Source organism: Actinoplanes nipponensis, assembly GCF_016862275.1.
Lineage (GTDB): Bacteria > Actinomycetota > Actinomycetes > Mycobacteriales > Micromonosporaceae > Actinoplanes > Actinoplanes nipponensis.
Map to the genome: position 1 here is coordinate 1 of NZ_BOMQ01000058.1, position 40542 is coordinate 40542.

The 40542-nt window shown below is 74.6% G+C and carries 34 protein-coding genes and 1 pseudogene; 15 read left to right on the plus strand and 20 right to left on the minus strand.

Annotation, left to right across the window (positions count from 1 at the left end):
* Positions 1–73 precede the first annotated feature (73 nt).
* From Ani05nite_RS24160 to aceA, 4 genes are all read right to left on the minus strand, one after another.
* Positions 74–862, minus strand: coding sequence for a pectate lyase (locus tag Ani05nite_RS24160; protein ID WP_203771743.1), 789 nt, complete (start codon positions 860–862; stop codon positions 74–76).
* An 86-nt stretch (positions 863–948) separates the two neighbouring features.
* Positions 949–2478: a mannitol dehydrogenase family protein gene (locus tag Ani05nite_RS24165; protein ID WP_239130556.1), complete on the minus strand. Its 1530-nt coding sequence runs from the start codon at positions 2476–2478 to the stop codon at positions 949–951.
* A 129-nt stretch (positions 2479–2607) separates the two neighbouring features.
* Positions 2608–4209 carry a malate synthase A gene (gene aceB, locus Ani05nite_RS24170; RefSeq protein ID WP_203771745.1) on the minus strand — a complete coding sequence of 534 codons (1602 nt, stop codon included), beginning with the start codon at positions 4207–4209 and terminating at the stop codon, positions 2608–2610.
* Positions 4209–5498, minus strand: coding sequence for an isocitrate lyase (aceA, locus tag Ani05nite_RS24175; RefSeq protein ID WP_203771747.1), 1290 nt, complete (start codon positions 5496–5498; stop codon positions 4209–4211). The genes aceB and aceA overlap by 1 nt, the downstream gene beginning before the upstream one ends.
* A gap of 126 nt (positions 5499–5624) precedes the next feature.
* Here aceA and Ani05nite_RS24180 point away from each other — a divergent pair, with 126 nt between their 5' ends.
* Positions 5625–7088 carry a helix-turn-helix transcriptional regulator gene (locus tag Ani05nite_RS24180; RefSeq protein WP_203771749.1) on the plus strand — a complete coding sequence of 488 codons (1464 nt, stop codon included), beginning with the start codon at positions 5625–5627 and terminating at the stop codon, positions 7086–7088.
* Between the two features lie 2 nt (positions 7089–7090).
* On the opposite strand, the gene Ani05nite_RS24185 is transcribed toward Ani05nite_RS24180, so the two are convergent.
* The 4 genes from Ani05nite_RS24185 to Ani05nite_RS24200 all read right to left on the minus strand — a co-directional run bounded on the left by Ani05nite_RS24185 (position 7091) and on the right by Ani05nite_RS24200 (position 10128).
* Positions 7091–7696: a hypothetical protein gene (locus Ani05nite_RS24185; RefSeq protein ID WP_203771751.1), complete on the minus strand. Its 606-nt coding sequence runs from the start codon at positions 7694–7696 to the stop codon at positions 7091–7093.
* The gene (locus Ani05nite_RS24190) at positions 7693–7854 is read right to left on the minus strand and encodes a hypothetical protein (RefSeq protein ID WP_203771753.1); all 162 of its coding nucleotides are present in this window, start codon (positions 7852–7854) and stop codon (positions 7693–7695) included. Before Ani05nite_RS24190 ends, Ani05nite_RS24185 begins: the two co-directional genes overlap by 4 nt.
* A gap of 76 nt (positions 7855–7930) precedes the next feature.
* Positions 7931–8779, minus strand: coding sequence for a polysaccharide deacetylase family protein (locus Ani05nite_RS24195; RefSeq protein ID WP_239130561.1), 849 nt, complete (start codon positions 8777–8779; stop codon positions 7931–7933).
* An 89-nt stretch (positions 8780–8868) separates the two neighbouring features.
* Positions 8869–10128: a sensor domain-containing phosphodiesterase gene (locus tag Ani05nite_RS24200; protein WP_203771755.1), complete on the minus strand. Its 1260-nt coding sequence runs from the start codon at positions 10126–10128 to the stop codon at positions 8869–8871.
* 273 nt (positions 10129–10401) lie between these two features.
* Between Ani05nite_RS24200 and Ani05nite_RS24205 the strand changes: the two genes are divergently transcribed.
* The 4 genes from Ani05nite_RS24205 (at position 10402) to Ani05nite_RS24220 (ending at position 12875) form a co-directional block, all read left to right on the plus strand.
* Positions 10402–11163 (plus strand): lytic polysaccharide monooxygenase, encoded by a 762-nt coding sequence (locus Ani05nite_RS24205; RefSeq protein WP_203771757.1) that lies wholly within the window; start codon positions 10402–10404, stop codon positions 11161–11163.
* 71 nt (positions 11164–11234) lie between these two features.
* A complete protein-coding gene (locus Ani05nite_RS24210; RefSeq protein ID WP_239130563.1) occupies positions 11235–11777 on the plus strand; it encodes a DUF305 domain-containing protein in 543 nt (180 codons plus the stop codon).
* Between the two features lie 39 nt (positions 11778–11816).
* Positions 11817–12314, plus strand: coding sequence for a MarR family winged helix-turn-helix transcriptional regulator (locus Ani05nite_RS24215; protein WP_203771759.1), 498 nt, complete (start codon positions 11817–11819; stop codon positions 12312–12314).
* Between the two features lie 27 nt (positions 12315–12341).
* Positions 12342–12875, plus strand: a complete 534-nt coding sequence (locus Ani05nite_RS24220; RefSeq protein WP_203771761.1) for a GNAT family N-acetyltransferase — start codon at positions 12342–12344, stop codon at positions 12873–12875.
* Here Ani05nite_RS24220 and Ani05nite_RS24225 read toward each other — a convergent pair.
* Positions 12872–13510, minus strand: coding sequence for a response regulator (locus tag Ani05nite_RS24225; RefSeq protein ID WP_203771763.1), 639 nt, complete (start codon positions 13508–13510; stop codon positions 12872–12874). The two genes, Ani05nite_RS24220 and Ani05nite_RS24225, sit on opposite strands and share 4 nt — an antisense overlap.
* Entirely contained in the window at positions 13507–14682 is a 1176-nt protein-coding gene (locus Ani05nite_RS24230) for a sensor histidine kinase (protein ID WP_203771765.1), read from the minus strand. Before Ani05nite_RS24230 ends, Ani05nite_RS24225 begins: the two co-directional genes overlap by 4 nt.
* Before the next feature lie 149 nt (positions 14683–14831).
* Between Ani05nite_RS24230 and Ani05nite_RS24235 the strand changes: the two genes are divergently transcribed.
* Both Ani05nite_RS24235 and Ani05nite_RS24240 read left to right on the plus strand, forming a co-directional pair.
* Positions 14832–15620 carry an ABC transporter ATP-binding protein gene (locus Ani05nite_RS24235; RefSeq protein ID WP_377881608.1) on the plus strand — a complete coding sequence of 263 codons (789 nt, stop codon included), beginning with the start codon at positions 14832–14834 and terminating at the stop codon, positions 15618–15620.
* Complete coding sequence (locus Ani05nite_RS24240; protein WP_203771767.1) at positions 15617–18178, plus strand: ABC transporter permease; 2562 nt, start codon at positions 15617–15619, stop codon at positions 18176–18178. Before Ani05nite_RS24235 ends, Ani05nite_RS24240 begins: the two co-directional genes overlap by 4 nt.
* A 64-nt stretch (positions 18179–18242) precedes the next feature.
* Here the strand turns inward: Ani05nite_RS24240 and Ani05nite_RS24245 are convergent, their stop codons facing one another.
* The 8 genes from Ani05nite_RS24245 to Ani05nite_RS24280 form a co-directional block, all read right to left on the minus strand.
* Positions 18243–20279, minus strand: a complete 2037-nt coding sequence (locus Ani05nite_RS24245) for a response regulator (protein WP_203771769.1) — start codon at positions 20277–20279, stop codon at positions 18243–18245.
* Complete coding sequence (cheB, locus tag Ani05nite_RS24250; protein WP_203771771.1) at positions 20276–21358, minus strand: chemotaxis-specific protein-glutamate methyltransferase CheB; 1083 nt, start codon at positions 21356–21358, stop codon at positions 20276–20278. Before cheB ends, Ani05nite_RS24245 begins: the two co-directional genes overlap by 4 nt.
* A gap of 35 nt (positions 21359–21393) precedes the next feature.
* Complete coding sequence (locus tag Ani05nite_RS24255; RefSeq protein WP_203771773.1) at positions 21394–23526, minus strand: hybrid sensor histidine kinase/response regulator; 2133 nt, start codon at positions 23524–23526, stop codon at positions 21394–21396.
* Entirely contained in the window at positions 23526–24992 is a 1467-nt protein-coding gene (locus tag Ani05nite_RS24260; protein ID WP_203771775.1) for a methyl-accepting chemotaxis protein, read from the minus strand. The genes Ani05nite_RS24255 and Ani05nite_RS24260 overlap by 1 nt, the downstream gene beginning before the upstream one ends.
* Positions 24993–24997: 5 nt before the next feature.
* Positions 24998–25537, minus strand: coding sequence for a chemotaxis protein CheW (locus tag Ani05nite_RS24265; RefSeq protein WP_203771777.1), 540 nt, complete (start codon positions 25535–25537; stop codon positions 24998–25000).
* Entirely contained in the window at positions 25534–26910 is a 1377-nt protein-coding gene (locus Ani05nite_RS24270; protein ID WP_203771779.1) for a CheR family methyltransferase, read from the minus strand. The genes Ani05nite_RS24265 and Ani05nite_RS24270 overlap by 4 nt, the downstream gene beginning before the upstream one ends.
* Positions 26907–27398 (minus strand): chemotaxis protein CheW, encoded by a 492-nt coding sequence (locus tag Ani05nite_RS24275; protein ID WP_203771781.1) that lies wholly within the window; start codon positions 27396–27398, stop codon positions 26907–26909. Before Ani05nite_RS24275 ends, Ani05nite_RS24270 begins: the two co-directional genes overlap by 4 nt.
* 74 nt (positions 27399–27472) lie before the next feature.
* Positions 27473–29140 (minus strand): acyltransferase family protein, encoded by a 1668-nt coding sequence (locus Ani05nite_RS24280; protein ID WP_203771783.1) that lies wholly within the window; start codon positions 29138–29140, stop codon positions 27473–27475.
* A 291-nt stretch (positions 29141–29431) separates the two neighbouring features.
* On the opposite strand from Ani05nite_RS24280, the gene Ani05nite_RS24285 reads away from it, so the two are divergent.
* Positions 29432–30289 (plus strand): CAP domain-containing protein, encoded by an 858-nt coding sequence (locus tag Ani05nite_RS24285; protein ID WP_203771785.1) that lies wholly within the window; start codon positions 29432–29434, stop codon positions 30287–30289.
* Positions 30290–30424: 135 nt separating this feature from the next.
* Positions 30425–31180: a L,D-transpeptidase family protein gene (locus tag Ani05nite_RS24290; protein ID WP_239130564.1), complete on the plus strand. Its 756-nt coding sequence runs from the start codon at positions 30425–30427 to the stop codon at positions 31178–31180.
* 66 nt (positions 31181–31246) lie between these two features.
* Here Ani05nite_RS24290 and Ani05nite_RS24295 read toward each other — a convergent pair whose 3' ends face one another.
* Positions 31247–31435 carry a hypothetical protein gene (locus Ani05nite_RS24295; protein WP_203771787.1) on the minus strand — a complete coding sequence of 63 codons (189 nt, stop codon included), beginning with the start codon at positions 31433–31435 and terminating at the stop codon, positions 31247–31249.
* 279 nt (positions 31436–31714) lie between these two features.
* Here Ani05nite_RS24295 and Ani05nite_RS24300 point away from each other — a divergent pair, with 279 nt between their 5' ends.
* Genes Ani05nite_RS24300 through Ani05nite_RS24320 form a run of 5 tightly spaced genes read left to right on the plus strand, consistent with a single transcriptional unit; the run spans position 31715 to position 36964 of the window.
* Positions 31715–33058 (plus strand): efflux RND transporter periplasmic adaptor subunit, encoded by a 1344-nt coding sequence (locus tag Ani05nite_RS24300; protein ID WP_239130567.1) that lies wholly within the window; start codon positions 31715–31717, stop codon positions 33056–33058.
* Entirely contained in the window at positions 33055–33771 is a 717-nt protein-coding gene (locus Ani05nite_RS24305; RefSeq protein ID WP_203771791.1) for an ABC transporter ATP-binding protein, read from the plus strand. Before Ani05nite_RS24300 ends, Ani05nite_RS24305 begins: the two co-directional genes overlap by 4 nt.
* Positions 33768–34952, plus strand: coding sequence for an ABC transporter permease (locus Ani05nite_RS24310; RefSeq protein ID WP_203771793.1), 1185 nt, complete (start codon positions 33768–33770; stop codon positions 34950–34952). The genes Ani05nite_RS24305 and Ani05nite_RS24310 overlap by 4 nt, the downstream gene beginning before the upstream one ends.
* Positions 34949–35848: an EamA family transporter gene (locus Ani05nite_RS24315; protein ID WP_203771795.1), complete on the plus strand. Its 900-nt coding sequence runs from the start codon at positions 34949–34951 to the stop codon at positions 35846–35848. The genes Ani05nite_RS24310 and Ani05nite_RS24315 overlap by 4 nt, the downstream gene beginning before the upstream one ends.
* Positions 35849–35890: 42 nt before the next feature.
* The gene (locus Ani05nite_RS24320) at positions 35891–36964 is read left to right on the plus strand and encodes a GGDEF domain-containing protein (RefSeq protein WP_203771797.1); all 1074 of its coding nucleotides are present in this window, start codon (positions 35891–35893) and stop codon (positions 36962–36964) included.
* Here the strand turns inward: Ani05nite_RS24320 and Ani05nite_RS24325 are convergent.
* On the minus strand, positions 36936–39173 hold the full coding sequence (locus Ani05nite_RS24325) for a hypothetical protein (RefSeq protein WP_203771799.1): 2238 nt from the start codon (positions 39171–39173) through the stop codon (positions 36936–36938). The two genes, Ani05nite_RS24320 and Ani05nite_RS24325, sit on opposite strands and share 29 nt — an antisense overlap.
* Between Ani05nite_RS24325 and Ani05nite_RS24330 the strand changes: the two are divergent.
* A pseudogene (locus Ani05nite_RS24330) lies at positions 39120–40542 on the plus strand (hypothetical protein); the annotation flags it as partial. The gene Ani05nite_RS24325 and the pseudogene Ani05nite_RS24330 overlap by 54 nt on opposite strands.

A 40542-nucleotide genomic window follows, 5' to 3' on the forward strand; every position in this document is an offset into this window, starting at 1 on the left:
TCCACCGCAAGCAAGAAAAGGCCGGACCGACGCGGGGAGGCGCCGGCCCGGCTGCTCAAGGAAAGCGGAAAGGCTACTTGTAAACGACATCCGAACCGCTGAAGAAGCAGTTCTTGCCATCCGCCCCGGACCCGGTCCTGGGCGGCTCGGCGCCGGTGTTGTTCCCGGTGAACCGATCACAGATGCTGATCTTCTTCTTGCTGTCCCCGACAATCGTGATGCCGGAGAACCGGGCCGTGTCACCGTAGTTGGTATTGATACCGGCCAGCGACTTCCCCGGCGCCGTCGCGGTGATGTTCTGCAACACCACGGCCCGCTTGTACTGGGTCTTGCAGTTGCCGCACGAGCGGTACAGCTTGCCGAAGTCGCTGACCTGGAAGTTCCTGACGGTCAGCGTGCCCCCGCCGTTGTGCTGGAACACCTTGTCCGACGCCGAGCGCGCGCCCCCACCATCCACTGTGTACCGCGCCGAGGTGCCGCCCTTGAACGTGGCGGCGTCCTCGCCGACGTCCTCCCACCAGACGTTGACCAGGGTGCACGAGCCGCTGCAGTGCACGCCGTCGCCGGCCGGGGCGCCGATGATGACGTTCTTGAGGGTGGCGCCGTCGGCCAGGGAGAACATCGGGTCCTGGCTCTCGCTCTGGCCCCCGTCGCCGATGCCGAAGTACCGCTTGAGGCCACCGTCGAACGTGCCGGACACCTTGGTCGTGGCGCTGACCTTGACCAGGCCCTGGGCGGACGGCCAGGCGGTGGCGGCCGAGGCGTTCTGGGTGAAGGCGATCGCGGCGACGCCGAGGCCGCAGGCGACGATCCCGGCGATGGTGCCGGAACGCCAGCGGCGGGGGGAGGGGGACGTTTCCATACCTTGCGAGTGGTCGCCGGCGCCCGGAAGGTTGCCGGCCGGCCCGGGATTTCTGCGCCGGGCCGGCGCCCGCGGCGTGGTGCAGCTCAGGAGGCGCCGGCCAGCTCCTCGAGCGTCGCCCGCGCGCCCTTGTGGTGCAGCGAGGAGAGCGCCGAGCGGTACGCCGACACGAACCGCTCGTGTTCGCTCAGCGCGCCGAACAGGTCCCGGTTCGCGATGAAGGCCAGCGGGTCCTCCCGTTGCCGGCGGGCCGCGGCGGTCAGGGTGTCCTTGAGCCGGTCCACGACCTCGATCGGGTCGCCGTGCTCGTCGACGCCCTCGGCGTACCGGGCCCAGCTGGCCACCACCGCGGTGGCGCGGACGATCTCGCCGCCGGTCTCCAGGTTGTGCCGGATCACCGGCAGCAACCACTTGGGGATGCGGTCGGAGCTCTCCGCGCACAGCCGGGCCACGGTGTCGCGGACCTGGGCGTTGGAGAAGCGCTCGAGGAGCTGGCGCTTGTAGGAGTCCAGGTCGATGCCGGGCACGGGTTCCAGCGTCGGGGTGGCCTCGCGGTCCATGTAGGCCAGCAGGAACCGCGCGAACAGCGGGTCCTGCGCCACCTCGTGCACCAGCCGGTAGCCGGCCAGGTAGCCGAAGTAGCAGAGCGCCTGGTGGCTGGCGTTGAGCAGGCGCAGCTTCATCAGCTCGTACGGCTCGACGTCGGCCACCACCTGCACGCCGGCGTCCTCGAAGGGCGGCCGGCCCTGGGGGAACACGTCCTCCAGCGTCCACTGGGTGAACGGCTCGCAGACCACCGGCCAGGCGTCGTCCACGCCCCACCGCTTGCGGACCTCGGCGCGGTCGTCGTCCGTGGTCACCGGGGTGATCCGGTCGACCATGCTGTTCGGGAAGGCGACGTGCTGCTCGACCCACTCGCCCAGCTCGGGGTCCCGCAGGGTGGCGTACGCGACGAAGCTGCGCCGCGCCGCGTGCCCGTTGCCCTGGATGTTGTCGCAGCTCATGATCGTGAACGGCGGCACGTCGCGCTCCCGGCGCCGGGCCAGCGCGGCGGTGATGAGCCCGAAGGTGGTCCGCGGCGCGACGCCCGGCCGCAGGTCGTGCTGGACGTCGGGGTGGTCGGCGACGAACTCGCCGGTGACCGCGTTGAAGTTGTAGCCACCCTCGGTGATGGTCAGCGAGACGATCCGCACCTCGGGGGAGGCCATCTTCTCGATCACGGCCTCCGGGTCGTCCGGGGCGTACAGGTACTCCTTGATCGCGCCGATGACCCGCGGCTCGAGGGTGCCGTCCGGGGCCTTGACGACCAGCGTGTAGAGGCCGTCCTGGGCGTGCAGCACCTCGGCCATCCGCCGGTCGGCCGGCATCACGCCCACCCCGCAGACGGCCCAGTCCAGCGCCTGGCCCGCGGTCATGAGGCGGTCGAGGTACATCGCCTCGTGCGCCCGGTGGAAGCCACCGACGCCGAAGTGCACGATGCCGGTCCGCAGGGCGCCGCGATCGTAGGCCGGGACCGGCAGATCGGCGGGCAGGGACGACAGGTTCTCTTGCTTGAGCGGCAGCATCGGCACGTCCTCCCAGCGCTGCTGACGGGGGCTGACGACCCAGCATGTCACCCCGGGAGGCGGTTCGCCGGGCCCGGCGCGGCACGAGCTTTCTCACCGTCCGTCAACCCGGGCACACGGCCCGCACAAACGGGCACGGCCCGGCGGCACTCGCCGCCGGGCCGTGCCCGTTGCTCCCGGTCAGGCCGGGACTGCCGCCGCCGGCTGGAGGTTGCCACCGGTCATGTGCCGCAGGTACGCGGGCAGGGTGAAGAATTCCGGGCAGGTGCGCTCGGTGAGCAGCACCGTCAGCAGCGTGCGCGCCTGGCCGAAGCAGCGGGCGGAGTCCTCGTCCAGCGCGCCGGTCTCGGCGAGCACGTCGAGCTCCTCGCGCAGCATCCGGGTGACCAGGCCCGCGGTCACCGGCACGCCGTAGTCGGTCGGGGTGCCGGTGGAGATCCACTGCCAGAGCTGGGTCCGGCAGATCTCCGCGGTCGCCGCGTCCTCCATGAGCCCGCCGAGCGCCACCGCGCCCCGCCCGCCCAGCCACGCCGCGACGTAGCGCAGCGCCACGCTGACGTTGGTGCGCAGCGCCACCTCGCTCACCGTCACCGCGGTGGCCTTGACGTCCAGCAGCTCCTTGGCGGTGACCCGCACGTCCTCGCGCTTGCGCACGATCTGGTGCGGCTCGAAGCCGAGCCACTGGTCGAAGACCTCGCGGCAGGTCTCGACCAGCCCGGGGTGGGCCACCCAGGAGCCGTCGAAGCCGTCGCCGACCTCGCGCCGCTTGTCCTGGCGGACCTGGTTGAGCGCCCGCTTGGCGGCCACCGGGTCGCGGCTGGGCACGACCGCGGCCATGCCGCCGATGGCGTGGGCGCCACGCCGGTGACAGGTCTTGACCAGCAGTTCCGTGTACGCCCGCATGAACGGCGCGGTCATCGTCACCTGCGAGCGCTCGGGCAGCACCACGTCCGGCCGGTTCTTGATCATGCTGAACAGGTAGTCCCAGCGGCCGGCGTTGAGCCCGGCCGAGTGCTCGCGCAGCTCGTACAGGATCTCGTCCATCTCGAAGGCCGCCGTGATCGTCTCGATGAGCACCGTCGCGCGGATCGTGCCGCGCGGGATGCCCAGCCGCTGCTGGGCGAAGACGAACACGTCGTTCCACAGCCGGGCCTCGAGGTGGCTCTCGAGCTTGGGCAGGTAGAAGTACGGGCCGCTGCCGCGCTCGATCTGCTTGCGCCCACAGTGGAACAGGTACAGCCCGAAGTCGAACAGCGACGCCGAGACGGCCCGCCCGCCGATCCGCACGTGGCACTCCGGCAGGTGCCAGCCGCGCGGCCGCACCATGATCGTCGGCAGGTCCGTGCCGATCTTGTACTCGCGGCCGTCCGGGGCGGTGAAGTCGAGCGTGCCGTCCAGCGCGTCGCGCAGGTTGCGCTGGCCCGAGAGCACGTTCTCCCAGGTCGGCGCGGTGGCGTCCTCGAAGTCGGCCATCCAGACCTTGGCGCCGGAGTTGAGCGCGTTGATCGTCATCTTGCGCTCCGGCGGCCCGGTGATCTCCACCCGGCGGTCCATCAGGTCCTCGGCCGGGGGCGCCACGGTCCAGGTGTCGTCGATGCGGATCTGCTTCGTCGAGGACAGGAAGTCCAGCTCGGTGGTGCGGGTGGCCCGGCGGCGCCGGCGCCGGTCGAGGAGCTGGACCCGTCGCGCGCCGAACTCACGGTCCAGCGCCACGACGAACTCGATCGCCTCGGGGGTCAGGATGTCGGTGTATTCGGTGGGGGCGACGGTGACGGGTTCCATCAGAACTGCTCCGCTTCGGTCGAGCCGGACAGCGCGGTGGTGGAGCTCTCGGGGTTCAGCGCCGTGGAGACGGCGTCGAAGTAGCCGGTGCCGACCTCGGCCTGGTGCTTGGTCGCGGTGTAGCCGTTGGCCTCGGCCGCGAACTCGGCCTCCTGCAGCCGCACGTACGCGCTCATGCCCTCGGTGGCGTAGCCCTTCGAGAGCTCGAACATCGAGTGGTTCAGCGCGTGGAAGCCGGCCAGCGTGACGAACTGGAACTTGTACCCCATCGCGCCGAGCTCCTTCTGGAACCGGGAGATGGTGGCGTCGTCGAGGTTGCGCTTCCAGTTGAACGACGGCGAGCAGTTGTAGGCCAGCATCTTGTCCGGGTGGACCTTGTGCACGGCCTCGGCGAACGCGCGGGCGAACTCCAGGTCGGGCTTGCCGGTCTCGCACCAGATCAGGTCGGCGTAGTCGGCGTAGGCGACACCGCGGGCGATGGCGGCGTCCGGGCCGCTGCGGACCCGGAAGAAGCCCTCGGCCGTGCGCTCGCCGGTGAGGAAGGGCTTGTCGCGCTCGTCCACGTCGGTGGTGATCAGGTCCGCGGCCAGCGCGTCGGTGCGGGCGATGATCAGGCTCGGCACCCCGGCCACGTCGGCGGCCAGGCGGGCGGCGTTCAAGGTGCGGATGTGCTGGGCGGTCGGGATGAGCACCTTGCCGCCGAGGTGGCCGCACTTCTTCTCCGAGGCGAGCTGGTCCTCCCAGTGCACGCCGGCCGCGCCCGCCACGATCATCGCCTTCATCAGCTCGAAGGCGTTCAGCGGGCCGCCGAAGCCGGCCTCCGCGTCGGCCACGATGGGGGCGATCCAGTCCCGGTCGTGCCGGCCGGCCGCGGTGTCGATCTGGTCGGCGCGCAGCAGCGCGTTGTTGATCCGGCGCACCACCGCCGGCACCGAGTTGGCCGGGTAGAGGCTCTGGTCGGGGTAGGTGTGCCCGGAGAGGTTGGCGTCGGCCGCGACCTGCCAGCCGGAGAGGTAGATCGCCTTGAGCCCGGCCCGGACCTGCTGCACGGCCTGGCCGCCGGTCATGGCGCCGAGCGCGTTGATGTATTCCTCGTCGTGCAGCAGATCCCAGAGCTTGCGGGCGCCCCGCTCGGCCAGGGTGTGCTGCTCCTGGACGCTGCCGCGCAGCTTGACGACGTCCTGCGCCGTGTAGCTGCGGGTGACGCCCAACCAACGGGGATCGCCGGCCCACGCCCGAGTGAGGTCCGCGGCGGTACCGCCCCTGACTTCGGTCAGCTGATCAGTCATGAGAATGCCCTTCCGTGCTGCGCTTGGTGCTGCGGTGGCAGAACTTCACTTTCGCGGAGGACGCAAGGGGTTCTGAAGGCGAATGTGAGCAGAAGAATCGCGAATATTCTGCTAGCGTGAATTCCCATGACGGCTTCCCCCACCGACGCCACCGTCGATCTCGTGACGCTGGGCCAGCGGCTGCGGCACCAGCGCCGGGCCAAGGGCATGACGCTCGACCAGCTCAGCGCGGCGGTCGGCCGGGCGCCCTCCCAGCTCTCCCTGATCGAGAACGGCAAGCGGGAGCCGAAGCTCAGCGTGCTGCAGTCCATCGCGGGCGCGCTGGGCGTGCCGATGCAGGAGCTGCTGCGCCCGGAGGCGCCGAGCCGGCGTGCCGGGCTGGAGATCGAGCTGGCCCACTTCCAGCGCGAGCCGGCCTACACGGCGCTCGGGTTGCCGGTGGTCCGCGGCGGCCGGCGGTTGCCGGCCGACGCCCTCGAGTCGCTGATCGGGCTGCACCGCGAGCTGACCCGGCTGCTCACCGAGCAGAGCGCCACGCCCGAGGTGGCCCGGCGGGCCAACCAGCAGCTGCGGATCGAGATGCGCGAGCGGGACAACTACTTCGACTACATCGAGCAGGCCGCGGCCAAGGTGCTGGAGTCGGTGCGGCACACCACCGGCCCGCTGTCCCAGCGCGGCATCCTCGACATCGCCGCCCAGCTGGGCTTCACCCTGCACTACGTGAGCGACCTGCCCGGCTCGGCCCGCTCGGTGACCGATCTGAAGAACCACAAGATCTACCTGCCCCAGGTGGCCAGCGGCAAGGGGCACGACCCGCGGGCGGTGGTGCTGCAGACGCTCGGGCACTTCGTGCTCGGCCACCACGACCCGGCCGACTACGGCGACTTCCTGCGCCAGCGGGTCGAGGTCAACTACTTCGCCGCGGCGCTGCTGATGCCGGAGAAGTTCGCCACCGAGTTCCTGCGCGACGCCAAGGCCGACCGGGCCCTGGCCATCGACGACTTCCGGGACGCCTTCGGGGTCTCCTACGAGACGGCGGCGCACCGCTTCACCAACCTGGCCACCCACCACTTCGGCATCCCGGTGCACTTCGCCCGGGTGCACGAGAGCGGCACGGTCTACAAGGCGTACGAGAACGACGACGTGCGCTTCCCGACCGACGTGACCGGCGCGATCGAGGGGCAGCCGGTGTGCCGCAAGTGGGCGTCGCGCACGGTGTTCGCCGCCGAGGACCCGTACTCGTCGTTCTACCAGTTCACCGACACCGGCAAGGGCACGTACTGGTGCACCGTGCACGTCGAGTCGACCCGCTCGGGGGAGTTCTCGGTGACGGTGGGCACGCCGTACCAGCACGCCCGCTGGTTCCGCGGCGGCGACACCACCCGGCGTACCGTGTCGACCTGCCCGGACCCCACGTGCTGCCGGCGGCCGCCGGCGGAGCTGGTGGACCGCTGGGCCGGGCAGGCCTGGCCCAGCGCGCGCGTGCACTCGCACCTGCTGGCCGCCCTGCCCCCGGGCACCTTCCCCGGGGTCGACGCGCAGGACGTCTACGAGTTCCTCCAGCGACGGGCCGAGTCGGCCCGCGGCTGAGCTCAGCGTGGCCGCACGCGGGCCGTCCCGCGCGCCAGCGCCGGGACGGCGGCCGGCGCGGGCAGCGGGATCCCGGCGCCGAGCCGCATCACCAGCGGGGCGTCGACCAGGCCGCTGTGGTGCAGCAGCGGGTGTCCCGCCCAGGCCAGCTCGGCGTCGGCCGCGCACCGGGCGGCCCGCACGTGCACCAGGTGGCCGCCCCGGACGGTGGCCGCCAGGCCCTCCACCGTGAACTCCACGGTCAGCGTCAACCGCAGCTCGTAGACCTGCCGCCGGTCGGCGATGACGTCGAGGTGCGGCTCGTGGACGACCCGGACGAGGTGGTCGTCCAGCAGCACCAGCCGGGTCAGGTCCGGCTCGGCCGTGGTCTCCTGACCGGCGTCGAGCAGGCCGCGGTAGCTCATCAGCCCGCCCAGCAGCATCGCGCCGAGGTCCTCCTCCAGCAGGCCGCCGGCCGCGGTGGCCAGCTCGGCGGCGAGCGCGGCCCGGGCCGGGCCGGTCAGCTCGCGGCCGATGGCGCCGAGCACCGGCTCCAGCGGCCCGTCGTGGGTCAGGTGGTGCGTCAGCGCCGCGTCGTCCGCCCCGAGAAACGCGCGCAGATGCGTCATCGCCGCGCCTCGATGCTCACCCGGCCGGCTGCCGGGCGGCGACGGACGGCGATCGAGATCTGCGGGGTCGCGGTGCGCGGCAGCACGGCCAGCCGGCGGGGGCCGGGCACGGCGACGATCTCGACGTGCCGGCGCAGCCAGTGCTGACCCGTCCTCATGGCGACCAACTCCCTGTGGTCACTATGCCCGCCGTCCCGCGGTTTTCCCCGTGTTGAGTCGTTGATCCGTTCGGGGTCAGGCCGGCACGTAGTCCTCCAGCAGGGCCGGGGTCAGCCCGGCCCGGTGGATCGCCCGCAGCGCGGCGAGGAAGTCCCGCACGAATGCCGGCCGGAAGTGCATCAGGATGATGTCGCCCGGCTGGACCCGGTGGCCCTCCTGGTAGCGGACCTTACCTTTGTGGACGGTCTCCTTCCACATGAACGCCGCCTTGATCCCGCAGTCGTGGGCCGCCCGCAGCGTGGTGGCGTCCTTGGTGCCGAACGGCGGCCGGAAGAGCACCGGCCGGCGCTGGTAGCGCTGCCCGAGGCGGTCCGCCGAGCCGCAGATCTCCCGGCGCTGGAAGGCGTACGACCGGCCGCGCAGCTCGGTGTGGGTGATCGTGTGGGCCTCGATCACCGCGCCGCGGTCCCGCAGCCGCGCGAAGTACGGCTCGTCGTCGTGGATGGCGTCGGTGGTCAGGAACAGCGTGACCGGGATGCCGGCCGCCGCCAGCAGCGCGGGCGCCTCCGGCGACTTGAGATAGCCGTCGTCGATGGTGAGGAAGGCGACCGGCTGCGTGGTCGGGATCCGCGACAGGTACGGCACGCTGCCGTCGGCCGGCAGGGTGATCGGCTGCGGCGGCGGCGCCGGCGGGAAGACGGGGATGTCGCCGCCCGTCCAGCCGTGGCCCCTCGGCGTGGCCGAGGGGCGGGCGGCCGGCGCGGCGGGGGCCAGTCCTCCGGCCGCCGCGCTGGCCGGCGCGCTGGCCGGGGCCGGGGCCGGGGGACCGGTCGCCGGCGGGCCGGCCGAGCAGGCGCCGGGGGCCAGCCCGAGGAGGCCGGCGACGGCGGCGGTCAGGGCTCGGCGGGACATCGACAAGATCACGTCCGCACGCTAGGAATGCCGCGCAACCGCGCACCGCAGGCGAAAGGCCGCACACCGTGACTTCACGCCACGTTCACCTCCGTCGTCGGTCAGACCGTGAGCAGGTCCGGGACCGTCCGCGGGTCGGTCGGCGCCAGCAGGTGCAGCAGCGAGCGGGCCGCCGCGATCACCAGCGTCCGGTCGTAGGTCGTGGCGAAGGCGAAGCGCCGGTCCGCCTCGGGGCCGTCGTCGCCCAGATCGCGGGCGACCAGGGCGGCCGCCTGGTGCGGCCCGACCACCAGCACGTTCCACTCCCCGCGCAGGGTGTCGCCGGCGGCCAGGGCCGCGCCCCGCACGCCGGGCGCGGGCTCGTCGCCGAGGTCCACCCCCAGGGCCGCCACCAGCGGGCTGCGGGTGGCGATCGCGATGTACCGGCGGGCCGTCGCCCGGGTGAAGTGCCGGGCCTCCTGGAAGCAGGAGAGCAGCACCGGCGGCTGGTGGCTGTCGCGGGCCAGCGCCTCCAGGTACTTGCTGATCGGCATCAGCGCCGCCTTGGTGGTGACCACCGTGGGCCGCTGCGCCGCGACGATCTCGAACGGCGTCCCGCCGGTCCGGTCGGTGACCGGCGGCGACAACAGCGGCAGCTGGGCGCCCACCGGCTCCGGCACGGCCGGCAGGGGAGCGGGACGCCCGTAGCGCCAGCCCTGGCCGACGGTCGCGCCCATCGTGCGGGCGATGATCTCGTGCGCCTCGGTCTCCACCCCCTCGGCGAGCACGGTCGCCCCGCTGGCCTCGGCGTACGCCGCCACGGCGGCGACCACGTGCGAGGTGTGCGGGTCGTCGGGGGAGTGCAGCAGCTGCATGTCCAGCTTCACGACGTCCGGGTGCACGAACGGCATCAGGGCCAGCGACATCGGGTCCGCGCCGACGTCGTCCAGGGCCACGCCCCAGCCCGCCGCCCGGCAGTTCGCCGCGGCCGAGAGCAGCCCGGACGGGTCCGCCGCGATCGCCCGCTCGGTCATCTCGGTGACCACGCGCAGCCGGTCGCGGGCCAGCGCGACGACCGGCGCCAGGTCCGCGGGGCACGGGGTGTGCCACGCGGTGGGCTCCATGTTGACGAACAGGGTCTGGCGCAGGCCGGCGTCCAGGGCCGCACGGTAGGCCGCCGCCCGGCACACCCAGTCCAGCTCGCCGTCGCGCCCGGCGGCGCGGGCGGCGGCGAACAGGGTCACGGGCGATTCCCACGGGCTGCCGGCCGGGCCGCGGCTGAGGGCCTCGTAGCCCAGCACCCGCCCGGAGGAGAGCTCCACCAGCGGCTGGAACAGCGAGGTCACCGCGCGGTCGTCGATGACGTCATGGATGGTCCGCACACCCTGACATCGGCGGCGCGCGGGCCGGTCTGAGCTTTGCGGCGAGTCCCGCCGCCCGCGGAGAGCGCTCCCTGAGGCCGGGGATCGAAAATCTTCGTTATGCGTCTTTACTGTTAACACTCTTTAAATTACGTTGAGCCTATCGCCGACGGAGCTTCCATCCATCGGGCAATGTCGATGCCATCCGGGTCCGCCGGCGTGGCACGCCGTGGCCCGCGGCAGGCCGGGTCCCCCCAGACCCCGGCCTGCCGCCCCCATGAAGAGGAGCGCTTCATGAGAAGGAAAGTCACCCTGCCCCTGCTGACCGTGGCCACGGTCGGCGCCTCGCTGTTCGTCGCCGTCGCGCCGGCCTCGGCGCACGGCTACATCTCCTCGCCGCCGAGCCGGCAGGCCAACTGCGCCCGCGGCGCGGTGGCCAACTGCGGCGACATCGTCTACGAGCCGCAGAGCGTCGAGGCGCCCAAGGGCTCGACGCAGTGCAACGGCGGCGGCAGCCGCTTCGCCGTCCTCAACGACAACAGCCGCAACTGGCCCGCCGCCAGCGTCGGCTCCTCGGTGACGTTCAACTGGGTGCTCACCGCCCGGCACGCCACCAGCACGTGGGAGTACTTCATCGGCGGGACCAAGCTGGCCACCTTCAACGACGGCGGCGCGCAGCCCGGCGCCACCAAGTCGCACACCGTCAGCATGGGTGGCTTCACCGGCCGGCAGACCGTGCTGGCCCGGTGGAACATCGCGGACACGGTGAACGCGTTCTACTCCTGCGTGGATGTGAACATCGGCGGCGGTGGCACCACCCCGCCGCCCACCACCCCGCCGCCCACCACCCCGCCGCCGACCACGCCGCCGCCCACCCAGCCCACCACGCCGCCGACGACCCAGCCGCCGGCCGGCGGGACCTGGCGGGCGGGCACCGCGTACGTGCCCGGCAACGTCGTCACCTACGGCGGCGCCTCGTACAGCTGCCGGCAGGCGCACACCGCGCTGGTCGGCTGGGAGCCGCCGAACGTCCCGGCCCTCTGGTCGCGGATCTGAGTTCACGCCCGGGCGCGCGGGTCCACGGCCACCGTCGTGGACCCGCGCGCCGATCCCGGCCGGAGGTCACCGTGCGCGGACTCGCCGTCGCCCTGCTCGTGCTGGTCGCGCTGGCCGGTTGCGCCCCCGCCGAACCGGCGCCCCCGCCGCCGTCCTTCAACGGCGCCGACGTGATGTTCCTGCAGATGAGCCTCGACTACATCCGGCAGGGCGAGCAGGTCGTCGCGCCCGCCGGGCGGCGCGCGACCGACCCCCGGGTGCGCGCGCTGGCCACCGAGCTGGGCGACCAGTGGCGGAGTGAGGCCGTGACCATGCAGCGCTGGCTGACCGGCTGGCAGCAACCGCCGTCGGCGGACCCGGCCGCCGGGGCCCACGCCGGACACGGCGACCCGCACTCGCTGCGGCCCGCGGACATCGCCGAGCTCGAGGCCGCCCGCGGCGCCGACTTCGACCGTACGGCGGTCAGCCTGCTCCTGGGGCACCTGCACAACTGCGTCGAGGTGGCCCGGATGGAGGCCGCCGGAGGGCAGTACCCGCCCGCCCGGGCCCTCGCCGGGACGATGACCGCCCGGCGCCAGGCGCAGATCCAGCGGCTGCTGACACTGGCGGCGTAGGCCGTTCGGCCCTGCTTGAAGCTTCAAACGAGCAGTACGATGGTCGGCGTGACGGTCGATTCCCCTCGCTGGCTCAGCCCCGACGAGCTGCGGGCCTGGCTTCCCCTGGGCGGCCTGCTCCTGAAGCTGCCCGCCGCCCTGGACGCGCAGATGCAACGCGACTCGGGACTGAGCCACTTCGAGTACCTCGTCCTGGCCAGCCTGTCCGAGGCGCCGGAGCGCACCCGCCGGATGAGCGAGCTGGCCGCGCTGGCCAACGGCTCGCTGTCCCGGCTCTCGCACGTGGTCAAGCGCCTGGAGAACCGCGGCTGGATCGAGCGCCGGCCCTGCCCCTCCGACGGCCGCTACACCAACGCGGTGCTCACCGAGGCCGGCTGGATCAAGGTGCTGGCAAGCGCGCCCGGCCACGTCGAGGCCGTCCGCGCGCTGGTGCTCGACGCGCTGTCCACTCAGGAGCTGGAGCAGCTCGGCGCGGTGGCCCGGCGGATCCTCGACCGCCTCGAGACCGGCGACGCCCGCAACTCGTGTCCCGGCTGACGACCGCGGGCGGATAGGGTCGCGGGCATGGCCGAGCTGATCGCACCCACCGTCCGCCTGCGGGAGTCCTGGCTGCGGTCCCGCGACGAGTGGGGAAGCGGCGTGCACCAGGACGGCGCGGGTCTGCGCCCGGGTGACGACGTGGACAGCCCCGACGGCTTCGCCGCCTGGGTGCGCCGCCTGCTCAGCGAGTCCGACCCGGCGGCCCCGCCGCCGGAGGGCTGGGTGCGCTGCACGTACTGGTGGATCGTGGCCGACGACGAGGTGCTCGGCGCGATCGCGCTGCGGCACGAGCTCAACGACTTCCTGCTGGAGGCCGGCGGGCACATCGGCTACGGCGTACGGCCGTCGGCGCGCCGCCGCGGCCTGGCGTCGTTCGCGCTGGGCCGGGTCCTGCCGCACGCGGCCGAGCTCGGGCTGACCCGGGTCCTGCTCACCTGCCGCGTGGACAACGAGGGCTCGCGCCGCACGATCGAGCGCCACGGCGGCGAGCTGGAGGACATCCGCGACACCGACCTCGGCCGGCTGCGCCGCTACTGGATCACGCTCGCCGGCGGTTAGCCCACCAGCCGCCGCTCCCAGGCCCAGGCGGCGATCTCCACCCGGTTGCGCGCCCCCAGCTTGGTCTGCACGCTGCCCAGGTGGGTCTTCACGGTGCCCACGGAGATGAACAGCTGGGTCGCGATCTCCGCGTTGGTCAGCCCGCGGGCGGCCAGCTTGACCACGTCCAGCTCCCGCGGGGACAGGCCGCCGTCGTCGCCGGTGGGCGCCGGTGGGGACAGGTGCTCCAGCAGCCGTACGGTGATCGACGGGCTGATCAGCGCGTCCCCGGAGACCGCCGCGCGGACCGCCTCCACCAGCAGCGCCGGGCCCGAGTCCTTGAGCAGGAAGCCGGCCGCGCCGTTGCGCAGCGCCTGGTGCACGTACTCGTCGAGGTCGAAGGTCGTCACGACGACCACCTTGATCGGGTCCGCGACGCCCGGGCCGGCCAGCAGCCGCAGGGCCTCCAGGCCGTCCATCCGGGGCATCCGGATGTCGAAGAGCGCCACGTCCGGCTTCAGCCGGCGGACCATCGCCACCGCCTCGACGCCGTCCGCGGCCTCGCCGATCAGCTCCATGTCGGGCTGCGCGCCGATGATCATGCCGAAGCCGGTCCGGACCATCGCCTGGTCGTCAGCGATCATCACGCGGATCACCGCGTCACCTCCTGGTCGAGCGGCAGGGCCGCGTCGACCACCCAGCCGCCGTCGATGCCCGGCCCGGCGGTGATGCGACCGCCGACCGCACGGACCCGTTCGCTCAGGCCCACGAGACCGTACCCCGGCGCCTCGCGCGGTATCGCCGCCCGGGGCGGCGCGCCGTCGTTGGCCACCCGGACCAGCAGCCAGTCCGGGGTACGGCGCACCCACACGTCCGCCACCCGGGCGTCCTTGGCGTGCCGGCGGATGTTGGTCAGCGCCTCCATCACCACCCGGTACGCCGACGTGGACACCTCCACCGGCACCCCGGCGGTGCTGCCGTCCACGTGCAACCGGGCCAGCACGTCGCCCGCGGCGCTGAACTGCTCCAGCAGCGGGGCCAGCTCGTCCACCCCGGCCAGCGGCGCGAGCGGCGCGTCGGGCCGGGCGTTCGGGTCACGCAGCACCCCCACCATGCGCCGCATCGACGCCATGGTCTCCGCGCCGGCCGCCTCGATCTGCTCCAGCGCCAGCAGCACCCGCTTCGGGTCCTGCTCGGCGATGAACCGTGCCCCCTGCGCCTGCACGACGATGCCGGTCACGTGGTGGGCGATGAAGTCGTGCAGATCCCGGGCGAACTCGGCGCGCTGCTCGGCCCGGACCGAGTCCATCGCCCGCAGCCGGGTCGACTCGATCATGCGCAGGTAGACGGCGAGGGCGATGACCGCGGTCGCGACCAGGCCCAGGGCCAGACCGGCGATGACGTAGTCGGCGCTGACGCCGGCGCGCAACGGCAGGAACCCGATCGCCATGCCGAGCAGCAGCACGGTGCCGACCGTCCACCGCGTGTCGCCACGGCGGCAGACCACGAACAACACCGCGAGCAGGCCGACGGCCTCGGCCAGCCCGAAGCTGCTCCCGATGCCGCCGGACAGCCCGCCCACCGCCAGGGTCAGCAGCAGGGAGAACCCGGCCAGCAGCAGCGCGGCCTTGGGCAGCCGGGTCGAGCCCTGCCGGTGCCGGGGCAGCCACACGGCGGCCGTGGCCAGGGCGCCGACGAACATCACGAAGGCCAGCGGCAGGCCCCCGGCGGACACGGCGGAGGCCAGGTCGAGCAGCCCGAGCACGCCCATCACGAACAGCGTGGCGAGCTGCGCGCCGCGGCGGATCAGGTCGGGTCGCGTCAACATCGTGACCCAGCGTAACCGCTGCTCCACGGGCCTCCATCGGCCGAAAGACAGACCCGCCGCGGCCGCCGTTCCCCGCTGCGGACCGATGCGCGGAGCGCCCGCCGGCCATCAGGCTGCTCACAGTTTCACCGACCCCTGGAGGCACCCTGATGAGAACGCAGTCCCCGGCCGCCGCGCCGACCACACCGACGGCCGGCCCGGACGACGGCATGACCGCCGTCGCCGCCGTGGACCTGGTCAAGGTGTACGGCAGCGGCGAGACCGCCGTCCGTGCCCTCGACGGCGTGACCGTCGGCTTCGCCCGCGCCCAGTTCACCGCGATCATGGGACCGTCCGGCTCCGGCAAGTCCACGCTGATGCACTGCCTGGCCGGGCTGGACACGGCGACCTCCGGCCGGGCGCTGCTGGGCGGCACCGACCTGACCGTGCTGGGCGACAAGGTCCTCACCCGGGTCCGCCGCGAACGGATCGGCTTCGTCTTCCAGTCGTTCAACCTGCTCCCGCAGCTGACCGCCGAGCAGAACATCACCCTGCCGCTGGACCTGGCCGGCCGGCGCGCCGAACGCGGCCTGCTCGCCCACCTGGCCGACGTGCTGGGGCTGCACGGCCGGCTCACCCACCGGCCCAGCGAGCTCTCCGGCGGCCAGCAGCAGCGCGTCGCCCTGGCCCGGGCGCTGGTCTCGCGGCCCGAGGTGGTCTTCGCCGACGAGCCGACCGGCAACCTGGACTCGCGCTCGGGCGCCGAGGTGCTGTCGTTCCTGCGCAACTCGGTCCGCGAGCTGGGCCAGACCGTCGTCATGGTGACCCACGACCCCGGCGCCGCCGCGTACGCCGACCGGGTCGTGCTGCTGGCCGACGGCCGGGTGGCCGGCGACCTGGACCGCCCCGACCGCGCGGCGATCGCCGACGCCCTGCAGAACCTGGGAACCTACCGATGACCGTGCTCCGTACCCAGCTCGCCGGGGTCTCCCGGCGCCCGGCCCGGCTGCTGCTCACCGGCCTGGCCATGCTGGTGGCGTCCTTCGTGGTCTACGCGACCGTGCTGGCCCAGCAGATCACCGTGCGCACCATGCTGGACGGGCTGAGCGGCACGCCCGAGGCCGCCGACATCGTCGTCGGCGGGCAGACGCCGACCGGCAACCTGCCCCGGCTCACCACCGCCGACCTCGAGCAGCTCCGGGCCGTGCCCGGCGTCGCGGAGGCGGCCGGCCGGACCGAGTTCGGCGGCGAGACCGGCGGGCAGTTCCTGACCGTCACCGCCGACCCGGGCAGCGGCCCGCTCGCCGTCGCCCACGTCACCCGGGGCCGGTACCCGTCCGCGCCGGGGGAGATCGCGGTCACCCCGCGCACGGCCGACCGGATGGGCCTGCCGGTGGGCACCGCCGTCTCGCTCGTCACGGCCTGGAAGGACGACGGCAAACCGGCCCGGACCGTCCGGCTCACCGTCACCGGCCTGGCCGACACCCGCGACGACTACGGCTTCACGGCGTACGCCCCGACGGCCACCGTCACCGCGCTCAGCCCCGACGTCGCCCTGTACCGGGTGGACCTGCGCCTGGCCGCCGGCGCCGACCCGGCCGCCGCCCGGGCCGCGGTCGACCGGATCGTGCAGGGCCTGCCCGCGCCGGCGGAGGGCGCGGAACGGGCGCAGGTGCGCACCGGCGCCGACACCCGTACCGACGAGGCGAACCAGGCCGCCTCCGACCTGACCGAGCTGTTCGCCGTCGTGGGGATGTTCGTGGCCATCGCGGTGGTCGCCGCCGGGCTGGTCGCCACCTCCACGTTCCGGATCGTGTTCGCCCAGCGGATGCGCCAGCTCGCGCTGCTGCGGGCCGTCGGCGCCGGGCGCGGCTCGATCAGCCGGGCGCTGGCCGCCGAGGGCGCGCTCACCGGCTTCGTGGCCGGGCTGGCCGGGGTGCTGGGCGCGCTGGCCGTCGGTCACCTCCTGCCGCCGGTGCTGCGCGGCTTCGACGTCGCGGTGTCGTCGCCGGGCGTGCCCCTGCTGCCGGCGGCCGGCGTCGTCGCGCTGTCGGTGCTGATCACCGTGCTGGCCGTGCTGGCCCCGGCGTTCTCGGCCGCGAAGGTCGCGCCCCTGGAAGCGCTGCGCTCGGCCAGCACCACCGGCGGGCGGCGCGACATCGGCCGGCTGCGCTGGGCGTTCGGCCTGCTGCTGGCCCTCGGCGCGGCCGCCACGGCCACGTACGTGCTCGTCCACCTGCCCGGCCGCGACGCCAAGGACTACGCCGCGGAGCCGATGCTGCTCACCGTCGTCATCTCCGGCGCGCTCGCCTTCTTCGCGCTGATGGCGCTGGGCCCGGTGCTGGTGCGCCCGCTGCTGGCCACCGTCGGCTGGCCGCTGCGCCGGTTCGGCGCGGTCGGCCGGCTCGCGGTCGGCGGGGTCGGCGCCGCGCCCCGCCGGGCCGCCGCCGTCTCGGTCGTGGTGGCGCTCGGCGTCACCCTCATCGCCGGGGTCGTGGTGACCGGCGCCTCGGTCCGGGTGCTGGCCGACCGCGAACTGGCCTCCGCCGTGCCGGCCGACTTCGAGCTCACCGCCAACGGCGACGAGCGGGTGCCGGCCGGCCTGCTCGGCCAGGCCCAGGCCAGCCCCGACCTGGCCCACGTCACCGGCTACCGGCGGCTCGACAGCGTGCGGATCGGCGCCGACGAGTCCGAGCTGCCGGCCACCGACCTGGACATGCGGGCCCTGCCCACGCTGGACGGGATCGACGTGTCGGCCGGCGCGCTGACCGGGATCAGGCCCGGCGCGATCGCCATCTCCGGTTTCGTCACGGACAGCTCCGGCCTGCGGGTCGGCGACACCACCACGCTGACCAGCGGGAAGAAGAAGATCCGGGTCACGGTGGCGGCGACGCTGCCGGACACCGGGCCGCTGCAGTCGTACCTGCTGCTGGACCCCGCCGACCTGAGCGCGCTGGGCGCGCCGGCGAGCTACTCGGGGCTGCTCGCCGACGCCGCGAAGCCAGGCGAGGACGGGCGTACCGCCGGCCAGAAGGCCATGCAGCAGCTCGTGCAGGGCCGCACCGGCCTCGGCGTGCAGGTGCTGGCCGACGAGCGCGACCAGATGAACCTCGTCCTCGACGGCGTGCTGGCGGTGGCGATCGGCCTGGTCGGGCTGACCGTGCTGATCGCGGTGGTCGGCGTGGGCACCACCACGGCGCTGTCGGTGGTGGAACGGGTCCGTGAGTCCGGTCTGCTGCGCGCGGTCGGCCTGTCCCGCGGCGGCCTGCGCGCCATGCTCACGGCGGAATCCAGCCTGTACGGCGTCATCGGCGCGACCCTGGGCCTGGGGCTCGGGGTGCCGTACGCCTGGTTGTCGATCAAGGCCCTCGGCGTGAACGCGCCCCTGGCCCTGCCGGTCTGGCAGCTGGCCGCGGTGTTCGCGGCGCTGGTGGCGTTCACGGCGCTGGCCGGGGTGCTGCCGGCCCGGCGGGCCTCGCGGGTGAGCCCGGTGGCGGCGCTGGCCACCGACGGCTGAGGGCAACCGGCGGTGGTGCCGTCCCGGGACACCGGGGCGCACCGCCGCCGGGCGCTCCCGGCGGTCAGCGATCCGCCGGGAGCGTGAACCAGAACGTCGCGCCGTTCCCGTCGTCGCCCTCGGCGTGGATCTCACCCCCGTGGCGCTCCACGACCCGGTGCACCGTCGTCAGTCCGATCCCCGTGCCGGGGAACTGGTCGGCGGTGTGCAGCCGGGCGAACGGCCGGAACAGCTCGCCCGCCTGCCCGGCCGGGAACCCGGCCCCGTTGTCCCGGATGTGGTACCGCGGGTTGTCGCCCGGCCCGCTCCAGCCCACCTCGACCGCCGGCTCGGCCACCCGGCCGGTGAACTTGCAGGCGTTGTTGACCAGGTTCTCCAGGATGATCCGGACCAGGCCCTCGTCGCCGTCGGCGGTCATGTCCGCCGCGACCGAGAACCGGATCTCCCGGCCCCCCTCGCGCGCCGCCACCTCGCCGATCACCTGCCAGGCCAGCGCGGTCAGGTCCAGCCGGCGCCGCCGCAGCTCGCCGCGGCTGGCCCGGGCCAGGATCAGCAACGACTCCACCAGATCGGCCATCCGGCCCGCGGCCGCGTGGATGCGCTCCACCCGGTGCCGGACCTGGGCGCTCAGCGGCTCGTCGTCCTCGTCCAGGATCGTCTCGGCGAAGCTGCTGATCACCTGCAGCGGCCCGCGCAGGTCGTGCGAGACGGAGCCGCTGAACGCCTCCAGCTCGCGGTTGCGCCACTCCAGCTCCTCGACCAGCGCCGCCCGGGTCTCGGCGAGCTGCCGGGCGGCGCGTTCCCCGGCCGCGTCGAGCTCGCGGCGCATCAGCTCCTCCCGGATGCGCCGGCTCTCGTCGAGCGACTGCTTGCGGCGGATCTGCCCGCGGACGTGGGCCCGCAGCGCCTCCGGGCCGTCGGCCGAGCGCACGTAGTCGTCGGCGCCGGCGGCCAGGCAGTCCAGCAGGGCGTCGTCGTGGTCGCCGACCATGATGACCGGGGTGTCGCCGATCTGCGGGACCTCCTTGATCCGGCGGCAGATGTCCCGGGCCCCGGACCCGGAGCCGTCCAGGCTCAGCACGATGCAGTCCACCGGCTGCGCGGCCAGCAGGTCCAGGGCGTCGCCGCCGGTGCCGGCGGCCACCACGTCGTACCCGTCGTCGCGCAGCGCGTCGCCGAGCGTGCCCAGCCGCCCCCGGTCCGCGGTCACCGTGAGCACCTTGCCCGGCCCGTGCAGGCTCCCGGTCACCTCGAACGGCAGCTGCCCGGCGCTGGTCCGCAGCACGGCGGCCAGCTTGGCCAGCACGACGGCGAGGTCCTGCTGCTTGCGGACGAACGCGTCGGCGCCCGCCTCCAGCATCTGCACCTCGGTCGCGTAGTCGTCGGACGCGGTCATCAGCAGGCACGGGATGTCGCGCAGGGCCGGATCCAGCCGCATCCGCCGGATCACGGTCGCGCCGTCGATGCCCGGCATCACGCCGTCCACGATGACCGCCTGCGGCCGGCGGTCGGCCGCCGTCCGCAGCCCCTCCTCGCCGGAGGCGGCGGTGATGACGGCGTACCCCTCCGGCTCCAGGAGCTCGCGCAGCTTCTCCCGGAAGGTGACGCTGTCGTCGATGACCAGCACGGTGGCGCGGTCGTCGATCCGGTACGGGTCCTCCCCGAGCAGCTGCCGCGCCCGGGCCACCACGTAACCGGCGTCGTAGGGCTTGCCGACGTACTCGTCCGCCCCGGTCCGCAGCCCGTGCAGCCGGTCCGCGACCTCCGCCTCGCTGGACAGCAGCACCGTCACGGTGTTCTCCCGGCCGGGCTGGGCCCGCAGCTCCCGCAGCAGCTCGATCCCGTCGGCGTCGGGCAGCAGCACGTCGAGCACGGCCACGTCGAAGTGCGCGCCGGTGAAGGCCGCCCGCGCCTCGGCCCCGTCGGCGCACAGGATCGAGCGGAAGCCGTCGGCCTCGAAGGCCTCGTGCAGGTCCATCCGCACGGTCAGGCTGTCGTCGACGATGAGCACGGTGTGCCGGTCCGCCGGCTCGGGCCCGGCCGCCGGCGTCCCGGCCGGCGGGGCCAGCCGCCCGACGGCCCCGGGTGCGCTGTGACTCATCGCCGGACCCCCACGGCGGAGACCAGCTCGCCGAGCCGCCCGGCGATCCGCGCCGGCGGCAGGACGAACCCGGCCGCGCCGAGCAGCGCGGCCTCGCGGGGCATGCCGTAGACGACGCAACTCGCCTCGTCCTGGGCGAACGTCTGCCCGCCCCGGGCCCGCATCTGCAACAGGCCCAGGGCGCCGTCGCGGCCCATCCCGGTGAGCAGGCACCCGGCCGCGCTCGCGCCGTACTCGGCCGCGACGGACTCGAACAGCACGTCGACCGACGGTCGGCAGGAGTGCCGGGGCGCGGCCTCGCTGAGCCGCAGCTGCCCGTCGCGGACCAGGAGGTGCCGGTCCGGCGGCGCCAGCACGACGCGGCCGGCGAGCGAGCGCACCGGCGTGCCGTCCCGGGCGTAGGCGACGTTGCGCCCGGTCTGCCCGCCGAGCCAGTCGGAGAAGGCCACGGCGAACGGCTCGCTGGCCGCGATGTGCTGCACGCACAGCACCGGCGGGGCGAAGCCGGCGGGCAGGGCGCGCAGCAGCTCGGTCAGCGCGCCGGGCCCGCCGGTCGAGGCGCCCAGGGCGACCACCTTGACCGGGGGCGCGCCCGCCGGCAACGACGATGCGGCCGCCGGGCCGCCCGTCGCCGGCTCGGCGCCGGTGCGGCTGCGGCCGTCGAGACGGGCCCGCGGGTGGGTGATGACGCGGATCCGCGAGACCAGCCGGACCGTGGCGCACAGCCGCCGCGCCCACCCGGCGTCGGAGTCGTCGCCGCGCGGCTTCTCCATGACGTCGACGGCCCCGGCGGCGAGCGCGTTGTAGGTGCTGAACAGCTCCCGCCGGTCCGCGGACGAGACCACCAGGATCGGCGTGGGGAACTCGGCCATGATGTGCTCGGTGGCCGCGAGCCCGCTCATGGTGGGCAGCATCATGTCCATGGTGACGACGTCGGGCCGCAGCCGCCCGACCAGCTCGACGGCCTGCCCGCCGTCCAGCGCCTCGCCCACGACCTGCAGATCGGGGTCGCCGGCCAGGGCCTCCCGCAGGGCGTGACGCATGGTCGCGGAGTCCTCGACCACCAGCACCCGGATCACGGGCCCTCCTCCCGCCGGCCGCCCCGCCGGGCCGCTCACGCCGGCGCCAGCTTCCGGATGTGGGCGAGCAGCTCCTCCTGGTTGAACTCGCCCTTGACCACGTAGGCGCTGGCCCCGACGGCGGCGCCGCGCTGCCGGTCCTCGGCGCTGGCCCGGGAGCTGACCAGGATGGCCGGCACCACGGCCAGCTCGGGGTCGGCCCGGGTCTCGGCGACGAAGGTGAACCCGTCGATGCCCGGCATGTCGATGTCGGTGAGGTAGAGGCCGTAGCGGCGGGAGCGGGCCAGCTCGAGGCCCTCCTCGCCGGAGGCGGCCAGGTCGACTTCGTAGCCGGCGGACTCCAGGATGCTGCGTTCCAGCATCCGGGTGGTCAGCGAGTCGTCGACGACGAGGATGGGCAACGCCCGCGCGGGTGCGGCCGGCTCGGCGCCCCCGCCGAGCCGCGCCGTCTCCGCGATCAGCCCCTGGGCGTCCAGCACGAGCCGGGGATTGCCGTCGAGGTCGATCGACACGCCGCCGACCACCGCCGCGGCGGGCGCGAGCTCGGGCAGCGGCCGTACGACCAGCGTGGACGTGCCCGCGAGCCGGTCCACCCCGACGGCCACGGCGGCGCCGTCGGCCGCGACGATGACGGCCACGGCCGGGCCGGCGCCGTCCGGCACCGTCGTGCCGGCGTACAGCGCCCGGGCCAGCGGGAGGAAGGGCACGGCCTGCCCGTCGTGGGCCAGCTTGCCGGTGACGGCCGCGGTCGCGGCCTGCTCGGGCAGCAGCCGTACGCAGGTGCGCACGGCGTCCAGCGGCACCGTGGCGACCGCGCCGGCGGCCTCGACGATCAAGCCGTGCAGGGACATGAGGGTCAGCGGCAGCACCAGCTCGACGGTGGCGCCCAGGCCCGCGTCGGTACGCACGGAGACCTCCCCGCCGAGCTGGTCGGCGACGTCCCGGGCGACGTCGAGCCCGATGCCGCGGCCGGCCACGTCGGTCACCGTGGGCGAGGTGCTGATGCCGCCCCGCAGGAGCAGCCGCAGGAGCGTCTGCTCGTCGGGCGGCGTACCGCCCGGGGTCAGCAGGCCGCGGGCCTCCGCGGTGCGCCGGACGGCGGCCAGATCGAAGCCCCGCCCGTCGTCGGCGCAGCGGAAGGCCACGGACCGGCCGCGCCGCTCGACCTCCACCAGCACGCTGCCCTCGGCGGGTTTGCCGGCCGCCAGCCGGTCCTCGCCGGTCTCGATGCCGTGCACGACCGCGTTGCGCACGACGTGCAGCAGCGCGTTGCCGGCCAGGTTCAGCACCTGCGGGTCGAGCCGCAGGTCGCCGCCGCGGCTCTCGAACCGCACCCGCTTGTCCTGCGCGTCGGCGGCGTCGCGGACGGCCCGGTGCAGGGCGGTGAAGATGCTCGCGGCGGACACCAGCCGCAGCCGCTCGGCGCGGCCGCGCACCTCGTCGAGCTCCCGTTCGACCTGTTCGACGGTGTCGGTGATGCGCCGCCCGAGGGCGGCGAGGTCGGCGGCGAGCCGGGCCGCGGCGGCCCGGGCCGCGTCGGTGTGCGCGGCGGCGCGCCCGACCCGCAACTGGTCGGCGAGCGCCTCGGCGGAACGGGTGAGCCGGTCGAGGGCGTGGCCACCGGTCCGCAGGGGCGCGAAGCGGGTGTGCGCCTCACCGACGGCGTCCAGGAGCTCGTCGACGTCGGCCGTGGCGCCGCGCGCGGCGGGGCCGGCCTCCGGGTGCGCGGGGGACTTGGCCGCCGCCTCGCTCATCACCGGCTCGGCGGCCCGGGCCGGGTCGGCGCCGTCGTCGGCGGGGGGAGCGGGGTCGACGGGTCCGGGTTCGGTCCCGCGCGGGTCGGCCGGCCCCGGGCTGCTCGGTTCCAGCGCGGCGACGTGGGCCTCGATCTCGTCGTTCAGCCGCAGCAGTTCCCGCATCTCGTCCGCGGGCAGCACCGACGTGCCCTGGCGGTGCGGCACCAGCACCTCCTCGAAGGCGTGCGCCCGGTCGGCGATCTCCTGCTGCCGGACCACCCGGGCCGCGCCCTTCAGGGTGTGCGCGAAACGCAGCAGGCGCGCGACCAGGTCCGGCCCGGGCTGCTGGTCCAGGTCGAGGACGCCGGCGCTGATCTGGTCGACCAGCTCCCGGGCCTCGATCCGGAAGTACCGCAGCGGGTCCCGGCCCATCAGCGCCGACCGGTGCCGACCAGCTCGAGCAGCTCACCCGAGAGATTGGACAGGTGGGCGGCGGTCTGCTTGGTCTGCACCGCGCTCGCTTCCGTCTCCCGGGTCACGCGGGCGGTGTCGGACGCCGCGACATTGACCTGTTCGACCGCGGTGGTCTGCTGCTTGGTGGTCAGTTCGATCTCGCGGGTGGCGTCGTTGGTGGTGGCGACGAGCTGGGCGATGCGCCGGAACGAGCTGGTGGCGTCGTCGAACTGCCGCGACCCGGCGTCGACGCTCTTCGCGCCGATCTCCGTGGCCATGACCGTGGTGTTGACCGCGCCCCGGACGTCGTCGATGAGGGCGCGGATCTCCTTGGCCGAGCCGGCGGTGCGGTCGGCGAGTTTGCGGATCTCCTCGGCCACGACGGCGAACCGCCGGCCCCACTCGCCGGCGCCGCTGGCCTCGATGGTCGCGTTGATGGCCAGGATGTTGGTCTGCTCGGCCAGCTCGGACACCAGGTCCACCACCCCGCCGATCTGCTGCGACTTCTCGCCCAGGGCCAGCATGTGCTGCACGATCTGGTCCACCTGGGAGCGGATGGCCGAGATGGAGGCGCGGGTCTGGTCGATGGTGGCGTCGCCGGTGCGCGCCGCCTCCGCGGTGTCCTCGGCGATCTGCGACACCCGCTGGGCGCTCTCGGCGATCTGCCGCGAGGTGATCAGCAGCTCGCTGATGGTCGTGGTGATCTCGTTCATCGCGCTGGCCTGGTCCCGGCCGCCGGTGGCCTGCTGGGCCGCGGCCGCCTCGAGCTGCGCGGAGGAGCTCTGGATGTGCCCGACTGCCGCGCCGACCTCCCGGCGCAGGTCACGGTTGAGCCGCCAGGCGATGTAGCCGCCACAGGCCATGGCCAGCAGCCCCAGGACGACGATCAGGATGATGGCCTGGGTGGCGCGGGCCGAGGAGTTCTCCCGCGCGGTCTCCACGTCGGCGCGGATGTGGGCGGTCAGGACGGCGATCGACTCCTGCAGCGCCTTGCGGGCCGGCGTCACCTCGACCGCGTTGAGCTGGCCGATGTTCTGCAGGTTGGTGATCGTCCGGCGCCGCTCGATGACCGGCTGCAGGACGGCCGCGTGCTTGGCCTCGGCGACCGAGACGGCGTCCAGCAGGGCCAGCGTGTCCGGGTCGGTGAGCGTGCCCCGCAGCTGCACGACCAGGGCCAGGAACTCCTCGCGGTCGCGGTTGGCCTGGTCCAGGTTCTCCTGGGTGTTGGTGAGCAGGTAGCCGCGATAGTCGCTGATCCGGCTCTCCGCCTTGGTGGTCAGGTGCTCGGCGCTGACCAGGTCCTCGACGGCCTCCCTGACCGCCGCGTCCTTGGCGTCCACCACGATCGACAGCGCGGCGACGGAGGACGCGCCCATGATCAGGGTCAGGGCCACGGTCAGCCCGAAACCCAGGCCGAGCTTGTTGCCGAAGGTACGTTTGGCCATGCCCGTCACCGTTCCTCGGTGTTGTACGTGGTGTGTCCGGTCAGCTGGTGCACGGCGGCCCGCGCCGAGGGCAGGTCCACGATCGGCCTCGTGCCGCCCGGCAGGGCGACCATGCCGCGCAGCACGTCGCGCCCGGCCCGGGCCCCGGCCTCCTCGACGATGAGCGAGGCCGCCACCCGGACGTGGCCGTCGAGCTCGTGGAAGGCCAGGGCCAGCGGGGGAACGCCCAGGGCGAGGACGAGCCAGCGCGGGCGTTCCGGCAGGGGGTGTCCGAGCAGGGCGGCCAGGTCGTAGACGGGCACGATGGCGCCGGTGAAGCCGGCCACCCCGAGCAGCGCCGGCTGCGGGCCGGGGAGCGGGGTGACCGGCCGGTCGGAGTGCACCCCGCGGGCCTGGGCGAGGCGCAGCGCGTACGGGCGTCCCCCGGCCCGGATCGCGAGCAGCTCGGCGTGTTCGGCGTCGTGCTGGCGCGCCGGCTCGGCGAACGAGCGGTCGAAGTCGTCGCGCAACGCCGCCAGGCGGTCGGTCACCTCGGTGGGGCTCATCGGTACGCCCCGCAGGCGTCCAGCTCGGCCCGGCACAGGTTGGTCAGGGCGATCCGGCCGAAACCGCCGCCGAACAGGGTCAGCCGCTCCTCGCGTTCCCCGCGCAACAGGGTCAGCGCCCGGTCCAGCTCTTCTCCGGCGAGCCGGTTCTCGCCGCGCCGGCGGGCGAGCAGGCCCAGCCGCAGCCGGGGCATCGCGAATTCCGGGTCGAGGTGGGCGGCGAGCCGGTAGTGCCCGATCGCCCCGTCCACGGCCGCGCCGCCCTCGAGACAGACCGCGAGCTGGTGGTGGGCGTCGGGGTGGAGCCCGTCGGCGTCGAGCAGCCGCCGGCACTGCGTCTCGGCGTCGGCGAGGCGCCCGGTGTGGGCCAGCAGCACCGCGTGCAGCAACTTCTCGCGTGGCTCCGGCTTGGCGGGGGGCTCGGCCTCGAGGAGCCGCAGCGCGTCGGCGAAGCGTTCCTGCAGGAGCAGCCGGGTCGCGTGCTCGTAGCTGTCGGCCTCCGCCGGTGGCGGGGCGGGCCGCGGGGCCAGCTCCGGGACGGTGGCGGGCGTCGCCGTCGCGCCGGGCCGGCGGCGGTAGTAGAAGGTCCCGTGCGTGTGCTGCGGTTCGAGCCCGTCGGGGCTGCTGCCGAGCGAGTCGGTGTGCCCGAGGAACAGGTATCCGCCCGGGGCGAGCGCCGTGGTCATCCGCGAGATCAGCGAGGACCGGACCTCCGGGGTCAGGTACATCAGCAGGTTCCGGCAGAACACCACGTCGTACTGGTTCGGCCGCCACAGCGCCGCGTCGGGCGACGCCACGTTGTACTGCCGGAACCGCACGGCCGACCGGATGTCGGCGGCGAGTTCGAAGCCGCCCTCGTGGGCCCGGAAGTAGCGGCGCCGGACCGCCTGGGGCGTCTCGCGCAGGGCCCAGCCGGAGTACTGCGCCTTGATCGCCTGGCGCAGCACGGCCGGGTTGGCGTCCAGGCCGTGCACCGAGATGGTCCAGTCCGCGCCGGACAGCACCTCGCGAGCCACGATCGCCAGCGTGTACGCCTCCTCGCCCGAGGAGCAGCCGACCGACAGCATGCGCAGCGTCCGCTCGGCCGACCGGGCCCGGATGCGCCCGGGGAGCGCCGCCGCGAGGGCCTCGAACTGCTCCCGGTGGCGGTAGAAGTAGGTCTCGTTGATGGTCAGCGTCTCGGCGAGCGTGGTGAGTTCCGCGTCCCAGGCCGGCCCGGCGAGCCGGCTCAGGTACCCGCCCGGGCTGAGCCCGTGCGTCTGGGCGCGGGCGTGCAGCACCCGGTCGAGCTGCGGGGCGTCGTGGTCGTCGAAGGTCAGCCCGAGCCTGGTGGCCAGCAGGGACCGGAACGTGGCCACCTGGGCGGCGCTCATGCCGGCACCGCCGTGGCGGCCGCGGCGGCCCACACCTCGTCGGGCACGAGTCGCATGCTCCGCAGCACCAGCACCGGCGCGGCGTCGATCGTGCCCACGCCGGCGACCAGCCGGGCGGGCGCCTCCCCGAGCAGGGCCTCGTGGTGCCCGGCGGCGCCCGTGCCGATCGCCCGGACGCCCTGGATCTCCCCGGTCGCCAGGGCCACCGGGCCGCGGTCGGTCCGGACCGCGACGAAGCGGGTGACCCGGGCCTCGGCCCCGCCCAGCAGCCGGGCCACGTCGATGACCAGCGTGGGGGCGCCTCGCATGATGCAGATGCCGGTCACGAACGCGGGGGTGCCGGCGAGGGGATGGGTGGCCAGCGGGCGCATCGTCTCGATGACCTCGCCCAGGCGCAGGGCGCAGAGCAGCGCTCCGGCGCGGAAGACGAGCGAGTCGTCCCCTGCCGTCCCCTCGGTCGATGGCGCTATTTGTCCGGGCTGCACCATTCGCTCAGGCTAGCGGGCATTTCTGCCGCATTAGCGAGAACGTTTCAGTCTGCCGCGTCTCCTGCGCCACACCGTCACCGTTCGGCCCGGTCCGGCCGGTCGTGCTCCCCGCCGAACCAGGCCCGGGCCTCCGCGGGGTCGTCGACATCGTGCCGGCGTGCCTGTGCGGGCGCCGGGGATCCGGCGGGCCTGGCCGGCCCGGCGGGACCAGCCGGCTCGCCTTGCGCGCCCGGCTCGCCTTGCGCGCCCGGCCCGTCAGGCGCTACCGGCCCGTCATGCGCTACCGGCCCGTCATGCGCGCTCGGCCCGCCCGGCCCGACCGCGGGCCGCGGGGTGGGCCGCGCGGTGGGGTCCGCCGGCCGGTCCGCCTCGGTGCCGAAGCCCGCCCCGGCCGCCGGCAACCCGAAGGAGACCTCGGCCTCCGGAAACGGCCCGACCGGGAGCCGCCGCCGGCCGGCCGGCCCGCCGTCGCCGATCACCACCGGCGCCGCGGCGGCCGGCGCCCACGGCGCAGCCGCCGGGACCGCGCGGCCCGCCGTGCTCCCCGCCGGCCGGATCCCGCGGGGCGTGAAGTCGGAGGTGATCCGGGCGGACCGGGCCCAGGCGCCCGGTCCGCTCCCGGCGCCGGGGTGCGCGACCGGGTCCGCCGCGGTGTCGTCGCCGGACGCCGTGGCGCCGGCCCCGGTGGTCTCGCCCCGTGCTCCGCCGATCCGGGTCGGCCACAGCCGCGGCCGCCGCCGGGCGGCCAGATCCTCCGCCCACCCGAAGGCCAGCACCGCCACCAGCGTCAGGGCCAGCGAGGCGACCAGGTCCGTCGGCCCGTCCAGATCACCCATGTCGTCCAGGGCGGCCACCGTCAACACCGGCCAGATCGCCGCGATCGCGATGTTGTGCCACAGGTAGATCGTCACCGCCCGGGCGTTCAGCAAGTTCACCAGGCCGTCCAGCCGCGGCGCCCGCTCCAGCCAGGACATGTCCGGCTGCCAGCGCAGCGCCAGCAGGACGAAGGCCAGCGACCACAGCGCCTGCGACTCCGACACGTCGTTGAGGTCCCAGCCGGATTCCGCCGCGTGGCCGCGCAGCCAGTACAGCGCGGCCAGGCCGAGGGCCGCCGCGGCCGCCACCACCAGGCCGGGGCGGATCCGGGCGAGGCGGCCGTCGTGGTGCGCGAAGCCCGCGATCCAGCACGCGCCGTAGGTGGCGAAGTCCCACATCGCCGCGTCGGCCCGGCCGAACGGCAGCGCGAAGCCGGTCTTGTCCAGCACCGCCATCAGCACGACGGGCGCGGCCACCGCGCCCCAGCCGATCTTCCGGTACGCCCGGTACAGCAGCGGCGACAGCAGCACGAACCACAGGTACGCCCGGATGTACCAGAGCGGCTCCCAGGCGTCGATGCCCTGCCGGCTGCCCGGCGGGTCGCCGACCGGCAGCAGCCACAGCCCGAGCTTCCAGCTCAGCGGCTCGTCGCCGCCGTCCTCCGAGCGCCAGCCCAGGTACAGCATGACCGGCACCACGACCGCCGCGAGCAGCCACAGCGGCGGCAGCAGCCGGCGCAGCCGGGAGGTGATCACCTGACCCGCCGTCCGCCGGTCCAGCGAGGCCGCGGTGAGGGAGCCGGCCAGGGCGAACATGATGCCCATGGCGGGCAGCAGGATCGACAGCCACGGCCAGCCGAACAGGTGGTAGACGATCACCCGGACGATGGCGGCGGCGCGGAGCAGGTCGAGATAGCGGTTGCGCACCGGAGCACGCTAGCCGCGCGCGGACCCCGCCCAGCACCGCCGGAGCGGCCCACAAGTACGCCCGGCCGGGTGACCCCGAAGGGGTGAAGTGTCCGGTTTGTCAGTGCGATTGTGCGTCGCCCGTGATCCCTTCCCGGGTCGAAGAGCGCAGCTCAGCCCTCATCAGGTGGGGGTCGTCGGGAGAACGGGCGGAAAACCGGCCGCAGTCACCGCCGGGGGACGGCGCCGTTGGTCCACCTCGGGAGCGGCGTGCACCGGCGCGGCGCAGCGAGGGCAAAGGGAGTCAACGGGATGCGCAAGCCTGCTGTCGTAGTGGCCGCCGCGGTCTCGGCGGTGCTGGCCGGCGGGGTCATGGTCGCCACCACCGCGGGGGCGCAGGAGACCCCGGTCACCCCGGCGGCCCCGGCGATGGCGCTGCCCGAGCTGCCGGCCGTCCCCCAGGCGCCGGGTGATGCCGGCGGGCCCGTGAACCCGGCGCTGCCCGCCGTACCCGGGGCTGCCGACGGCGCCGCCCCCGCCCGGCCCGGCGCGCCCACCGGCTCGGCGAAGCCGGCGGCGGACCGGCCCGGAGCCACCACCGCGGCCGCCCGGCCCCCGGCCCACCCGGCGAACCGCCCGGCGCCCGCGTCGCCGGCGAAGGCCGACGACCGGGCGGACGAGCAGCCGACGGTGGACAAGCCGGCGCGCACCACCAAGGCGAGCAACGTATCGGCCGCCCAGCGGGACGTCACCACCAGCCAGGCGCTCTCCACCGACCCCGGGGGATCCGTCCAGCAGCAGGCCCTGGCCCTGGTCAACGAGAACCGGCGGCGCGGCGGCTGCGACGACGTCACCGTGGACCGCCGGCTGATCGTGGCGGCGAACGGGCACGCCGACGAGATGGCGCGGCGCGGCTACTTCGCGCACGAGGACTCGCGGGGCGGGCGGGCCGGTGACCGGGTGACGGACGCCGGCTACCAGTGGTCGCGCTACGGCGAGAACATCGCCCGCGGCCAGGACAGCGTCGCCGAGGTCGTGGACGGCTGGATGAGGAGCCCGGAGCACCGGGAGAACATCATGGACTGCGGACTGCGTGAGGTCGGCGTCGGCCTGGCCTTCAGCGCCGACCGTACGCCGTACTGGGTGCAGGACTTCGCCACTCCTCAGTGATCACGTCTGGACGGTGAGCGACAACGGCGGCGGCCGGCGTACCGGTTTCATGCCACAGTCGTCCGCCGGACCTTCCCGGGAGCACGGGTGTGCTTCGATGTGCGGACACATCTCCTGGGGAGGACGATTTTGGGAGTGCAGCGGGTTTCCGCACGCCTCGCGACCGCCGTGCTGGCGGTTGCGGTCGGCGGTGGGCTCGGCGCTGTGGTGCTGTCCCCGGGCGCGGCCGGCGCCGCGACCCGGACGGTCAGCGCGACGCCGATGACCGCCGTCGTCGTCACGAGGGCCGCCGCGGCCTCGTGCTCGACGGGCAAGTACCAGAAGCAGGTCGAGGGCTACCTCAAGAAGATCGGCGGTTACGGCACGGTCTCGGTCGACGGCAAGCAGTCGACCAAGGACTGCGCCGCGATCAAGAAGTTCCAGACGCGGTTCGGCATCAAGCCGGCCGCGGGACTCGCCGGTCCCACGACGTACGGCGTGGCCAAGCGGCTGGCCGAGACGAAGACGTCGAAGTGCAACGCCAAGAAGTCGGGCTACACGTTCTGCGTGGACCTGACGCACCAGACGACCTGGGTGATGAAGAACGGCAAGGTGTACGCCAAGCCGACGGTCACCCGGACCGGCATGAAGGGGTACCGCACGCCGTCGGGCACCTTCAAGATCAACAAGCGGGCCAAGAAGGAATGGTCGGACCCGTACGACGTGTGGCTGCCGTACTGGCAGCGGTTCGTCGGCGGCCGGGGCTTCCACCAGACCACCACGTACATCCACGACGCGTGGCGGGGTTCGCACGGCTGCGTCAACCTGCTGCCGGCGGACGCCCAGAAGTACTACAAGATCGGCAAGATCGGCATGACGGTCAAGGTCATCGGCCGCCGGTCGGGCACCTGAGCAGTCAGCGACACCGCAACGGCCCGCCGGCATGAGCCGGCGGGCCGTTGTTCGTCCGGTACGGGGTCAGGCCGCGAGCCCGCGGTGGGCCAGCCGGACGTGCGTGGTCAGCACGTCGTGACCGGGGAACGCCTTCTCGTCGCCGGCCGCGGTGAGCAGCCTGAGGCCCTCCCGGGTCAGCGTGTACGTGACATCGGTGAAGCGGCTGACCGTGTCGTCGTGGTGCACGATCGTCAGCTCGTCGGCGCGCTGCATGGTCCCGTCCTTCGCTTACGCAGATGAGGCACGTGACCCGGATTACGGCTGCCGGGGGCTCCCGGTTCAATCCCTCGGCCGATTGTGCCCGCCTCCCGGGCCGCCCACCAGGTCCGGCAAGAAGTCTCACACCCGCTCATGAGCAGCGCAGTCGCCTATCGGTCGGGCTCGCGGCGGACAGCCGACAGGCCTGATGTATCAGATCCCACCCGACCGAAATGGATCAGCTGTCCGATCGGCCCGGTTTTTTCGTCGGTCCCTCGGCATAGAGTGGCGCTCGTGTTTCGCCCCCATCGCCGCACCCGCGCCCTGCTGGTCGCGTTCCTGCTGCTGCCGCCGCTGACCGCGGCCTCCTGCGGCGACGAGCCGTCCGGCCTGACCGTCGGCACCGCCACGACGGGCACCGTCGCCGAGGTCGTGGAGGCCTCCGGCTCGGTCACCGCGCGCGCCGCCGCCACGGTCAGCTCGCCCGCCGAGGGCACCCTGGCCGAGCTGCGCTTCGACGCCGGCGACCGGGTCAGCAAGGGCCAGGTCGTCGCGGTGATCGACTCGCCCGCCGCCGAGCGCCGCCTCGAGCAGGCGGCCCGCGCCCTGGACGCGGCCTCCTCCGGCGGCGTGCCGGCCGGCGCCGGGACGGCCGGGTTCACCGCCGCCCGCCGAAGCACCGACGTGCGCGCCGACAAGGCGTTCACCGCCGCCCGCGACGCCGCCGAGAAGGTCACCGACCCCGACCTCAAGACCGCCCTGCTGGCCCAGGTCAACGCCGCCCAGCAGCAGTACGAGGCCGCCTCCGACGCGGCCGGGGCCGCCCTGCGCTCGGTGCAGCGCGGCGTCGCCGGGCTGAGCCAGGCGGTCAACGCGCTCGGCACGGCCCAGCGGTTGCAGGCCCAGCAGGCGTACGACCTGGCCGAGGCCGCCGTCGACGCGCTCACCCTGCGCGCCCCCGTCTCCGGCGTGGTCCAGCTCGGCGGCACGGCCACGGGCGGCTCCTCCGCCCTCACCGACCTGCTCGCCGACCCGGCCGCGGCCGCCGCCGCGGGCGCTCCGGCGCAGGCCACCCCGGCCGGCGTGGATTCCGCCGTGCCGCGCGGCGCGGTGGTCGGCGCGGGCACCCCCATCCTCACCATCGTCGACACCGGCCGGCTCGGCCTGGTCGCCGAGGTCGACGAGACCGACGTGCTGCTCGTGCAGGCCGGCGGCAAGGCCACCGCGGAGCTCGACGCGGCCACCGGCGCGACCTACCAGGCCACCGTGCGCGCGGTCGACCAGCTGCCCACGACCTCCGCCCGGGGCGGCGTCTCCTACCGCGTGCGGCTCACCCTCGGCCGGGGCCGCTACGCGGACGGCCGGGCCGCGCCGACGCCGCGGCCGGGCATGAGCGCCATCGTCCGGCTCCAGGTGCGCCAGGCCGCCGACGCGGTGACCGTGCCGGCGTCCGCGGTGGTCTCGGCCGACGGGCGCGACACCGTCTGGACCGTGCGGGGCGGCAAGGCCCAGCAGGTGCCGGTCACCCTCGGCGTGCAGGGCGAGGACGTCGTGCAGGTGGTCTCCGGCGTCGGCGCCGGCCAGCAGATCATCGTGGGCGGCGCCGATCAGGTCAGTCCCGGGCAGCGCGTGCCGTGAGCGCGCCCCCGGCCATCGTGGCCACGAACGTCTCGCGCACCTACGAGCTCGACGGGGTCTCCGTGCCCGCCCTGCGCGGGGTGTCGCTGACCGTGGCCGCCGGGGACTACCTGGCCATCGTCGGCGCCTCGGGCTCCGGCAAGTCCACCCTCATGCACCTGCTCGGCGGGCTCGACCGGCCCACCGGCGGCACGCTGGTCATCGGCGGCCGCGACGTCGCCACGCTGTCGCCGCCCGAGATGGCCCGGCTGCGCAACGAGACCATCGGCTTCGTGTTCCAGTCGTTCCACCTGCTCACCCGCACCACGGCCCGCGACAACGTGGCGCTGCCGCTGGTCTACCGCGGCATCGGCCGCCGGGAACGCCGGGCCCGGGCCGGCGCGATGCTCGAGCGGGTCGGGCTGGGCCACCGCATGGACCACCGGCCCAACCAGATGTCCGGCGGCGAGCAGCAGCGCGTGGCCATCGCCCGGGCCCTGGTCACCGGCCCGTCGGTGCTGCTGGCCGACGAGCCCACCGGCAACCTCGACACCACCACCGGGCAGTCGGTGCTCGCCCTGCTCGAGTCGCTGAACGCCGAGGGGGTGGCCGTCGTGCTGGTCACCCACGACCGCGAGGTCGCCGAGCGGGCCCACCGCCAGATCGTGATGCGCGACGGCCTGATCGTCGACGCCGCCCCCGTCGCGGCCACCGGCCCCGGGGAGCCGGCATGAGGGTCGCCGAGGCCTGGCGGGTCGCCCTCGACGCGCTGCGCGCCAACCGGCTGCGCAGTGTGCTCACGATGCTCGGGGTGGTCATCGGCGTCGCCGCCGTGGTCGCCCTGGTGGCCATCGGCACCGGCACCAAGCAGCAGATCGAGCAGCAGGTCGAGGGCCTCGGCTCCAACCTGCTCATCGTCGTGCCGGGCCGGCTCGAGGCCGGTTCCGCGCCCTCGGTGTCGACCCTGTCGCTGGACGACGTCGACGCCGTCTCCCGCATCGTCGGCGATCGCAGCCGGGTGGCGGTCACCGTCGCCTCCGGCGAGTCCGTCCGCGCCGGCAGCCGCTCCTCGTTCGCCAGCATCCAGGGCGTCCTGGAGACCACCCCGACCGTCTTCGTCCGGCGCCTGGACCGCGGCAGCTACCTCACCCGCTCCGACGTCAACACCGCCCGGCGGGTCGCCGTCCTGGGCGCGGGCGTGGCCGCGCAGCTCTTCGGCGACCGCGACCCGATCGGCCGTCAGATCACCATCGGCGGCGTGCGGTTCCGGGTGATCGGCACCTTCGAGGCGCTCGGGCAGAGCCTCGGCGTGGACCGCGACAACGAGGTGCACATCCCGGTCACCGCCGCCCAGCGGCTGCTCGGCACCGAGCGCATCGACGCCCTGGCCATCCGCGCGCCCGACCGCGAACGCATCGACACGCTCGGCGACGACATCGTCGCGGCGCTGGGCAAACGGCATCCCGAGAGCGACTTCAGCGCCGTCACCCAGGAACAGATCCTCGGCGTGCTGGGCGACATCCTGGGCGTGCTCACCGGCGTGCTGGCCGCCATCGCCGGGATCAGCCTGCTGGTCGGCGGCGTCGGCGTCTCCAACATCATGCTGGTGTCGGTCCGGGAACGCACCAGGGAGATCGGGCTGCGCAAGGCGGTGGGCGCCCGGCCCCGCGACATCGGCGTGCAGTTCCTGCTCGAGGCCGTGCTGCTCACCACGATCGGGGGCGTGATCGGCATGGCGCTCGGCATCAGCGCCGCCCTGCTCGTCGACCGGCTCTCGCCGGTGCCCGCGGCCATCACGTGGTGGTCGCTGGCGCTGGCGTTCGGGGTGTCCGCCCTGGTCGGCATCGTCTTCGGCGTCGTGCCGGCCCAGCGCGCCGGCCGGCTCGACCCGGTCGTCGCGCTGCGCACCGAATGACCACCACCGCCCGCGAGCGCCGCACCGTGCCGGCCCCCCTGCTGGTCCTCGCCGCCATCGCGTCCGTCCAGGTCGGCAGCGCCGTCGCCCGCACCCTCTTCGACGACCTCGGCGCGGCCGGCGTCACCCTGCTGCGCCTGTCCCTGGCCGCGGTCATCCTCGGCGTCGCGTTCCGGCCCCGGGTCGGCGCCTGGTCCGCCGCCGCCTGGCGCGCCGCGGTGCTGCTCGGCGTGGCCATGGCGGGGATGAACCTGCTGTTCTACCTGGCGCTGCGCACGGTGCCGCTCGGCGTCGGCGTGACGGTCGAGTTCCTCGGGCCGCTGCTGCTCACCCTGGCGCAGACCCGCCGGCTGGCCGACCTGCTCTGGGCGCTGCTGGCCGCCGGGGGAGTGGCCCTGCTCGGGCTGGGCGCGGGGGTGAACGCGCCGCTGGGCGGCCTGCTGCTCGCGTTCGCGGCCGGGCTGTGCTGGGCGGGCTACATCCTGGCCAGCGCCCACCTGGGCACCCTCGTCCCGGGTACGGGCGGACTGGCCGTCGCGCTCGCGGTGGCCGCCGTGCTGGTCCTGCCGTTCGGGGCGGGCGGGGCGTCGGCCGTGCTGAGCCACCCGTCGCTGCTGGTGGGCGCCGCCGCGGTCGCCCTGCTGTCGTCGGTCCTGTCGTACGGGCTGGAGATCAACGCGCTGCGCCGGATGCCCACCCGGGTCTTCGGCATCCTGATGAGCCTCGAACCGGCCGCCGCCGCGGTCGCCGGGCTGGTCGTGCTGCACCAGCGTCTCGGCGTGCGCGAGGTCGCGGCGCTGCTGCTGGTCAGCGTGGCCAGCCTCGGCGTCACGCTGGCCCAGCGCGACCCGCCGGCCCCACCGGCATCACCGGCATCACCGGCATCACCGGCCTGACCGAAAGCCTCATGTCGGCCCGCCGCGCGCCGAACAAAGAGCGTGTCGCTCAGGGTCCGCGCCCCCGCCTACGAGCTTCGTGACCTGCACGGTGCCTCCCGTGCGATCGCGTACCTCGCCCTGGCCGGCGCACCCTACGCCTTCGCGACGGCGTACCTCGACCCGGCCGTCAACCTGCCCACACTGTTCTTCGCCGCCCTCATCAGCGCCGCACTGGCCGGCGTCGGGGTCGTCTGCTGGCGTAACCCGCCGGCCCTCCCGCGGGTGTTCTGGTTCCTCGCCCCCGTCGGGGCCAGCGCGACTGTGGCCGCCCTGAACTTCGCCACCCACGACGCCTCCACCGGATCGCAACTGTTCTACCTCTGGCCCATCCTGTACGCGGCGAACTTCCTCAGCCGCCGGGTGCTCCACTTCAACCTGCTCCTGGTGTTCGCCGGGGAGGCGGCCACGGTGTTCCCGGTCCTCGGCTCGCGGCGGGGCGCCTCGGACTGGGTCGCCATGGTCCTGGCCATGACGATGGCCGCCACCGTGGTGCAGAGCCTGCGGGACCGCGCCGACAGGCTGCGCGACGTCCTGGAGCAGCAGGCCCACGCCGATCACCTCACCGGCCTGGCCAACCGGCGGCACTTCGACGAGGCGCTGGCCGGCGCGGGCGGGTGGGCCGGCCGCACCGGCGGCCCGCTGGCCCTGCTGACCATCGACCTCGACCACTTCAAGACGATCAATGACACGTTCGGCCACGCCGAGGGCGACCGGGTGCTGCGGGCGGTCGCCGACGCGATGCGGGAGGTGGCGGGCGACACCGGCGTCGCGGCCCGGCTGGGCGGCGACGAGTTCGTGCTGCTGCTGCGGGCGGGACCCCACGACGCCATGAAGGTCGCCGGCGCCCTGCGGGCCGCGATCGCCGACCGCCGCGACCTGCCCGGCGGCCCGCCCGGCGTGAGCATCGGCATCGCGGCGCTGCCCGGCGACGCCGGCACGGTGCAGGACCTGGTCGCCGCCTCGGACGCGGCGCTCTACGAGGCGAAGAGCGCCGGCCGCGGCCGGGTGGCCGTGGCCGGCGACCGGCTCAACGTCGACCAGGTGCCTAGCTTCGTTCCGGATCAGCGGCCCTGACCAGGCCGAGGATCTCGCGGCGCAACCGCGGGTACGGGCCCCAGCCGTCCCGCAACACGTGGATGTAGATCGCCTCCAGCGCCACGTCGATCCGCTGCACCAACTCCTGATCGTCGGGCAGCCCCAGCCGTACGGCCCGCGCGAAATGATCGAGCGCCTCCATGTGCCGCCCCTGATCGAAGGCGCTGCGGCCGGCGTTCTCGTGCACGACACTGCGCACCAGCTCGGGCGCCTCGGAGCTGGCGGCCTGCTCGAACAGCCGGTCGGCCTCGGCGTAGTCGCCGCGCAGCCGCAGCACGTGGGCCAGCTCGGCCTGCGCGATGACGGTGGCCTGCACGTCCCCGGCCGACTCGGCATGGGCCAGCGCCAGCCGGCTCGCCGCGGCGGCCATGCCCAGCTCGTCCAGCAGCCGGTAGACCTCGGCCCGTACGCTCAGCAGCCCGGCCCGGGCCACGTTGTCCTGCTCGTCGGCGAGCGGACCGTCCAGCCGCTCCCCGAGCTCCCGCAGCGCGTCCCGGTCGTCGACGACCTCCCGCAGGGTGGCGCCGTCCAGCCGCCACCGGATCGCGGCCAGATCCTCCGGGCCCAGCGGCCGGGGACGGGCGGGCGTGGGCGGCGCGCTGACCGGTTCCGCGGGGGCGGCGCCGGCCTCGTGCGGTGCCGGGGCGGGCGGGTCGCCTTCGTTGTCCCGGGGTGTGGGGTCCGCTGGCGGCTGGTCGGGGGACATCATGGACGCGGCGCCGACGATGCCGTTCATCAGGCCGGTGATGTCGAGGTTCAGCACGATGCCGTCGGCGGTGGGGCCCTCGGTGCCCTGGGCGTCGCTTGGGTGAGGACCGTCCGGCCGGGTGGCGGTTGCCGGTGTGACGCTGTGGTGGCTGGCGGGCCGCTGGCCGTCGGTGGCGCTCGAAGCACTGTCGTTCGACGCTTCCGCGCCCGTCGGGGTGGCGGACGGTTGCGGGTTCACTTCCGGCGGTGCCGACATGGCCCCGGGCGGCTGTGCCTGCGGGGAGGGTTCGCGGGGGACGTCCGGAGAGCCGTGCCGCGGCCCGAAGCCCTCGTTCGCTGAGTGCTGTGCCGCCTCGGCCGGGTTCCCCGTGGAGGCGGTCGCGTTCTGGGTCGGTGCGGACGCGTTCTGTCCCGTCCCGAACCCGTTGTGTCCCGCTCCGGTCAGGTTCTGCTCGACCCCGGTCTGGCTCTGCGCGGTCTGGCTCTGCGCGGTTCCGGTGCCGTTCTGCTGGGCTACGGCCGGGTTCTGTGCCGTTCCGGTGCCGTTCTGCTCGGTCCCGGTCGGGTTCTGTGCCGTTCCGGTGCCGTTCTGCTGGATCCCGGTCCGGTCCTGTCCCGTTCCGGCCGCGGTCTGCGTCGCGGTCGCGGTCGCGGTCTGCGTCGCGTTCGCGGTCGCGGTCTGCGTGGCGTTTGCGGTCGCGGTCTGCGTTGCGTTTGCGTTCGCGGTCTGCGCTGCCGTCGCGGCCGGGTCCTGCGGCGCCGACTGGTCGGCAGCGCCGGCATCCGGCTGAGCCGGAGACCCGTTTCCGGCCCCCGGCTTCGGCTTGGCGCCGAACCAGGTCGGTCCGAGGTCCTGGTCGGCGTACCGGCGCGGCTCCGACGGCCCCGACGTGATCAGGCGGCCGATCGGCGCGGCGTTCGCGGCGGGGTTCGGGCCCGGCCGGGCCGCCGGCGGCACCGGCGAGACCGGCGTGGCGCTGCCCGCCCCCTTGGCCGGCACGAGCCGGGGCGCGCTCTCGGCCGCGCCGGGAGCCGTTGCGACGCCGCCGGCGAGGAAGGCGGCCTCGGCCAGCTCCGCCGCGCGGGCCTGACGGGCCAGTTCCTCGGCCCGGCGTGCCTCTTCGGCCCGGCGTCCTTCCTCGGCCCGGCGTGCCTCGGCCTGCCGGGCTGCTTCGGCCTGGCGGACGGCTTCGGCGTGCTGGTCGGCTTCGCGCTGGCGGGCGGCGATGGCCGCCTGCCGGGCTACTTCGGCCTGGCGGACGGCTTCGGCGTGCTGGTCGGCTTCGCGCTGGCGGGCCGCGATGGCCGCCTGGCGTGCGGCCTCCGCGCGGCGGTCCGCTTCATCCGCCTGGCGTGCGGCCTCGGCACGGCGCGCGGCGTCGGCCTGCCGGGCCGCCTCGGCCTGCCGGGCGGCTGCCTCCGCCTGGTGCGCGGCGATCTCGGCCTGCCGGGCAGCCTCGGCCTGACGTGCCGCTTCCACCTGCCGGGCGATGTCGGCCTGCCGCGCGGCCTCGGCCTGGCGGGCTGCTTCGGCCTGCATTGCCGCCGCATGAGCCCGCCGGGCGGCTTCCGCCTGCCGAGCCGCTTCCGCCTGCTGAGCCGCCTCCGCCTGGCGGGCTGCCTCCGCCTGCCGCGCGGCTTCGGCCAGACGGGCTGCCTCGGCCTGCCGTGCGGCATGGGCCTGACGGGCCGCCGCGGCTTCGCGCGCCGCTTGGGCCTGCTGGGCGGCGTGAGCCTGCCGTGCTGCTTCGGCCTGACGGGCCAGCTCGGCTTGCTGGGCGGCGTGGGCTTGCTGGGCCGCGTGGGATTGCTGGGCGGCATGGGCCGCGTGGGCCTGCTGGGCAGCATGGGCCTGCTGGGCCTGGCGGGCTGCTTCGGCCTCGCGAGCCGCCTGAACCTGGCGAGCCGCTTCGGCCTGGCGAGCAGCCTCCCCCGGGTGCGGGCCGGCGCCCGGACGTTCACCGGCCGCCAGGCGCTCGGCGGCCTGCTGCTCAGCCAACCGCGCAGCCCCGGCCTGGCGCGCCGCGTGTTCGGCCTCGGGCGTGCGCTGGGCGGGCACCTGAACCGACCGGTCACCCGGCGCCTGGACCGACCGATCACCCGGCGCCTGGACCGACCGGTCATCGGGCGCCTGGACCCAGGATTCTCCGGGCGTCTGGACCGACCGGTCACCCGGCACCTGGACCCAGGGGTCTCCGGGCGCCTGAACCCAGTGGTCACCGGCCGCCTGAACCAGCCGGTCCCCGGGCGCCGGCTGCGGGCTCCGGTGCTGCCCGGGTGTCTCGGCGTATGCCGCCGGATCGGCCACACCGGGCCGGCCACCCGCGGCGGGCGACCCGGGCCGCAGCATCCCGATCGTGGGCATCTGCGACTGCGCCGCCGGGGACAACGGACTGATGAGCGGCAGCTCCCCGGACGCCGGGCCGGTGCCGTGGCGGGCGGGAAGGACCTCGCCCTCCAGCGGTGGTCCGGCGGCGGGCATCCCGGTGACCGGCCTGACCTGCGCGGGGATGCTGCTGGCGGGCCGGTCGTAGGCCGCGGGCTGCGGCGCCCCGGCGGCCGGCGCGGTGCGCGACGGTGGGCGCTGCGAGGGGGGCACGGCGGTCGGCGTACCCGTGGACAGGATCATCGCGGTGCGCGGGCCGCCGACGATCGGGGTCTCGGCGGTCGATCCGTCGTCGAAGGACGACCGGCCGCGCGGCGTGCCGGCCGCGGGCGGGGTGGCCGGCCCGGAACGCCGGCCGCGGGGCGGCGCGATGCGGGGATCGGTGTCGTGGAGGCCGCGCTGGTCCGGCGGCGGGGTGAAACGCGGATCAGGCACCGGTACCCCGCGTGGGTCGGTGCCGGCC

What these genes read in the sequence shown, in the direction of transcription:
- Ani05nite_RS24295 (WP_203771787.1), bottom strand. Translation starts at nt 31,435, where the DNA reads ATGCAGCGCGCCGACGAGCTGACGATCGTGCACCACGACGACACGGTC.
- Ani05nite_RS24310 (WP_203771793.1), top strand. Translation starts at nt 33,768, where the DNA reads ATGAGGGTCGCCGAGGCCTGGCGGGTCGCCCTCGACGCGCTGCGCGCC.
- Ani05nite_RS24240 (WP_203771767.1), top strand. Translation starts at nt 15,617, where the DNA reads ATGACCGTGCTCCGTACCCAGCTCGCCGGGGTCTCCCGGCGCCCGGCC.
- Ani05nite_RS24245 (WP_203771769.1), bottom strand. Translation starts at nt 20,279, where the DNA reads ATGAGTCACAGCGCACCCGGGGCCGTCGGGCGGCTGGCCCCGCCGGCC.
- Ani05nite_RS24285 (WP_203771785.1), top strand. Translation starts at nt 29,432, where the DNA reads ATGCGCAAGCCTGCTGTCGTAGTGGCCGCCGCGGTCTCGGCGGTGCTG.
- Ani05nite_RS24260 (WP_203771775.1), bottom strand. Translation starts at nt 24,992, where the DNA reads ATGGCCAAACGTACCTTCGGCAACAAGCTCGGCCTGGGTTTCGGGCTG.
- Ani05nite_RS24205 (WP_203771757.1), top strand. Translation starts at nt 10,402, where the DNA reads ATGAGAAGGAAAGTCACCCTGCCCCTGCTGACCGTGGCCACGGTCGGC.
- Ani05nite_RS24185 (WP_203771751.1), bottom strand. Translation starts at nt 7,696, where the DNA reads ATGACGCATCTGCGCGCGTTTCTCGGGGCGGACGACGCGGCGCTGACG.
- Ani05nite_RS24230 (WP_203771765.1), bottom strand. Translation starts at nt 14,682, where the DNA reads ATGTTGACGCGACCCGACCTGATCCGCCGCGGCGCGCAGCTCGCCACG.
- Ani05nite_RS24215 (WP_203771759.1), top strand. Translation starts at nt 11,817, where the DNA reads ATGGTCGGCGTGACGGTCGATTCCCCTCGCTGGCTCAGCCCCGACGAG.
- Ani05nite_RS24160 (WP_203771743.1), bottom strand. Translation starts at nt 862, where the DNA reads ATGGAAACGTCCCCCTCCCCCCGCCGCTGGCGTTCCGGCACCATCGCC.
- aceB (WP_203771745.1), bottom strand. Translation starts at nt 4,209, where the DNA reads ATGGAACCCGTCACCGTCGCCCCCACCGAATACACCGACATCCTGACC.
- Ani05nite_RS24255 (WP_203771773.1), bottom strand. Translation starts at nt 23,526, where the DNA reads ATGGGCCGGGACCCGCTGCGGTACTTCCGGATCGAGGCCCGGGAGCTG.
- Ani05nite_RS24220 (WP_203771761.1), top strand. Translation starts at nt 12,342, where the DNA reads ATGGCCGAGCTGATCGCACCCACCGTCCGCCTGCGGGAGTCCTGGCTG.
- Ani05nite_RS24275 (WP_203771781.1), bottom strand. Translation starts at nt 27,398, where the DNA reads ATGGTGCAGCCCGGACAAATAGCGCCATCGACCGAGGGGACGGCAGGG.
- Ani05nite_RS24180 (WP_203771749.1), top strand. Translation starts at nt 5,625, where the DNA reads ATGACGGCTTCCCCCACCGACGCCACCGTCGATCTCGTGACGCTGGGC.
- Ani05nite_RS24315 (WP_203771795.1), top strand. Translation starts at nt 34,949, where the DNA reads ATGACCACCACCGCCCGCGAGCGCCGCACCGTGCCGGCCCCCCTGCTG.
- aceA (WP_203771747.1), bottom strand. Translation starts at nt 5,498, where the DNA reads ATGACTGATCAGCTGACCGAAGTCAGGGGCGGTACCGCCGCGGACCTC.
- Ani05nite_RS24265 (WP_203771777.1), bottom strand. Translation starts at nt 25,537, where the DNA reads ATGAGCCCCACCGAGGTGACCGACCGCCTGGCGGCGTTGCGCGACGAC.
- Ani05nite_RS24190 (WP_203771753.1), bottom strand. Translation starts at nt 7,854, where the DNA reads ATGAGGACGGGTCAGCACTGGCTGCGCCGGCACGTCGAGATCGTCGCC.
- Ani05nite_RS24270 (WP_203771779.1), bottom strand. Translation starts at nt 26,910, where the DNA reads ATGAGCGCCGCCCAGGTGGCCACGTTCCGGTCCCTGCTGGCCACCAGG.
- Ani05nite_RS24235 (WP_377881608.1), top strand. Translation starts at nt 14,832, where the DNA reads ATGAGAACGCAGTCCCCGGCCGCCGCGCCGACCACACCGACGGCCGGC.